The sequence below is a fragment of the Parafrankia sp. EUN1f genome, assembly GCF_000177675.1.
Taxonomy (GTDB): domain Bacteria; phylum Actinomycetota; class Actinomycetes; order Frankiales; family Frankiaceae; genus Parafrankia.
Window position 1 is genome coordinate 1 of record NZ_ADGX01000049.1, and the last position, 57,671, is coordinate 57,671.

At 66.7% G+C, this 57,671-nt stretch carries 39 protein-coding genes and 6 pseudogenes; 31 read left to right on the forward strand and 14 right to left on the reverse strand.

Annotated features, from left to right (window positions below; all coding sequences use genetic code 11):
• On the reverse strand, positions 1-226 hold a 226-nt coding region (locus FREUN1FDRAFT_RS16350; RefSeq protein WP_006541212.1), incomplete at its 3' end, for a transposase.
• 245 nt (positions 227-471) lie between these two features.
• Between FREUN1FDRAFT_RS16350 and FREUN1FDRAFT_RS16355 the strand changes: the two are divergent.
• From FREUN1FDRAFT_RS16355 to FREUN1FDRAFT_RS16370, 5 genes and pseudogenes are all read left to right on the forward strand, one after another.
• Positions 472-1,346 (forward strand): annotated as a pseudogene (locus FREUN1FDRAFT_RS16355) (IS1380 family transposase); the annotation flags it as partial.
• Between the two features lie 273 nt (positions 1,347-1,619).
• Positions 1,620-2,021: a hypothetical protein gene (locus FREUN1FDRAFT_RS43895; RefSeq protein WP_006541214.1), complete on the forward strand. Its 402-nt coding sequence runs from the start codon at positions 1,620-1,622 to the stop codon at positions 2,019-2,021.
• A 4-nt stretch (positions 2,022-2,025) separates the two neighbouring features.
• A complete protein-coding gene (locus FREUN1FDRAFT_RS16360) occupies positions 2,026-3,168 on the forward strand; it encodes a hypothetical protein (RefSeq protein ID WP_006541215.1) in 1,143 nt (380 codons plus the stop codon).
• 1,258 nt (positions 3,169-4,426) lie between these two features.
• On the forward strand, positions 4,427-6,073 hold the full coding sequence (locus tag FREUN1FDRAFT_RS16365) for an AMP-binding protein (protein ID WP_006541217.1): 1,647 nt from the start codon (positions 4,427-4,429) through the stop codon (positions 6,071-6,073).
• A 29-nt stretch (positions 6,074-6,102) separates the two neighbouring features.
• Complete coding sequence (locus FREUN1FDRAFT_RS16370; RefSeq protein ID WP_006541218.1) at positions 6,103-7,404, forward strand: phosphotransferase family protein; 1,302 nt, start codon at positions 6,103-6,105, stop codon at positions 7,402-7,404.
• 5 nt (positions 7,405-7,409) lie between these two features.
• Here FREUN1FDRAFT_RS16370 and FREUN1FDRAFT_RS46390 read toward each other — a convergent pair.
• Positions 7,410-8,016: pseudogene (locus FREUN1FDRAFT_RS46390) on the reverse strand (transposase); the annotation flags it as partial.
• A gap of 245 nt (positions 8,017-8,261) precedes the next feature.
• On the opposite strand from FREUN1FDRAFT_RS46390, the gene FREUN1FDRAFT_RS16380 reads away from it, so the two are divergent.
• The gene (locus FREUN1FDRAFT_RS16380; protein ID WP_006541220.1) at positions 8,262-9,173 is read left to right on the forward strand and encodes an SMP-30/gluconolactonase/LRE family protein; all 912 of its coding nucleotides are present in this window, start codon (positions 8,262-8,264) and stop codon (positions 9,171-9,173) included.
• Between the two features lie 215 nt (positions 9,174-9,388).
• Positions 9,389-9,805 carry a nuclear transport factor 2 family protein gene (locus FREUN1FDRAFT_RS16385; RefSeq protein ID WP_006541221.1) on the forward strand — a complete coding sequence of 139 codons (417 nt, stop codon included), beginning with the start codon at positions 9,389-9,391 and terminating at the stop codon, positions 9,803-9,805.
• 9 nt (positions 9,806-9,814) lie between these two features.
• Here FREUN1FDRAFT_RS16385 and FREUN1FDRAFT_RS16390 read toward each other — a convergent pair whose 3' ends face one another.
• Together FREUN1FDRAFT_RS16390 and FREUN1FDRAFT_RS16395 are read right to left on the reverse strand one after the other, a co-directional pair.
• Positions 9,815-11,254, reverse strand: coding sequence for an NF041680 family putative transposase (locus tag FREUN1FDRAFT_RS16390; RefSeq protein ID WP_006541222.1), 1,440 nt, complete (start codon positions 11,252-11,254; stop codon positions 9,815-9,817).
• Positions 11,255-11,494: 240 nt separating this feature from the next.
• On the reverse strand, positions 11,495-12,202 hold the full coding sequence (locus tag FREUN1FDRAFT_RS16395; RefSeq protein WP_006541223.1) for a cytochrome P450: 708 nt from the start codon (positions 12,200-12,202) through the stop codon (positions 11,495-11,497).
• Between the two features lie 34 nt (positions 12,203-12,236).
• Here FREUN1FDRAFT_RS16395 and FREUN1FDRAFT_RS16400 point away from each other — a divergent pair.
• Positions 12,237-12,395: pseudogene (locus tag FREUN1FDRAFT_RS16400) on the forward strand (IS110 family transposase); the annotation flags it as partial.
• Positions 12,396-13,218: 823 nt separating this feature from the next.
• Positions 13,219-13,354, forward strand: a pseudogene (locus FREUN1FDRAFT_RS48050) (IS3 family transposase); the annotation flags it as partial.
• A 169-nt stretch (positions 13,355-13,523) separates the two neighbouring features.
• Here the strand turns inward: FREUN1FDRAFT_RS48050 and FREUN1FDRAFT_RS16405 are convergent.
• The gene (locus tag FREUN1FDRAFT_RS16405; RefSeq protein WP_232295224.1) at positions 13,524-14,819 is read right to left on the reverse strand and encodes an ABC transporter substrate-binding protein; all 1,296 of its coding nucleotides are present in this window, start codon (positions 14,817-14,819) and stop codon (positions 13,524-13,526) included.
• A gap of 639 nt (positions 14,820-15,458) precedes the next feature.
• On the opposite strand from FREUN1FDRAFT_RS16405, the gene FREUN1FDRAFT_RS48055 reads away from it, so the two are divergent.
• Positions 15,459-15,704 (forward strand): hypothetical protein, encoded by a 246-nt coding sequence (locus FREUN1FDRAFT_RS48055; RefSeq protein ID WP_083828714.1) that lies wholly within the window; start codon positions 15,459-15,461, stop codon positions 15,702-15,704.
• A 100-nt stretch (positions 15,705-15,804) separates the two neighbouring features.
• Here FREUN1FDRAFT_RS48055 and FREUN1FDRAFT_RS16410 read toward each other — a convergent pair whose 3' ends face one another.
• The 3 genes from FREUN1FDRAFT_RS16410 to FREUN1FDRAFT_RS16420 all read right to left on the reverse strand — a co-directional run bounded on the left by FREUN1FDRAFT_RS16410 (position 15,805) and on the right by FREUN1FDRAFT_RS16420 (position 20,200).
• A complete protein-coding gene (locus FREUN1FDRAFT_RS16410; RefSeq protein WP_006541226.1) occupies positions 15,805-16,992 on the reverse strand; it encodes a thiolase family protein in 1,188 nt (395 codons plus the stop codon).
• A 541-nt stretch (positions 16,993-17,533) separates the two neighbouring features.
• Positions 17,534-19,033, reverse strand: coding sequence for a carotenoid oxygenase family protein (locus tag FREUN1FDRAFT_RS16415; RefSeq protein ID WP_006541228.1), 1,500 nt, complete (start codon positions 19,031-19,033; stop codon positions 17,534-17,536).
• A 687-nt stretch (positions 19,034-19,720) separates the two neighbouring features.
• Complete coding sequence (locus FREUN1FDRAFT_RS16420; RefSeq protein ID WP_083828711.1) at positions 19,721-20,200, reverse strand: PaaI family thioesterase; 480 nt, start codon at positions 20,198-20,200, stop codon at positions 19,721-19,723.
• A gap of 197 nt (positions 20,201-20,397) precedes the next feature.
• Between FREUN1FDRAFT_RS16420 and FREUN1FDRAFT_RS48060 the strand changes: the two genes are divergently transcribed.
• Positions 20,398-20,700 carry a transposase gene (locus tag FREUN1FDRAFT_RS48060; protein ID WP_157474856.1) on the forward strand — a complete coding sequence of 101 codons (303 nt, stop codon included), beginning with the start codon at positions 20,398-20,400 and terminating at the stop codon, positions 20,698-20,700.
• Positions 20,701-20,879: 179 nt separating this feature from the next.
• Complete coding sequence (locus FREUN1FDRAFT_RS16425; RefSeq protein WP_198144345.1) at positions 20,880-21,425, forward strand: TetR/AcrR family transcriptional regulator; 546 nt, start codon at positions 20,880-20,882, stop codon at positions 21,423-21,425.
• Positions 21,426-21,432: 7 nt separating this feature from the next.
• Here the strand turns inward: FREUN1FDRAFT_RS16425 and FREUN1FDRAFT_RS16430 are convergent, their stop codons facing one another.
• From FREUN1FDRAFT_RS16430 to FREUN1FDRAFT_RS16440, 3 genes are all read right to left on the reverse strand, one after another.
• On the reverse strand, positions 21,433-22,176 hold the full coding sequence (locus tag FREUN1FDRAFT_RS16430) for an SDR family NAD(P)-dependent oxidoreductase (protein WP_198144346.1): 744 nt from the start codon (positions 22,174-22,176) through the stop codon (positions 21,433-21,435).
• A gap of 216 nt (positions 22,177-22,392) precedes the next feature.
• Positions 22,393-24,660: a hydantoinase B/oxoprolinase family protein gene (locus FREUN1FDRAFT_RS16435; RefSeq protein ID WP_006541233.1), complete on the reverse strand. Its 2,268-nt coding sequence runs from the start codon at positions 24,658-24,660 to the stop codon at positions 22,393-22,395.
• A complete protein-coding gene (locus tag FREUN1FDRAFT_RS16440) occupies positions 24,657-26,774 on the reverse strand; it encodes a hydantoinase/oxoprolinase family protein (RefSeq protein WP_063745313.1) in 2,118 nt (705 codons plus the stop codon). The genes FREUN1FDRAFT_RS16435 and FREUN1FDRAFT_RS16440 overlap by 4 nt, the downstream gene beginning before the upstream one ends.
• A 322-nt stretch (positions 26,775-27,096) precedes the next feature.
• Here FREUN1FDRAFT_RS16440 and FREUN1FDRAFT_RS16445 point away from each other — a divergent pair, with 322 nt between their 5' ends.
• The 5 genes and pseudogenes from FREUN1FDRAFT_RS16445 to FREUN1FDRAFT_RS46395 form a co-directional block, all read left to right on the forward strand.
• On the forward strand, positions 27,097-28,944 hold the full coding sequence (locus FREUN1FDRAFT_RS16445; protein WP_006541235.1) for a long-chain fatty acid--CoA ligase: 1,848 nt from the start codon (positions 27,097-27,099) through the stop codon (positions 28,942-28,944).
• Between the two features lie 390 nt (positions 28,945-29,334).
• Positions 29,335-29,745: an ester cyclase gene (locus tag FREUN1FDRAFT_RS16450; protein ID WP_006541236.1), complete on the forward strand. Its 411-nt coding sequence runs from the start codon at positions 29,335-29,337 to the stop codon at positions 29,743-29,745.
• Positions 29,746-29,816: 71 nt separating this feature from the next.
• The gene (locus FREUN1FDRAFT_RS16455; RefSeq protein ID WP_198144348.1) at positions 29,817-31,457 is read left to right on the forward strand and encodes an AMP-binding protein; all 1,641 of its coding nucleotides are present in this window, start codon (positions 29,817-29,819) and stop codon (positions 31,455-31,457) included.
• 710 nt (positions 31,458-32,167) lie between these two features.
• Positions 32,168-33,022, forward strand: coding sequence for a mycofactocin-coupled SDR family oxidoreductase (locus FREUN1FDRAFT_RS16460; protein ID WP_006541239.1), 855 nt, complete (start codon positions 32,168-32,170; stop codon positions 33,020-33,022).
• 435 nt (positions 33,023-33,457) lie between these two features.
• Positions 33,458-33,816 (forward strand): annotated as a pseudogene (locus tag FREUN1FDRAFT_RS46395) (IS21 family transposase); the annotation flags it as partial.
• Between the two features lie 204 nt (positions 33,817-34,020).
• Here the strand turns inward: FREUN1FDRAFT_RS46395 and FREUN1FDRAFT_RS16465 are convergent.
• Positions 34,021-34,611, reverse strand: a pseudogene (locus FREUN1FDRAFT_RS16465) (IS5 family transposase); the annotation flags it as partial.
• Between the two features lie 347 nt (positions 34,612-34,958).
• Here FREUN1FDRAFT_RS16465 and FREUN1FDRAFT_RS16475 point away from each other — a divergent pair.
• Positions 34,959-36,194, forward strand: a complete 1,236-nt coding sequence (locus FREUN1FDRAFT_RS16475; protein WP_006541243.1) for a site-specific integrase — start codon at positions 34,959-34,961, stop codon at positions 36,192-36,194.
• A complete protein-coding gene (locus FREUN1FDRAFT_RS46400) occupies positions 36,191-38,626 on the forward strand; it encodes a site-specific integrase (protein ID WP_006541244.1) in 2,436 nt (811 codons plus the stop codon). The genes FREUN1FDRAFT_RS16475 and FREUN1FDRAFT_RS46400 overlap by 4 nt, the downstream gene beginning before the upstream one ends.
• A gap of 35 nt (positions 38,627-38,661) precedes the next feature.
• Here FREUN1FDRAFT_RS46400 and FREUN1FDRAFT_RS16485 read toward each other — a convergent pair whose 3' ends face one another.
• Positions 38,662-40,044 (reverse strand): protein kinase, encoded by a 1,383-nt coding sequence (locus FREUN1FDRAFT_RS16485; RefSeq protein WP_006541245.1) that lies wholly within the window; start codon positions 40,042-40,044, stop codon positions 38,662-38,664.
• 164 nt (positions 40,045-40,208) lie between these two features.
• Positions 40,209-41,372, reverse strand: coding sequence for an MFS transporter (locus FREUN1FDRAFT_RS16490; protein ID WP_006541246.1), 1,164 nt, complete (start codon positions 41,370-41,372; stop codon positions 40,209-40,211).
• A 164-nt stretch (positions 41,373-41,536) separates the two neighbouring features.
• Here FREUN1FDRAFT_RS16490 and FREUN1FDRAFT_RS16495 point away from each other — a divergent pair, with 164 nt between their 5' ends.
• From FREUN1FDRAFT_RS16495 to FREUN1FDRAFT_RS16550, 12 genes are all read left to right on the forward strand, one after another.
• Positions 41,537-42,451, forward strand: coding sequence for a 5'-3' exonuclease H3TH domain-containing protein (locus FREUN1FDRAFT_RS16495; RefSeq protein WP_006541247.1), 915 nt, complete (start codon positions 41,537-41,539; stop codon positions 42,449-42,451).
• 889 nt (positions 42,452-43,340) lie between these two features.
• On the forward strand, positions 43,341-44,567 hold the full coding sequence (gene fxlM / locus FREUN1FDRAFT_RS16500) for a methyltransferase, FxLD system (RefSeq protein ID WP_006541248.1): 1,227 nt from the start codon (positions 43,341-43,343) through the stop codon (positions 44,565-44,567).
• 71 nt (positions 44,568-44,638) lie between these two features.
• Positions 44,639-44,833 carry an FxLD family lanthipeptide gene (locus FREUN1FDRAFT_RS16505; RefSeq protein WP_006541249.1) on the forward strand — a complete coding sequence of 65 codons (195 nt, stop codon included), beginning with the start codon at positions 44,639-44,641 and terminating at the stop codon, positions 44,831-44,833.
• Positions 44,834-44,918: 85 nt separating this feature from the next.
• Positions 44,919-48,017, forward strand: coding sequence for a lantibiotic dehydratase (locus tag FREUN1FDRAFT_RS16510; protein ID WP_006541250.1), 3,099 nt, complete (start codon positions 44,919-44,921; stop codon positions 48,015-48,017).
• On the forward strand, positions 48,014-49,252 hold the full coding sequence (locus FREUN1FDRAFT_RS16515; protein ID WP_006541251.1) for a lanthionine synthetase C family protein: 1,239 nt from the start codon (positions 48,014-48,016) through the stop codon (positions 49,250-49,252). Before FREUN1FDRAFT_RS16510 ends, FREUN1FDRAFT_RS16515 begins: the two co-directional genes overlap by 4 nt.
• A 12-nt stretch (positions 49,253-49,264) precedes the next feature.
• Positions 49,265-50,110 (forward strand): thiopeptide-type bacteriocin biosynthesis protein, encoded by an 846-nt coding sequence (locus FREUN1FDRAFT_RS16520; protein WP_006541252.1) that lies wholly within the window; start codon positions 49,265-49,267, stop codon positions 50,108-50,110.
• Positions 50,107-51,258 carry a hypothetical protein gene (locus FREUN1FDRAFT_RS16525; RefSeq protein WP_006541253.1) on the forward strand — a complete coding sequence of 384 codons (1,152 nt, stop codon included), beginning with the start codon at positions 50,107-50,109 and terminating at the stop codon, positions 51,256-51,258. The genes FREUN1FDRAFT_RS16520 and FREUN1FDRAFT_RS16525 overlap by 4 nt, the downstream gene beginning before the upstream one ends.
• 183 nt (positions 51,259-51,441) lie before the next feature.
• On the forward strand, positions 51,442-53,088 hold the full coding sequence (locus FREUN1FDRAFT_RS46405) for a helix-turn-helix transcriptional regulator (RefSeq protein WP_232295225.1): 1,647 nt from the start codon (positions 51,442-51,444) through the stop codon (positions 53,086-53,088).
• Positions 53,085-53,597, forward strand: a complete 513-nt coding sequence (locus tag FREUN1FDRAFT_RS16535; protein ID WP_006541255.1) for a hypothetical protein — start codon at positions 53,085-53,087, stop codon at positions 53,595-53,597. Before FREUN1FDRAFT_RS46405 ends, FREUN1FDRAFT_RS16535 begins: the two co-directional genes overlap by 4 nt.
• A 641-nt stretch (positions 53,598-54,238) precedes the next feature.
• Positions 54,239-55,042, forward strand: a complete 804-nt coding sequence (locus FREUN1FDRAFT_RS16540; protein WP_006541257.1) for a hypothetical protein — start codon at positions 54,239-54,241, stop codon at positions 55,040-55,042.
• A 316-nt stretch (positions 55,043-55,358) separates the two neighbouring features.
• Positions 55,359-56,558, forward strand: coding sequence for a methyltransferase, FxLD system (fxlM, locus tag FREUN1FDRAFT_RS16545; RefSeq protein WP_006541258.1), 1,200 nt, complete (start codon positions 55,359-55,361; stop codon positions 56,556-56,558).
• A 93-nt stretch (positions 56,559-56,651) separates the two neighbouring features.
• On the forward strand, positions 56,652-57,449 hold the full coding sequence (locus FREUN1FDRAFT_RS16550) for a methyltransferase domain-containing protein (RefSeq protein WP_369809801.1): 798 nt from the start codon (positions 56,652-56,654) through the stop codon (positions 57,447-57,449).
• The last annotated feature ends 222 nt before the right edge of the window (positions 57,450-57,671 follow it).

A 57,671-nucleotide genomic window follows, 5' to 3' on the forward strand; every position in this document is an offset into this window, starting at 1 on the left:
CGACGGCCAGCGGCAGGGCGCCGATGGAGGCAGGTTGGTCGACGACGACCAGCACGGTGCCGTGCTTGGCTTGCAGCCGGGTGAATACCTCCCGCAGTTTCGGTTCGTTGTTGGGTAGCCGCTTGTCGAACGCCTTCTTCCCGGCTGGGGTGAGAGCGGTGGCATGGTGTTCGCCCTTGCCCACGTCCAGGCCCAGGTAGACGTCGATGCCACCGGTATCGATCACGTGCTGTCTCCCGCGAGCGCTGTCTACTTTCCCGGCCTCACCTGCGGCATCAGCGTGCCGGCATCCACGTTACGAAGAGCCTGTCTCGCTCACGATGAGTTCGACGGTCATGCCCCTGATCAGCGGTCTGCCGATGCCTCCGGAACTTGGTGACACCACTTTTTCGATCATGACCGACGAGGGGCTCAAGTCATGCCAGGTCCGGAGGCCGGGAGCCCCGTTGCGGGGCCATCCAGAAGGTAACGGGGTTCGGGTTCCGCCCGCTGTGGGCGTTCGCCGACCACGGCCCGGACGGGTCCGGGGAGCCGCTGGCAGTGCTGCTGCGACCGGGTAACGCCGGAGCGAACACGGCCGCCGACCACGTCATCGTGGCCACCGCTGCACTGGCGCAGCTACCCCGGCGGCTGCGCCGGAGCCGGTCGGTGCTGATCCGGACCGACAGCGGCGGCGGCACACACGCGTTCCTCGACTGGCTGCACCGCCGCCGGCTGGCCTACTCGGTCGGGTTCACCCTGCCCGACACCGCCGCCGAGGCGATCGCGAAGGTTCCCGCGGGCGCGTGGACCCCCGCCTACGACGCAGACGGGCAGCCCCGCGACGGCGCGTGGGTCGGTCGAACTGACCGGGCTGATGGACCTGTCCGGCTGGCCGGAAGGCATGCGGGTCCTCGTGCGTAAGGAACGCCCGCATCCGGGCGCCCAGCTGCGGATCGTCGACCCGGACGGGAACCGCTGCACCGCATTCGCGACGAACACCCGCCGCGGACAACTCGCTGACCTGGAGCTACGTCACCGCCGCCGGGCCCGCTGCGAGGACCGGATCCGCGCCGCGAAGGACACCGGTCTGACCAACCTGCCCCTGCACGACTTCACCCAGAACCAGATCTGGTGCGCTGTCGATCGCCCTCGACCTGCTCGCCTGGACCCAGACCCTCGCCCTAGCCGGCCACACCGCACGCCGCTGGGAACCGAAACGCCTACGGCACCGGCTGTTCACCATCGCCGGACGCGTCGCGTGCCACGCCCGCAACACCGTGATACACCTATCCGCCCACCACCCCTGGGCAGCGCTCGCCGTCCAGACCCTGACCGTTCTCCGTGAGTTGCCCGACCCCGGATAGCCACCCGGACCTGCCCTGCCCCGACGACCCGCACCACCCCCGGCCGTGGACCGGCGCCCCAGCCCGCGCGACAGCGGGCCACCCCGTCACACCCCAACCACACAACTCAACATCAAAAACGGGGCGGGACGACCGACAAACCGACCCAGCCACCCGGCGAAAGATCGAGGCTAGATAGTTGAACTGCGGTGGGGAACGAGGTATTCTCTCGTTTTGAGACATGCTGAATCTAAATTGGTGAGACCGGCGAGACAAAGGTTGAGAGGAGTAACGTTGCGCAGCACTGCCGCAACCGAGCCACTCCCCCGGTGCTACGCGCCCACCTGCCAGGCGCGTGACTATGAGCGGATCTGGACACGCTACGACGACGAGATCATCTATGATGACCACGTACCCGGAACCGTGAACGACACGATCGAGGCGACGAAGAAGTTTTTCGGCGAAACAATGTCGGGGCCGAACACGAATCGGGTCGTCATCGCGATTCACGCGACAGACGACAGATTCGAGCCAGAAGGGCATTTGAGGGGAGTGCGCGACATTCCTGGCGTGACACACCAGCCGGAGCTTAGAGGTGCCCTGCACCTCCGTCGGCGAGGTGCGCAATGGCAATATCATCGCGAACCAGCCTACTGGGACAATCACGGTCTGCTGCGGCAGCTCGGGTTGAGGTAATCTGATGTCGCTACTCGGCCCTCTCGACGAACATCTCAACCACCAGACCTCCCGACCCTTTCTGGTACCCGGGTCCACTGACCACCGCTTCTACGACCGGCACTGGTTCGAGGTCGTTCACCCCACGGGAGAGTTGCTGCTGCTGTGCGGCATAGGCATCTACAAGAACATGGGGGTGGCCGACGGCTTCCTGGTCGTCCAGCATCAGCGGCAGCAGACTAATGTGCGGGTGTCCCGACCGCTGGGCCAGGATCCTTCGGCCACGGTGGGTCCGCTGAGCATCGAGGTGCTCGAGCCCTACGAGCGCATCCGGCTCCGGCTCGCCGCCGGCGATCACCCGCTCGCCGCGGATTTGTCGTGGGCCAGCACGTCCCCGGCGCACCTCGAGGCCCCGCACTTCACCTTCCGGGACGGCCGGGTCGTGCAGGACACCAGCCGCTACGACCAACTGGGCTCGCTCTCCGGTTGGGTGGACCTGGACGGCGTTCGATTCAACTCCGACGACTGGTGGGGCGTCCGTGACCATTCCTGGGGGGTGCGGCCCGACATCGGCGGTTTCGAGCCGAAGCACGGGCACCCCCCGCGGTCGTCGTTCCTGTGGCTGTGGGCATCGGCCTCCACGCCGAAACTGTCACTCTTCTTCCAATACCGCGAGGACGGCGACGGACGGCAGCAGCACCTCGACGGGGTCGTGGTCCAGACCGGCGCCGAGCCGGGTCTCCCGGTCCCGATCGAGCGCATCGAGCACGACATCACGTTCATCCCGGGCAGCCGGGACTGGACCGCACTGGTCTACCGGCTTCATCTGGCCGACGGCCGGCTGATCACCGTCGAGGCCGAGGCACTGCAGAGTGCCTGGGCCTACCGTGGAACCGGATACGAGAACGGATACTTCGACAGTCTCGGCGTCGGCGTTCCGCGTGGGACGGCCATCGAGGCCGATGTCATCGACCTCACCGTCCCGGGCAACGTCACGAAGGACGGCGTGCCCTACTTCCCCGGCCACCGAGAGCAGCCGGCCCGCGTCCGCATCGACGGCGTACCCGGGACCGCGCACCTACCGGTGATGAGCGCGGGACGCGTCCAGCGGTACGGGCTCGGGCTCGGCGTTCACCGCCCTCGAAACCTCGTAGGCCGTCGCCTCTGATATTCGACGGGGATGCGGTAGATCGGTGGTGTTGGCCTTCTTTCCGCTGCCGTGATGACGTGTCGTATCGAGGTCGGGGTTACCACCCGTGGTGCTGATGTGCCCAGGAGGTCGCCCAGCTCCTGGCCATCGACTGTTCTTAGGCCGAGAGGGTCATTCTCGTCTTGGACAACCTCAAACACCCAATCACTCGGCTCCCTCTACGAAGCCTTCACACCGGCCGACGCCTCGAGATCCACCACACCCCCGACACCGCTCTTGACTCAACATCGCCGAGATCGAAGTCCGCCCTGACCTGCCAATGCCTCGGCGGTCAAATCGCCGACCTGGACATCATGAACACCGAACTCACCACCTGGCGGAACGCAGTCGACACCCACCAGCGGTAGGTCCCGCTTCACCGCCAGCGACGCCCGCACCAAACTCCTCCACCTCTACCCTGAACATTAGAAGCGACGGCCTACTTGTCTCCCGTGATCCTTTTACCTATTGACGGCAGCTGCGTTTTTTGTTGACGAGTTTGCGGATGCGTGGTCAGGGTGAGGCGGACCTGGCGAGGATTTCGTCGGCTGTGGCTGTCCAGGTGAACGGCTCGGCGTCGAGGTTTCCAGTGGGTGATGTAATCGCGGACCTGGGGGGGGGTGAGGGCGGCCACGGAGGGAGAGGCGCCGCGACATCGCCTGCCGGGTGGTGATCCCAACGAGGTCTCGATCTGGTTGATCCATGCCGAGCCGACGGCGGTGAGGTGGAAGTGAACGTGCCTTCAGCCAGTTCTCGCCATCGGGGTGGTGTGAGTCGGCCGGTTGTCCAGCACGACGTGAACCTGCCGCGATGGCCTTGGTCAGGCACGCGAGGAACGCCGTGCCGTCACGGACCGTGCGGCACTCGCCGTATACCTGCCCGGTCGCGGTGTTCAGAGGGGCGAACAGGTTCGTCGTACCCCGGCGGACGTAGTCGTGGGTGCGAGTCTCAGTGGTCCCGAAGCTGATCGGCAGCAGCGGCTGGGTGCGGTCCAACGCGTTGGTCGGCTTGTAGGCGTGCCACAGCACGATCCGCGCCCGGGTCGCCACGTCCGGGATGTTGACCAGCGCCACCAGCTCGAACCGCTGCTCACCACGCACTCCACGAGATCACTCTGGCGGAGCACCAGGGGATGTAAAGGAAGCAGGATCACGAGGTACTAGCCTGACGCTTTCCCCCGTGACTGCATATATGCACCCGCGGCGCCTGTGAACGGAGACTCTCTAGGAGAAGGCCAATGTCCTCCCATGACAACAACGCAACATCCGAGTACGGTCCTCTGGTGGTCGACCCCGACACAGTTCTCGACGCGCTCGACCGGGCCGTCCGCCAGGCACCCGATCGGCTCTTCCTTGATTTCGAGGGCGATACGTACACGTTCGCCGAAACCGCTGAGCGCGCAGCGAAGTTCGCCCACGCTCTGCGTGAGATCGGTGTCGGTCACGGGCAGACCGTGGTGACCCAGCTCGAGAACTCCATCGACATCATCACCGCCTGGTTCGCCATCAACAAGCTCGGCGCGGTCTGGGTGCCGCTCAACACCGCCTACCGGGGCGAGTTCCTGCGGCACCAGGTCGAGGACTCGCTGGCCGAGGTCGTCATCTGTGAGAGCTCCTACCTCGGTAGCGTGGCTCAGATCAGCGACCGGCTCACCCATCTGCGTCTGGTCCTCGTCCGGGGATCGATCGACTCTTCGGTGCCCTGCGCCGTCCCGGTGCAGGCGCTCGATGACCACCGTGGTTCGGACACCACGCCGATCGAGTCCACCGCGCGCCCCGGGGATCTGTCGATGCTCCTCTACACCTCCGGTACCACGGGCCCCTCCAAGGGCTGCATGGTCTCGCACAACTACATCTGCAACCAGGCCAGGCAGTCCAACCAGTCCATCCCTCCCGGGCCGGGAGACGTTGTGTTTACGCCGCTGCCATTATTCCATGCCGCCGCCGTGGACACTGTCCTGAGCGGGCTGCTCGCCCAGGTGAGGGTGGCCGTGGCGGCCCGGTTCTCGGTCTCGAGATTTTGGCCCGAGATCGAGAGATCCGGAGCCACTGTCGCCCGACTGATGGCCTCCATCCTCCCGCTGGTCGCCCACGCGCCGGACACCGAAGCCATGAAACGGTGCTACGGCCAGTTGCGCGCCGTCGTCGGCGGGCCGTTCCCCATCACGGTGCGGACGATCTGGCGCGAGCGCTTCGGCGTGGCCTTCACCAGCGCCCAGCAGTACGGTCTGACCGAGGGCGTGCGCCTAAGCATGGTCCGCATTGACGACGAGCCGCTCCCGGAGGACTGCGTCGGGCGGATAGTAGCCGACCAGTACGATGTTGTCGTCCTCGACGAGTATGACAACATCCTCAAGGACGGCGAGCAGGGCGAGATCGCCTTCCGGCCGCGCCGCCCCGACATCATGTTCTCGGGATACTGGAACCGCCCCGAGGACACGGCGGCGGCCTGGCGGAACCTATGGATGCACACCGGGGACTACGGCCGCATCGAGGACGGTTGCCTGTTCTTCCTCGACCGGAAGAAGGACTACGTCCGTAACCGGGGCGAGAACATCTCCAGTTTCGAGATCGAGCGGGCCTTCCTGGCCCACCCCGGCATCGTGGAGATTGCCGCCCACGCCGCGGGCGCCGGCATCGCCGAGGACCAGCTGAAGATCACGGTCGTGCTGCGCGAGGGCTTCGTGCTCACCCCGGCCGATCTGTGTCACTGGGCCATGGACCACGTCCCGCACTTCGCGGTGCCCCGCTTCATCGAGTTCCGGGAAGAGCTGCCCCGCACTCCGACGAACAAGGTGGAGAAGTTCCGGCTGCGCCAACAGGGCGTCACGGCCACAACGTGGGACCGGGAAGCAGCCGGGATCCAGGCGCGGCGCCGGCGATGACGACAGCCCGCAGAGAGGATCGACCGATCATGTCGGCTGACGACGCAGCGGCGCTGCCTGGCCGTGTGCTCGCCTCGCTCGCCGGTGAACTGGATACGCTGAGCGCCGAGCTTACCGACGGGGACGTGTCGGCCCGGCTGCGACAGGCCGCCGATCTGGCGCGCTGGGTGCGCGGTCGCATCCTGAGGGATCCCGACCTCGAGCGCGACGAGGCATTGACTCTGAACGCACGGCTGGCAGACGGCGCAGAACCACCGGAGGTCGGCGAGGCTCTACGTCGCATCCTGAACGCCCGCTCCGTTCCTGAACCAGCGGAACGGGCGGATCGTTCGGGTGAGGTCGGCATACCGGCCCTGTCCACTCCCGAGGTGACCGCCTACCTGCGGTCGAGCCGGGACGACGCCTCGGCGACCGCCCACAGCGTGCGGGTCATGACCGGCGGCTTCTCCAAGCAGACCTTCCTCGTCGACGCGACCCTCGACGGCACCCGGCAGGAGCTCGTGTTCCGCCAGGTCCCGTCGAGCCGCCGGGCCGGTTCCCTGGCGCCCGAGTTCAATGTGCTCAAGGCCGTGCACGCGGCGGGCCTACCGACGCCGGAACCACTCTGGATCGAATCCGGCGACAACGCATTGGGTGGAGCCTTCTTCGTGACCCGGCGCGCCCCCGGCCACACTGTGGGCGACGTTTGGGGGGCACGCTCCGCCGACGTCCAGCTGTGTCTTGACGTCGCCCGGTTCTACGCCCGTCTGCACCGCATGGACCATCGCGACCTCACACCGCCGATCTCGCCGCGACACACACCGGAACAACTTGATTTCATGATCACCTGGCAGATGGAGACGCTGGCCAAGCGCGGGATCGTTCCGGAACCGGAACTACTCATTCTGATCACGTGGCTGCGGGCCAATACTCCGCAGCCGGCCGAGCGAGCCTCGCTGATTCACGGTGACGCCGCTTTCTCTAATCTGCTGGTCGACGACGGCCGGATCAGCGCCGTCCTGGACTGGGAGGCGTCCCATGTCGGGAACGCCGCGGAAGAACTGGCTTATCTGCGTTCCTCCGTCGAGCCTCTCCTGCCCTGGAGCCAGTTCCTGGACGCCTACCAGGACGCCGGCGGCGTTGTGCCCGACGCGCAGTCACTGCGCTACTTCGCGGTGTGGAGCCACACGTGGCGCTACATCGGGTGTCTCTGGCTGAGCCAGACATACGAACAGACGGGAAGGTACGAATCCGCCATCGCGGCCTACGTCAACGGGCCCCGGTTCCTCCAGGCTGCGGTCGACGCTGCCTTCCCGTCTCGTGGCCCGCACCTACGAAGGGAATCTGAATGACCGTGTCAAGCCGCCGCGGTAGCGGGTTGGGGCGCGGTTGGTGCGAATGTGCGGCCGTCGCGCAGCGTGCCCAGAGGACGTCGACCAGGCGAGGGCGAGGGCGAGCTTGGATGTGAATGAGCTGTTCGTAGCGTCTGCGGTCGTAGAAGGTCCTCGACGATCCTGGTGCGCGGATGCTGGACGAGGCCGGCATATAGAACACCCGTGGCAGCCTGCGACTGTAGCGCTTGGGACGGCTCAGGTTCCCGGTGGCCCGGCCCGAGTCCTGAGCGACGGGCACAGGCCCGGCGTAGGACGCCAGACGGCCGGCGGCGGCGAACCCGCCCAGGGTGCCGCCGGTGGCGACCATGAACTCCGCGCCGAGGTTCGGTCCGGACCCGGCAACACGATGATCCCCGCCCGGGGGTGGGTCCGGAACCGGCTGGTGATCAGCTTGTCGGTGGGCTTGATCTGCCGGTCCAGGTCCAGCATCTGGCGGGCGAGCCGAGCGACGAGCACCGCCGTGGCGGCCTCGCCTGGCAGCCGCACGGTCTGCCCGGCCGGCGCCGTGGTGGCTATGGCGGGGATGCCCTTGGGCCAGGCGCCCTGCTCACACAGGTGGGCCGCGACGCCGTCCACCCCAGCGGCCGATCCGCCAACACCCGAACTCCTGTTATCGCAGCTCAACCCCACGGATGCCAACAGGTCCCTAAACAGGGACGGCCCGCATCAGATCTGAATCAGTGGCCAAGGCGTCCAGAACAACAGGGCGGCCATTCCTCTCGAGCCACCAAGCGGCAACTCCCCATCAGACACACCCCGTCGCCCCGAGCATCCAGGGCACCAAACCCAGACAACACCAACCTTAGGGAGGTCCCATGAACACTACCTACGACCTGACCGTCCTCGCGACCGGCGGCGCCTACTTCGAGGCGCCCCGCTGGCGGGACGGCCGCTGGTGGGTCTCCGACCTTTACCGCAAGGGCATCTACACCCATACACCGGACGGAAGGCAGGAGCAGGTCGTCGCCCTCGAGCACCAGCCATCCGGCCTCGGTTTCCTGCCCGACGGCAGCCTGCTCTACGTCAGTCAAGAAGACCAGCTGATCTACCGGCGCTCGATCGACGGGTCGTCAACCACCGTCCACGCCGACCTTTCCGGTGTGTGCGTCGGTGACCTCAACGACCTGGTGGTCGACGACCGCGGGTTCGCCTACGTGGGCTTCTTCGGCTTCGACCCCTTCGCGGATCAGCCCCCCGTACCCGCATCCGTCGTCTGTGTCCGGCCCGACGGCACCTTCTTCGTCGCCGCCGACGACCTGATGTTCCCTAATGGATCGGTGATCACCGAGAACGGGTCCGAGCTCATCATCGGTGAGGGTATGGCGGGGTGCTACACCGCCTTCGACATCGGCGCCGACGGCTCGCTGAGCGGGCGCCGGCCGTGGGCGGTCCTGTCCCGCCCGGGCGACCGGTCCTCGACCACCTCGGCATTGCTGCAGAGCCTCGACGTGATCCTCGACGGTTGCTGCCTGGACGCGGAGGGAGCGATCTGGTCCGCAGACGTCCAAAACTGCCGGGTGATCCGCGTCGCGGAGGGCGGCGAGATCCTCGACGTCATCCCCGCACCGGAGGGGCAGAATGTCTTCGCGTGCATGTTAGGCGGAGACGACGGCCGCACCCTGCTCATGTGTGTAGCGCCCGGGCTGCGAGACAACGACCGGCTCGGCGATCTGTCCGCCACTCTTCAGACCACCCGTGTTGCGGTTCCCCGGGCCGGACGGCCCTGAGAACCCGTCCGAAGCCCACTCGCACAATGGAGCTCGTCCGCGGTGGCGCACGCGCCCGATGTGGTGTCAGCACCTTCATGCGTAGGGGCCGGGCCTCGGCCGAGCACGGGTTCAGTCCACGCCGGGTAGACAGACCTGTCAAATCTGACGAGGAACGCGACCAGTGTGGTAGAAACGGGGCGTCTCAAAAATTAGAGCGACGAAGGAGGTTGTGTATGTCGAACGTTTCGAGCGAGGTCTACACCGGGATCGCGGCGGTAGTCGCCCGTTACGCGGACTACTGTGACCACGGTCGCTGGGCGGATGCCGCTGACCTGTTCACGGAGGACGGAGTCTTCGACGCAGGTGAGATCTTCGGCGAGGTCGTCAGCGGCAGGGCAGCGCTCACCGAGTTCATGTCCACCCGACCTAAGGCCCTTGCACACCACCCTACGACCTTCTACGTCGATGCGATGGACGGCAGCGAGTACTCCGTGCGGATGAAGATGCTGGTTGTCTTCGACGGCGCAATTTCCTCGATCGACTACTACTGGGTGGTCGTCCCGGAGGGTCACGAGTTCCAGATCAAGCGTCAGGAGATCGCCATGGTCGGCCGCCTCAAGACACGCCCCGCGGCGCAGCCTGCGGCCTAAGCTTGATCTTTAACCTTTCCGTTCCTGGCGGGCGGTCATGCTCAGGTCCCGTTTGATGGTCTTGCCGACGTCGTGGTGGGGTGCGGGCCTGCGGTTGGTTGAGCCGGGAGGGCGTCCGGGGCCTGGTTTGGTGGGTTTCGGTGCGCTGGCGGGGAGGGGCATGATCGCGCGGATGTTCCGGAACCCGCGGCGGACCCGGGCGGGGGTGAGCCGTCCTGGTAGGACGGGTTTCTCCCAGGGGCGGCGCAGGTCGCGGGCCAGGGTGCGAGCGAGACGGAGCTGGGTGTGGACGGTGATGATCAGCCAGGTCCAGCGGTCGGCGGCCTGCGGGGTGCGCAGTCTCGGGCGGGTCCAGCCCAGAGTTTGTTTGAACAGCCGGAAGGTGTGTTCCAGGTCGAAGCGGCGCAGGAACGCCTGCCAGGCCCGGTCGATGTCGGCGGCGGTGGCACCGGTAGCGGAGGACCACAGCCAGACGGGCTTGGGGTCACGGTCCCCGGGCAGGTGATCGACCTGCAGGCGGATGAGGGTGCCCTCGATGATCGGGAGGTCGCCGGAGTGGTCGAGCCAGCAGGTGCGGTGGGTCAGCCGGGGGTGTAGCCGGTCCCAGCTGGTCGCGACGGCCTGCCCGTAGCGGCTGGTGTTGGTGATCGTGGTGTGCTGCGGCGCGGGCCAGGTCGCGGGCCTGTCGAGGGCGAACTCGGGGCCGTGCTTGGGCGGACGGCCGTTCGTGCCTGGCTGCCGGGACGGCTTGGCCAGGCGCAGGACGCGGTCGGAACGGATCCGGCCAAGCAGGTCAACGGGAAGATCGGCCAGGACGAACGTCAGCCGGGTGACGTCGTAGCCGGCGTCCATCACGATCAGGATGTTCGGGTCTCCGTCGCGCCAGTGCCCGGCGGCGGTCAGGCGGCCCACGACCGCCCGCAGCTGGTCGGCGGTCACCGCCGTGGCATCGTCGGCGGGACCGAGGCGGACCGCGTCGAGGACCGCGGTCCACGACGTCCGACCAGGTTCGAGGGCGGCGACGAAGGAGTACGGCCAGCCCGGGATCAGCTGGGCCTGGTTCTTCGCCCGGCCATGGACATGGCAGAACGGCCTCTCGGCACTGGTCTGCGCGTCCGAACGCAGCCACGGGCTGACATCCACGGCCAGTACGAGCCGTCCGCCGGCGGCCACGGGCAGCGGAAGGTCCGTGAGCGCGCGTCGTAGCCGGGCGATCTCTAACCGGCCGCTGTTCAGCCCGTCATACAAGGCCCCGTGGCCGCGGCGATGCTCCGGGGCCAGTGTCAGCTCGACCAGCGCCCGGACCGGGCCCTCGGTGCACAGCACTGCCTCCGCCGCTTCGAACAGCGCGTCCGCCCGGCGGGTCAGACAGGTGTAGAACTCCTGCCGGAAGCGACACAGCCGCCCCAGAGCCTCGACGCGTCCCGGTTCGTCCTGCACACTGCCCATCACGACCTTCGGTGCGATCACGGCTTCTTTGGCGAGAGCACGCTCTTCCGAAGGTCGTCCCACGTCACGAGGACACGCCCACCCACCCCACAACACCTGCAGGTATCACGCATCGTGACACCTGCAGGTTAAATGGCAAGCTAAGACCGTCTTGGTCTCTATTCGACGAGTCTACGATTGGCTACAAGATCTTCGAGCGCGTCGCCATGATCGCTTGATTCCGCCAGTGCGAGAGAAATTTTACAGGGAGGCCGTATTGGCGGCATGGCCTGGATACAGACCTTGAACGGTCGGAGTCTGGTTGATCACCTCTGATGCGGTCGGGTATGAGCCGGTCGAAACCGGCGCATACCGGAGGTAAGCGGATGGTAGTGACCGTACCGCAGAGGGTCGTTCATGCCAGGAAGCGGTCAGGCTACAGGCCGCTGACATATTCGCCCAAGGTGTCGATCCGATCGAGTGGGAGCCCAGACAGAAGTGGGGCCCCGACCCGCCGAAGGAAAGATTCGTGTTCGGCGACCGGGTGATGTCGAGGCGGTCCGGCTCTGGGAGGATTCGTTCGTCGCGGTTGGCGGCAGCGTAGAAGAGCAGGACCTTGTCGCCAGCGGTCAGCTGATGCTCGTTCAGCATGGTGTCGCGGGTCACCGTGCGGCGCATTGTGGCAATCGGTGTGCAGTAGCGGAGGATCTCCTCGACGGCGGTGGAGGCCAGCCGGTCGAAGTCCCCGGCCCAGGCGTGGTGTGCTGCCGGGTTGTTGTGGAGTGCCCAAAGGCCGAGGCTGATTGCGTTGCGGGTGGTCTCCTGGCCGGCGATCGCCAGGAGGATGAAGAAGGAGGCGATCTCCTGAGTGCTGAGCTGGGTGTCGTCGACCTCCGCCTGAACCAGCTCGGTGAGGAGGTCGTCGGCGGGTCTGCGGCGACGGTCCTCGGCGAGTTCGGTGGCGAGCATCGCCAGGTCGTTGCCGGCGTGGAGGAAGGCGCTGGGACCGAATCGAGCCTTCTACCGCAAGAAGCGCGGCGAGGGCCTCAAGCACGTCCAGGCCGTCATCGCCCTCGCCCGCCGCCGCGTCGACGTCCTCAGGGCACTCCTGCGCGACAAACGGATCTTCACCGCCACCCCGCCTGCCGCGCTTGGCACTTGACTCAGTCATTGCGATTCTTGGGGATGGTGCCGGGCGGCAGCAGGTGCACATGGGCGGGACGCGCTCCGGCGGACGCCAGCGCCGCAGCCGTGGCCTCGTCGCGGATCGTGGCCCACTTGTGGCTGGGACGGACCTCGGGCGGCGACATCGCAAGCCAGACCCCTGGGACTCGCGGCGGCCTGCTCGATCTCCTCGGGGTGCAGTGTGTCCACCAATAATAATTGGATCTTTGGCGCGCCCGCAGGCCACCAGCTCACCGTCGACGAGATGGCCCAGGTCCCCGGTGACCAGCCAGCCATCGTCCAGCGGTCTGACCCCGCTGCCTCCGTTCACCGCTCCGGATTCCTGATTCGGAATCTCGGGATGGGACGCGCGGCCGCCGTTCCGACGTATCCAGCAGTCACGGACTCCCCGCGTATGTTGATTTTACCGCCGGCCCACTCCGGGAGCGGCTGCCCTGTCGCCGGGTCGACGACACGAATGTGATTCCAACATTGGCGGACCGAGCTGGACCAGGCAACGCAATAGAGCATCACCCTGTGCGGAAACGGCAACAAGCGATGCCTTGCTGAGCCAACAGATCAGTGCTGATCTCATCGAGCCGCAGTGCCTGCGCGGAAGACATCGTAGGCGGGGACAAGAGGCCGATGCATTACTCGATCATGAATGATCAGGATCCGCGGCGCCGGACCTCTGCCGGTACAATAGTACCGATCAGCCTTTCTTTGGATAGGGCCATCCGCAGCTCGAATTCGTTAGTCGAACGCGAATTGTCTCTAGGCACTTCAACAAGCCGATGTTGCGACGACCGGTTGAATCCGGTCAGTATACGTCAGGTTCGTACCATCGCACTGAAACACCATGGCGCACGCCCGTCGGCCGGAGCCACCGGAGCGTGCTGGGATAATTCCACTGCAGAGTCCGTCTTCGGGACGCTGAAGAACGAACTCGTCTACCGGACACTCTCCGCTACCGCACCCCAGAACAAGACGAGCGCGCACATACCACGCGACCCAGACCGAAACCAAGAATGCAGCATAAGCTGGTATAGTCCGTCTACGTCGGCATCCGAGGAATGGGCATCGCCTCACCGACCTTTCAAGGGTCTGTAATCGGCGCCACGGAACCTTACCGAGAACGGCTCACTACGGTGCCGCAGCGCCGGCTGGGGTTGAGCGGGATGAACTCCCTTCCGTCCTGGGATATCTGCACGAACTGGTAGCAGGTGCTGAGCTGCCCGACGTTGGTCGCAAAGTCGACCTTGCTAGACAGGAGTCCGCCCGCATCGTAATCGTGGACGGCGCGCAAGGCGTTCACGAACCCCTTGCGGGTAGGACATTCGCCGGAGTCTCGCAGCCCGCGCAGGTACAGGTCGGCCGAGATCCATCCCCACACGGCACTCTGCTGTTGCGGCGGCGAGGTCTCAGGTGTGTAGCGGGCCAGGGCGGAGATGAATCTCTGGTGGGCCGGCAGGTTCAGTTCGAACGGCGCGAAATCAATGTAGATCGTCGTTCCGGCGAGCTGCGGGCCGAGTTGCTGAAGCAGGGCGGGGTCGTAGCCCGTGGGTGTCAACACCAGCTTCAGCTGGAGGCCGGCGGCGCGAACGGCCGGCATGACCTGGGCCAGTACCTCGGGACTCACCGCACCAGTGATCGTGTCGACATTCGCGGCCTTCAACTCCTGTGCCAGCCGGTTGAAACTGGTGGCACCGACCGTCACATCCGGGTTGAGGACGACCGGGATCCCGGCCGAGTCCATACTTGCCTGTAGCTGAGCCTGGTAGGTCGCGGCGCCCGGATTGAGGGCCAGGCCGAGGATGGCTGCGCGGGTAGCCCCCTGGGACAGCGCGAAGGCACCCCAGGTGCTGACGGACGATCTCGCGGACTGGGCGTAGAACCAGCTGATCATGTTCGGGTGGTCTGGCCAGGACTCGTCCATGCTGGGCCCGACCACCGGGATGCCGTGCTCCTCGGCGTAGTCCGCCGAGCCGACGGCCGTGAGCGAGCGCTGCGAGCCCTGGATGATGCCGAACACGCCCTTGGTCTCGACCAGTTCACGCACGGCGTCCTGGGTGGACGACGGGTCGGACCGGGTGTCCTCCCAGTCATAGACGACCTTCCGGCCATTGACCCCACCGTTGTCGTTCGCCACGCCGAGACGGGCATCGATCCCGGCACGGAACGCAGCGAAGGTGCCCGCGCCGATCCCCGTATCGTCAAAGGCCGTTCCGAGAGTGACCTGGGTCGAGGTCACACCGGGTGTCGCACAGCCTTCAGTCGCTGGCCTGGACCCGTCTCCCCCGCCCATGATCCCGCAGGTTGCCACCACGCTCGTCAGGCTGCTGATCACGATCACGCTGACAGCAGCGTTCAGCCGCCGTGGGCGACGAAATAACATAAGCCCTCGATTCCCGCCGACCAACATGTGTAGCTGCCAGTATTTGCTAGGTCACTTCCGGTAAGCTCTAGGGAAGGGTGTGTCCCGGCTCGGAGTACTACGGCGGCTCCGCCCCGTCCCGGACCGATCGGCGGTCGATGCGCCCAGCCCCCGCTCGTCCACACCGACGGAAAGGGCAAGGTCCGGGACGGTTCCCGTGTTCACTGTGCTTCGCTCGACGAAGGAGGAGCCCGACTGTGTCCCCGCGGCCTCGCCACGAGTACGCCGCGGTCTTTCCTCGTGGCCTCCCGAGCGAGTCTTGTATACCGCCCCAGGAGTTACCCACCGTCACACTCACGACAGCGGGCGCGCACCGCTCCCGGCCCAGATCCACCAGGTTCGAGCCGGTGTCGCATGAGGGGACGTAGAACGCCGGTTCCTCGCGTACTCCTCTCCGTCCCGCTCGCCGGACCCGCCCCATCTGGCAGTACTGGGACGTCCCGGCTTTGTCAGGGCTGCTCCCACCCTCCCCGGCACCACCCGGATCAGGCTGCCCCCAGCTCCACCCGCCCTAGAACGACAGGGCCGGCGGCGAAGGTCTCCCACCTCCACTCGAAACACAGCGCCTCACGGCGCAAACAAGATCATGGACAGAACCAACGCCCAGTGTCATAGTCCTGGGCAGGGCTGTGTCCGGGGAACAGCGAATCCGCAGGCAAGCACTACTCCGGCCGCATCCCGCCGCGGCGTCAACAGCTACGCGGAGCCCTCGGGGAAGCCGCCTCCTCGTCGAAGACCACCTACCTGTCCGCCCACTACCAGCAGGTCATCACGCCGCGGCAGCAAACGCGCTCTCGTCGCGGTCTCGCACACCATCTCATGATCGCCTGGCACCCGCCAGGACCCCGAACGCCAAACCCGCCGGCTCAGTGACCAGCTCCAACAGCTCGGCCACCCAATCCCCCTGACAGCCTCACCCTGGATCCTCTTCGACTCAGGGTGAGGCCGTTCCATGCCCGCGCCTGCCAGTCGATCAGGGCAGTTGAGGACACAGGGGCGTCTGCGCCCTCGGCACCTCGATCAAGACGGCACCCCCCTGACCACCACCGGCGCACATCGCGGCGACGGCCCGACCGCCGCCGCGACGATGCAGCTCGTGGACCAGCGACACCACCATGCGGCCGCCGGAGGCCGCTACCGGATGGCCTAGGCTGCATCCGCTGCCCGACACGTTGACGAGCTCGTCGTTAAGGCCCAGCGCCTGGCAGGCCGCCAGCGGCACCGCGGCGAACGCCTCGTTGATTTCCCACAGATCGATGTCGGAGGTCCGGAGTTTTGCCCGCCCCAGGACGGCCTCGATCGCGTCGATCGCAGCGACGCCGGTGAACTTCGGGTCGACTCCGACAGCACTCCACCCCCTCACATGCGCCAGCGGTCGCAGGCCACGCGACTGCGCCAAATCCTCGCTCGTGACCACGAGGGCCGATGCGCCATCGTTGAGGCCTGACGAATTCCCGGCGGTGACGGAAAAGCCCTCGATCTCAGGATGCAGAGGCGGCAGTGCGGCAAGCTTCTCAGCCGTCGTGGTGCGACGAGGGTGCTCATCGACCGAGAACATCGTCCCCTTGCCGAGATCGACCTCGATGATCTCGGCATCGAAGGTTCCGCTGTCAATCGCCTTGACGGCACGCTGGTGAGAACGCAGCGCCCAAGCGTCCATCTGCATACGGCTCAGGCCGAACCGCTCCGCCACGTTGAATCCAGTCGACAAGGTGACGTCATCGTCCGCATCGGCTCTGTAAGGAAAGGTCGGAGCCATTCCCTGCCACTGCGTGCCGTCCAGGCGCTTCCACGTCATGGTAGGAGCAGTCGAGAACGAGTGGACGCCACCGGCCACCACCGCACCAGTCATGCCCGACATGACGGAGGCCGCCGCGTTGCCGATGGCTGTCAGGCTACCGGCGCAGTGCCGGTTGACCGCCTGACCCGGCACCTGGATCATGCCAAGCTCGACCGCGGCGTATCGTGCCAGGTCACCGCCCCCGTAGGCAGACTCGGCGAAGATCACGTCGTCGATGTCCGAGCCGTCCAGCCCGGATCGATCAACGGCCGCCCGCAGGATGGTCGCTGCCAAACTCTGCGCCGGTACGTTTCGTAGCGAGCCCTTAAACGCTGTTCCGATCGGCGATCGAACCGCGCTGACGATGACCGCAGGGTTCATGGGATCTCCATTGCGAATGGTAGATGGTGCGTCACAGCCCTGTACCCGCGGACGGGTGGCTGAGCGTATCGAGCCGGCCGGCACGGGGGACCTGACCACTGCTCGGGTCTGCGTCTACTCGGCCGTCGAGATCGCAAATGATTGGCATGATGGCGGCCTGCGCAGAGTTCACCACGAGCCATGCACCGTTCGATCTAGCGCGCCCCGCACGAATAGGCGCCGGCGGTCAGCGGTTAGTGACCGCTGCTCGCATTGCCGACTCATCGACCGCCAGGACTTTTCCATCGTGAAGCCATGTGAACGTCAGTGAGAAGGACTAGCTCGTCGCGGGCGTCGGGTTACGAAGGCCCGAGCCCGACCAGCGGCTCACGAAGTGATCGGACAGCGCTGCAAGTTTCTCGTACTTACCCGAAAGGTTCCGGCACGTGGCCGACTCGGACACTCCTGCCGCCGTGGTAACGGCCTTTACCCCACGGCCTCAAAGCCTGAGCCGCGAACAGCTTTTCGACGGCCCTGAGGGTGCGCTCTTGCGTGCTCATCGTCACCTCCGGAAGTCCATCCAGTGACCGTGAGCCGTCCAGCCGAGCCTGAAGGGGATCTCGATCCGGCAGATCGGTCCCCTGGTGATGTCATACGTGTCGAAGATTAGGTACTCGCCGCGGTTCTCGGCCCACCACGACACTGGCACGATGACGAACCCGTCCCCCTCGAGGGACGTCGGCGTGCGTGGGACGAAGGTGGCCTCGAGCACGGCCGCGGGCTGATCGTGACGAATATGGTACTCCTGATCGGCAAGGGTCCTCATGTTGGTGGTGACCAGGCTATTCATGGACATCCCGGAGCGCTTGACTCGACCTCCGATCTGGCAGGCCCACGTGTAGTTCTTGCCGTAGTATCTTTCGTCGATCTTGGGCAACTCGGACGGTCGGTCCGAGAGCTGTTCTGTCATGCTCTCGCCCGTCGTGAGGTTCACCGTCCACCGACCGAGCTGGCTTTTCGCGATGCTGAAGAAGAGAGCGACGTCATCGCCTTCATCGAAGTCCTGCTCGAACGGGAAGGGTGGGCGGTTGAAGATCGGCGCGTCGAGCGTCAGGATGTCGCCGTCAATGTTTGCCGACATGGTGTGCATGACGTACTGCGGATCGATGTTCAGCGTGATCCAGCGAATCTCGTCTTGGAGGTTGTGGCGCGGGATCAGACCGAGGACGATTGGACGGTTCGGCTCCCAGGAGTAGACGCTCTTGCCCTTGTCGACGCGTCCCACGTCCGCGAGGAATGGCTGGAACGGCATGACGATGTAGTCGGTCGTGAGCCAGATGTCGTGGGCAACGGTGTTGTAGGGTGCATCACGCAAGTCAAGCGAGTCCACCCGCCCGTCCGGATGGACATAGTGCATCGTGACGTACGGCGCCTCGCTCCGGTAGGTCCAGCCGTAGAGGACGCCGGTGTCTGGATCCCATTTCGGATGCGCCGTGAAGCCTGCGTCGCCGAAGGCGGCCTTCTGATGTAGTCCCGCGGACAGCTGCGGCGACCAGTCGACGACACCGACGGTCTCGAGGGTAAAGGGGTCGATGGCAATCGGGGCACCGACCGAATCGGCCGTGGCGACCATCATGCCCTGGAACGGGAAGATGTTGACGTTGTTCGTGCCCTGCGGTACACCGCGGGTGAAACCGTCGCGGGAGACATTGCCCAGCCCCATCGAGCGCCAATCGTTCCACGCACCGTCCGACCAGGCGAACATACCCTTGCCGTGCCTCTGCTCCAGGTTGTACTTAGGGGTGCGGATCCACCGGTTGCGGAAATCGGCGCGACCGTTGTCCAGGACGAGACCTTGGACCATGCCGTCCATCGCCAGTAGCGCGTTGGCCTGGTTGCCCTTGAATGGACGCTTCCAGGTGGGACCAGCGCGGTAAAATCCACCCGAGATCTCTTTCGGGATCTCGCCCTCAGTGACGATGCACTCCTCAATTGTCGCCTCGAAACGCATCGGCTGGAAGGGCCCCATGAACTGACTGCCCTTCGGAATGGGATATCCCATGGCCTTCTCCCTGCCGCCGACCGGTTAGGATCCTCAGTTTTGAGTGCTAGTGTATCAAAAACCTCGGTCAACGCGAAAGATCGTTAACGCAAGGCCAGGCGGGAGTGCCCCCTGGCGAGTGTTCCGCCGGTCTGATTGCCTCGGTGTCGACGCCTGGTTACCTAGCACGTCTCCCGGAGGGAGAACGGGACGTTCGGCGTCAAGATCGGCGACGAGCAGGAAGGGGGATTCGCGGTGGTCCTGGGAGTTTGTCACGCCTGGGACCGGATTGCGTGGTCAAAGGTGATGGGTCCAACGTCTTACGCGAGTCGGCCGCCACTGTTCGGATACGTAATCAGCACCCTATGAGGCGTGGGCGATGAATCCCATCGAACTCTGCGGCCACACGCACCTCATGGTCCTCGCTGCCGTCACGCGGAGCCTGACCTCGCCATCGGACTACAAGTCCGGCTACTATTGGTCCGCCGATCATTGTCGACAAAATCTGGCGCATCCTGCGCGATCGAATCGCTACTCGGGACCTCCATGCGGCCACTCATCGAGCGTAACCTGTGTCGCATGACCAGCGAGACCCGCCGCCTCGGCCTGACCATCCACTTCGGACCAATCGTGCTCGCCTGAGCGCCCCGGTCGCTTTATGTCGTGTCGGACCCTCCTCGTCTGACTGCCGCAGCGAATGCTCGAGGCTTAGTCGCCGAATCGCCGGGGGGCGAAGTAATAGGCAGGTAGGTCGTCCGTCGCCTCTGTCGGATCTAGCAGATAGTCTGCCCGTGGTACGAATGTCCCTGTGCCAACATCGACGAGTCGCTCTCCACTTCGAACGTGCGTCTGCATGAAGACCAGAGCCTGGCTATGCCGGAGTACCGTCGTGCGCAGGGTGAGCGGCGGCACGGCCGGTGCGAGGTAGTCGATGTTCAACGTCGCGGTCACAGGCGCCGCTCGGGCGGTCATGACGGTCATCGCCGTCGTACCCATGGCATGGTCGATCAGAGCCGAGACAACGCCGCCGTGAACGGCACCGTTGGGGTTGGTAGCTATCGGCGACGCGACGAGCGTCATCGTGGTCGAGCCTCGCGCAGCTTCCACGCATTTGATGCCGAAGCTTGCTGCTAGGGGAAGAGAGTTCACCCAGGCAATATAGGCCTCGGTGTCTGCTTGCACAGTCACGGCTTTGCCTCACGGTTGGATGCGGCGCGACCGAGGTCATGGACCGGCCGACGAGCCGAGAAGATATGATACATGCTGTCCAGATACTATCGCGCTAGTGTCCGCCTGGGAAGTGGCTAGTCTGCGTGCCTGCTGGTCGCCGGGCGCCCTGCCTCGCCGATCATGTAAGCGACGCGGGATGCCCAGACGAGCGACCGGTGGGCTGTATTGGAGCCTCTGCTGCGTCGGAGGCAGACAGGAAGGGTCAGAGCCGGCCTGCGACGTGGACGCGGCCCCGGCTGATCGACGGAATCCGGTGGCGGACGCCGACCGGGACACCGTGGCAGAACGCGCCGGCCCAGCATAGGCATTGGCGCACGAAGGACGGGCTGTTCCGGGACTGGCAGCGTGACGGTACGTGGAAGGCGGGTGCTGACCGGCTTGCAGGCGCAGGCGGACGCCGCGGGCTGATTACCTGGGAGGTGTCGGCGGACTCGATGGCGGCGCGGGCACATCAGTAGTAACAATCGCCGTCCCGGCGATCAACGAATGGCTACCCCGATGAACGTCCCAAACAGGCCCTAGTCGACGGCGGCACCAGGAGCTGCTCCTGGTGTGTCGAACGGAGGATGGCATGACCGGATCTGATATGCGGGACCCGAAGCTGCGGCGTCCCGGGCGTCCTCGAAGCGTCATCAGCATGGAGGAGGTGGCGCGTGCCGCCGCTCAACTGTTCTCCCAGGGTGGCTACAGCGCGGTGTCCATTGAGGCGGTTGCCGAGCGGCTCTCCGTCTCCAGAGCCACGTTGTACCGCACGGTGTCGACGAAAGAGGATCTTCTCGGCATCGTGCTGGAACGCTACACCACGGACCTGGGTGAAAGGGCGCGCCAGATAATCGAGGCCGATCGTGATCCGCGGGCGACGTTGGAGGGCCTGCTGCGTATCCAGGTCGACGCGGCAATCACGACCAAGGAGTTTCTCACCGTGGTGGCCGGCGGCACGGGAGTGCAATCGGACTCCTACCGACGCTGGCAGAAGTGGTCTCACGAGTACGAGTCGATGTGGCAGGGCGTGGTGGCGAGGGCCATCGACGCCGGTGTCCTGGCGGAGGCCGATCCTGTCGTGACGACGAGACTGTTGCTGGGTATGGCGATCTGGGTGTCGCGCTGGTACCGAGACAGCGAGGGACACAGCGCCGACGAGATCGCCGATGTCGCGGTGCGACTGATCCTGGCCCCTCATTGACCTGCGGTCATCCTGCGGAGATGCCGCCGTTGACGCTGATCACCTGACCGGTGACCCTGGCAGCAGCCGGTCCGGCCAGCCACAGAACTACCGCGGCGACATCGTCAGCAACCGGCAGGCCGAGCTGGGCCTTTTGCGTGATCTTGTTGAAGATCTTCGCCCCGAACTCATCGGCCAGCAGCCGGTCGGCGGTCGGCGTCTGGGCGATCAGGCTGGGCGTCACGGAATGCACTCGGATGCCGTGACGCTTCACCTCGAGGGCGAGCGTACGTGAGAACATCGTGATGGCCGCCATGGCGCCACCCGCGATGGACTCACCCGGCGTCGGGACCTTGGCGGCATCGGAGGCGACGTTGACGATGGTCCCTCCCCGGTCCTGCATGAAAGGGAGCACAGCGCGGTTCATCTGCATCACCGGCAGGACCAGTCCGAGGAGGATCCGTTCGAGTTCGACGGGGTCTTGCTGCAGGAGCGGGCCGAGGTGACCTCCCGGCGCGACGGCCGAAGCGAAGGTGTCGATGTGCCCGCCTAGGAAGGCTGCGGCCTCCGCGGCCAGCCTGTCGGAGTCGTGGGTGCCGCCAGCATCGCCGGTCACGAAGTGAACCTTCGCGCCGTGTGTAGCGACGCTGCGCGCAGCCTCGGTGCCTCGACGGGTGTCGCGACCCAAGAGAACGATTCGTTCGGCCCCAGCTATGGCGAATTGCGTGGCAATGGCGAGCCCCACGCCCGAGGTTCCGCCGCTGACCAGCACCCGGCCCGTCATCAGAGGGCGTGGCTGTGTCGGTTCTGGGGCCATCGTCTGCTCCTGTGTCAGTGCTGCGACGGGTGCATCAGCGCTCAGGCGGCGGGCTGTCCAGGCATCCTAATTTTTGAAAGCTTTTCCAAAAGGTAGGTCTTGATTCAGGCCATTTGGTCAAAACGCCCGCCAGGAAGCGCCCCTCCCGCGGCTGATGCGCGGGGCCGGGTGTCAGACCTGGATGAGGATGTCGTGGAGAGGCTCGTCGTCGTCCGCGATCAGCTCAGCGTCGATCCGTAGACCGGTCACTGGGCAAAGGTACTCGCGAAGGCGAACGCGGTCGGCCATGTCAGTGTTGGCCACCTCGTGCTCGGGTGCCAGGTGACGGATGAGAGTGTCCCGCGTCAAGGCGCGGTCCTTGTAGTTCGCGGTGGCCGGCCCGAGGTCGGCGCCATTGCACCACCACCTGCCGTTGACGACGTACAGGAGATCGCCGACTCGATCAGCATCATAAGGGGCCTCGATCGATTGGCCTGGCTCGGCGCCTCCCAACCGCTCTCTGCGTATAGACAGACGCCGAGCTGCGGTGGCTGCTAGGTCCACCTGGTCGCCTGTAAAGACCACTCCGTACACCCGGTCCGCGGTCGGGACATCGACGAGCAGGTCCTCTAGGTCCCTCTTCACCAGCGCTGGGTCGCGCAACAGCGGATCGCCGTATCCGGGCGCTGCCGGGGAGACCCACTGGATTATGTCGCCGTCGCCGAAAGGGAATGGGGGACCCACATGGGTGAGCACCTCCTCCTCGCCGGCGAGTTCCTCGATGGTGATGGGCACGCGCTCGGCCGCGAGCTGCGAGTGCACGTCCGTCTTCCGCAGGATACGGCACTGGGCCATGCTGCCCGGGTTGCCGCCGAACAGACCTTGACCGGTGGTGAAGCTCTCATTCTGGTAGTTAATCATCTCGCCTCCGATCACGCCGCGGATCATCAGCGTCTCGTGGTAGCCGACACCGGCGCGATGGCGGCCGCTGCCGCCAATACCGGAATTGATCATTTTTCGGGCAAGCACGACCACTGGCCCTTGCGCCTCGAGGTCTTCGGAGTTGTAGGCCATAGCGTCAGGGATCCACCACTGACCTCCCGCGTCGACGCCATCTCGCTGGGGGCGTCCGGCGAGGCTGCCCATGAGCCCGTTGGCGTCGATCAGGAGAAACGGAGAACCGTTCGAGTCCAGCCCGGCACCGATCAGACTGTTGAGGTTCGGCGAGCACGGGCCCAGCGGAAGTGATCGAGCGACGTCGTCACCACACGCGAGCATCTTACTTACGACCGCACCAGCGACGTTGCATTGAACGGCGGCCATGCGGATACCTGAGGCACTGACCGCCCCTGGATACTCGGCACAGTTCATCAAACCGGACGTGGGGTTGAAAACGACGCGCCGGTAGGCGCCGCCGTAGGCGCCGGCCAGGTCCGGAACCATCTGCTGGGTGATCGCGGCGAGCACGATGCCGCTAAGGCCGGCGAAGGTGATATTGCCGCCGCCCAGCTGCGGGGCGGTGCCCTCGTTGTCGACCATCAGCCAGTCGCCGCGTTTGGTGATGGTGATCTGCTGGGCGTGGATCTGGCGGTCGCCCGGGAATGCGCCCTCGATGTAGGTACGGTGTGACCACCGACCGTCGGGGATCGCCTGGAGTCGCTCGACGAACAGGCGCTCACCGGCGTCGACCACACGACGCATGACGCTCTTGACAACGTCGGCCCCGTACCGTTCTAAGAGCCGCTCGACCTTGTCGCGAGTGGCCGTCGCACCACCCACGGCAGCCCGGACGTCCATCCGGGTCATGGTCGGATATCGACTCTGACGGACGAACATACTCTCAATGTCGCGGCGCAGCTTGCCGTCGCGGATCAAGGTGATCGGAGGAACCAGCATCGGTTCTTGCCACACGTCGGTCGCACCGACGCATTGACTGCCCGGGACCGAACCTCCCACGTCCGAGAAGTGCATGGAGTTAGCTATCCAGCCGAAGAGCCGACCGTCGCTGAAGATGGGAGCGATGATGGTGACGTCGGATTGGTGGGCGGAGCCGATGTACGGGTCGCTGGCGAGGAACATGTCTCCCGCCTGGATCTCTCCCTCCTCGAAGTGCTCGAGGATATATTTGATCGTCAGCGCGTTCTGGTTGGAGAAGTAGACGACGCCCGCACCGATGCACACCAGATCGGCGTCTTCGGTGAGCAGCGACGCTTGGAAGTCGCGCGCGAGCATCACTATTGGGGACAGGCTCAGACGTTGCAGCATGTCGGCATGCTCGAGATTAATGTTCGTCAGGGCATTACGTACGACCTCGTAGGTGATTGGGTCAACGTCGCTGTCGCTACCCTGGTGAAGATTCAACGATGCGTTGATGGGCAGCGGCTCACGCGGCACGTAACCACGGGTCGTGCCGTCCCACAATGCGACCTCTTCGCTCGTGGCTACATTTGTGAGAATCATGCCTTCTTCTTCCTCAGGGTAAGGACGACGTTTCCGATCGCATCGGTCTCGAGGTGTTGACCCGGCGCCACGGAGATACTGGTGTGGGCGAGTTGAACGACTGACGGGCCGTAAATGCGTTGGCCCGTAGGCGGTGCGCCCTCGTACACAGCCGTGCGTCGCCATGCCTCGGTGCCGGGCCAGAAGACGTTTCGGAATCGGGCCGGCTCGGCATGGTCAGTGGCAGGCTGTCCGGCAGCTGCAACGGCCGGGATCGACTGCGTGTCCAGGTCGACGCGAGCCGTGACGCGGATGGCGAAGATCTCGATCGTCTGGAATACTGCAAGCGCCGCCTCGCCGAATAGTCGCTTATACTGACTTCGGAAGGCTTCTGTCAAGGTCCGGGAGGTCTGGGCGGGATCGCCGGTCAGCGGCGGCAGGGAGAGCTCGAGCTCCTGGAGGTACTGTTCGGCGTAGCGTGCCAGTGCGGTGTACTCAACTGTCACCTGTTCGTCCGAGAAGCCGGCCTCGCGCATAGCGGCTCGGGCCTGATCTTCGAGCGAGCCCACGATGGAGCCGAGTGCATGAAGGTCGAACGGTGCCGTGATTGAGCACTCGCGCTCGAACACCTGCATGACGTTGCTCGCCGCGATCCCGTAAGCTGATAGGGTTGACGCGCCGTTGCCCATGGGAATCACGACATGGTCGGCTCCCAATTCCTCCGCGAAGTGAAAGGCGTGCACCGGTCCGGCGCCTCCGAAGGCGTACACGGTGAAGTCGCGCGGATCGACGCCTTGTTCGATCGTGCGCTGGCGGATGAGGGTCGCCGCGTTGTGATTGTTGACGCGCAGGATCCCAGAGGCTGTCTCCTCTAGCGAGAGGCCAAGTTGGTCGGCGAGTGCCTGGACGGCGTCGGCGGCCCGTTGTGCGTTCAGCTCCATGCGGCCGCCGAGGAACTCATCGGGGTCGAGCAGCCTCAGCACCACGTCCGCGTCGGTGACGGTGGGCCGACTCCCGAACCCGTAGCACGCGGGCCCGGGCGAGGACCCCGCCGACTCGGGACCGACCCTCAGGCCTCCGCTGTGCGGATCGACCTGCGCGATCGAGCCGCCGCCGCACGCGATGGACCGCACGTCGAGCTGCGAGACCTTGAACGTGTACTGCTCGATGACATTCTCGCTAGACAGGATCGGCCTGCCGTCGATTAGCAGACCGACCTCAAACGACGTCCCACCCATGTCGGTCGCGATCACGTTCTGGTGACCGCTGCGACGAGCAATGGTCGCCGTCCCCGCGAGTCCGCCAGCGGGCCCGGAACCGATCGTCTGGATCGGGAGCCGTGACGCCACTGCGACGGGCAGAACGCCACCATTGGACTGCATGATGAATGGCGCGCGCCGGATCCCTCTTCGGCTCAGCTCCTCTGCCAGCTCGGTCAGGTATCGGCTCGATGCTGGGCCCACGTAGGAGTTGATGACGGTCGCGACGGTCCTCTCGTACTCGCCCTGGCGAGGTGCGATCTCCGACGAGAGACTCACGTAGAGCCGGGGGTCGATCTCGTGGACGAGCTCGCGCAGCCGAAGCTCATGCTCAGGGTTGCGGAATGACCACAGGAGTGCGATCGAGATGGCATCGACGCCTCTATCGATGAGGTCGCTGATCACTTCGCGCGCTGAGTCCTCGTCCAGCGGTGCCAGGATGGTGCCGTCCCGGGTGACACGCTCTGGGACCTCTGCGATGAGGCGACGCGGGACGATGGGGACGGGCTTGTCCGTGTCGCGGACGTTCGCGCGCAGATCCGCTGCCACTCCTGCGGTGCGGCCGCGGCCACGCATCATCGACAGTGCGTCGCCGTGCCCTCGGGTCGCGACGACGCCGACCCGGGCGCCGTTGCGCTCGACCACGAGATTCGTGCCGATCGTCGTTCCGTGGCTGAACCGATCGATCGCGGCCACGAAGGAGTCGAGAGACTCGCCAGCGCCTCGCGCCAGCTGCTCGAGGCCTGCCATCACCCCCACCACGGGCGAGGAGGCATGTGTGGAAAGGGCTTTGGCGGTGAGGACGCGTCCGCTGGGATCGATCGCGACGCAGTCGGTGAAGGTGCCCCCGATGTCGACTCCTACTACGTAGCTCACGCGATGCATCCCCGCGCGGACATCATTTTCAAGGCGTGAAGCCCCCTGTTCGTGTCGGCGGGTCGGGTACGACGACGCCCTCGGCAATCGTGAGACTATCTGTCGCAATACCCTGTATGGTGCAGGTCACAGGTGTCAAGGGGTGCCGAGTGGCGGAGGGTCCACCGAGGGCGTCGGCGGCGCCCCACCCGTGGGGTCTCGCCGCTGGCTGTCGGTCGGGATGTCATGGATGCTTGCGGCGCAGGTAGCGGGCAGCTAGATTTTGAGACTTAACGTATCGAAAAACTGTTCGGATGGCTGGCAGAGGGACGAGGGAGCAGGAGTGACATCGACCACGGCATCTGAGGGCACGGTCCGTAGCGCGCGCGGCGCCCCCCTGAAGGCGATGACTCTGCCAGAAGCCTTCCAGCGCACCGTGGCAACCCACCCCGACAAGGTCGGCATCCGCACGATCGGTGGAGGTGTGGAGCTGACGTGGGCCGAGTTCGGTGACCGCGTGCGCAGCCTGGCGGGCAGCCTGGCGAAGATCGGCTGCCGTAGAGGTGAGCGAGTGGCGGTGCTGATGCGAAACCTGGTGGAGAACCATCTCGTGGACTACGCGTTCAGCCACCTGGGTGCAGTGCCCTTCGGAATCTTCAACAGCTCGTCCCTCGACCAGATTGTCTTCCAGATTGGCCATGCCGAAGCCGAGATCGTCGTGACTGAGGCCCGCTACCTCGACAAGGTGGCGCAGGCCGTCGCGCGACTGGGTGATCAGGTGCGCCACATCGTGGTCGCCGATCCCGACGGCGAGGGGCCGGCCCTTACGGGGAATCAGATCTCCTTCGCCGAGGTCGAGGCGACCCCGAACGACGAGTTCGACGTCGACGCCTCGTGGCAGGCGATCGATCCCGAGGACATCGCGTGCATCATCTACACGTCCGGCACGACGGGGCAGCCCAAGGCAGCTATTTGGTCGCACCGAATGATCGTCGAAGGACTGCGTGCCATCGATGCGGCCATCCCCCTGCCGCGTCGGGGTTTAATCTCCTTCTTGCCGATGGCCCACGCGGGCGGACGTAACAACAGCCACCACTACGCTCTGGCGTATGGCGCGACGATAACCGTCTGTCCCGAGATGAACGACGTGTCCGCAGCACTCGTCGACGTCCATCCCGATCTCTTCTCGTCGTCTCCCCGGGTGTACGAGAAGCTCCAGGCCGCCATCGAGTCGTTGATCGAGGCTGAGCCCGACGACTCCCGTCGCGCGCTGAAAGACGCCCTCCAGCTCGGTCTGCGCCTCTCCCATGCCGAGGACGCCGGCTCCGCCGAGACCGTGGCCGACCTGGCGCAGCTGCGTGAGCGACGTGAGCAGAGCGTCAAGCTCTTCAGGCCGATCCTGGCCAAAGTCGGGCTGGACCAGCTCGACGTCGTCATCATCGGGGGTGCGACCGTGGCACCCGAGCTTGTGCATTTCTTCCGGGCGATCGGGACTCCGATGCTCGAGGCCTATGGGGCGACGGAGGTCATGCTGAATATCTTCAACCGGGTCGACGACTTCAAGACCGGTAGCGCGGGGAAGGCGTTGCCGGGCGTGGAGCTGCGAATCGCCGACGACGGTGAGCTCTTCTGCCGCGGTCCGCTGAACTTCTCGGGATACTTCAAGGACGCTGAGAAGACGGTAGAGGTGATCGACGCCGACGGCTGGGTCGGGACGGGCGACATCGCGAGGATCGACGACGAAGGGTTCGTATGGGTGGTCGACCGCAAGAAGGAGATAATCATTAATTCGCACGGCAAGAACATGTCGCCCGCCGTGATCGAGACTGCCATTCTGGAAGAGAGCTCGCTGATCGCACAGTTCGTGGCCATCGGGGAGTCGCGGCGATATGTCACCGGAGTGGCGACGCTCGACCCGGTCGCGCTGCAGACCTTCATCGATCAGCGGCCCGAGATGGCTGGACGGTCTCCGCAGGACGTGATCGACCATGAGTTGATCCAGGCAGAAGTGGCTGCCGCCGTCGAGCGCGGAAACGCCCGTCTCAACAGCAACGAGCAGGTCAAGAAGTTCGCGATCGTCGGATTGGCCTGGGAGCCCGGAAACGAAATCCTGACTCCGACGGCCAAGATCAGGAGAAGGATCGTTACCGCGGAGTACGGCGAGATCATCGAGAGCTTGTACGCGGCTTGATCGGCGACAACCGCCCTGAGGGGCATGAAGCCGCAGGTCGACGCCCGTTGGCTGAGAGGGCCCGGGGGTCTTCCTATAGCGAGCTCGCGGCGTTGGTGGTGGAGCAGGCGGGGCCGATCGCGCAATCGCGGGCCGAGTTCAAGGAGCAGCAGGGCGGCGAGCGAGTCAAGCGTCGGCCGAATCCTCGGCACCGGCCCCGGGGAGTCGCTCGACGTCCGCCAGGTGCTCACCGATAGTAATGCCGGACGCGGCGCTTGTGGTGCTTGCCGCAATGCCATAGTTTGAAAAATATCTGTCTTTGTGGGAATGTGTCGCCGCAAGGCCTCTCCCGCGTGCACTCGTTGACGCGGCCTCAGGCCGTCACGGAAGAGAAGGCGAAGGAGCAATATCATGGCCAACGACCCGCAGACCGAGAAGCTCATCCGCGGGTACGTCCAGGCATGCCAGGATCGAGACTTCGAGCGGATCTGGACCTTTTATGACGATGACATCGTCTACGAGGACCGGGCCCTAGGGCAGGTGCATGTCGGCATCGAGGCCACAAAGCAGTTCTACCTGACGACGATGAACGGCCTCGACGTGAACTGGGTCGTCAACCGCATCTACGCGACCGAGGACGGTTTCGGGCTCGAGGGCTACATGGAGGGCACGCATAATCACGATCTGCCGGGCATGCCTGCAACGGGTCGGACCTTCAAGGTCCCGTGCGCCTCGGTTGGCGAGGTGCGCAACGGGAAGATCCTGGCGAATCGCGACTACTGGAACAACTACGATCTTCTCAAGCAGCTCGGTCTGCGTTGATGCCAGGAGGGGCGACCATGACGGCCATAGATGCGTCGGACCCGGTGAGTTCGCTGGGTGAAGGGCTGACCGTGCCGGCCCTGCTCGGCCGAGCGGTTGCCGTTGTTCCTGACGAGCCGTTCCTTGACTTCGAGGGTCACACCTTCTCGTTTCGCGACGTCGATGAGAAGTCGTCATGCTTCGCGCAGGCTCTCGTCGACCTGGGGATCACTCAGGGTTCGACGGTGGCCAGCATGCTGGAGACGTCGATCGAGTCGATCGTCACCTGGCTTGGTGCCAACAAGGCTGGCGCGGTGTGGGTCCCGCTCAACATCGCCTACCGTGGCGAGTTCCTTCGTCATCAGCTGGCGGAGTCCGACGCCGAGGTCATCGTGTGCGACGCGATGTATCTCGACCACGTCCTGCACGTCGTCCCTCAGCTCCCGAAGCTGCGGGTGGTCCTCTGTCACGGCGAGGTGCGGTCGAATCTGGCGGGAGTAGCGGTCTCCGTCCTACCGTTGTCGGTGCACCGCGGCGATCACCCGCTACCGGGCTGGGATGTGCGACCGTCGGACCTGTCCTTGCTGATCTTCACATCGGGCACGACTGGCCCTTCGAAGGGCTGCATGGTCAGCCAGAACTACATGTGCAGCCAGGGGTTGCAGTGTAACGACGCCGTTCCGCCCGAACCCGGCGAAGTCATGTACACGTGCCTGCCCCTGTTCCATGTATCCGCCCTGAGCCAGATCATCGCCGCTCTCGCAGTCAAGACGCGCATCGCTATCTCTCCCCGGTTCTCCGTGTCGCGATTCTGGAAGGAGATCGAGCGCTCGGGCGCCCGCAACGCGCTGCTGATGGGCTCGATCTTCCCGTTGCTGGCCCACGCTGAAGAGACGCCCGAGATGCTTCGCTGCTATGGACAGCTCCGCGCCGTCACAGGAGTTCCAGTGGCTCCCGAGATCCGGCAGATCTGGAAGACGCGGTTCGGCGTCGAGCACATCAACAGCTTCGGCTACGGGCTCACTGAGGGCGCACGGCTGGCTTTGCACCGGTACCGCGGACCGGACCACCTCCCGCCGCTGGACTCGTGCGGTGAGGTGGCATCGGATCGTTTCGAGGTGGTGGTGCTCGACGAGGCAGACCGTGTCCTGCCCGATGGAGAGGTCGGCGAAATCGCCTTTCGTCCCAAGCAGCCTCACGTCATGTTCGAGGGCTACTGGAAGCGACCCGAGGACACGGCGCGCGTCCTCCGAAATCTGTGGATGCACAGCGGTGATCTAGGCCGCATCGAGGACGGAGTCCTGTTCTTCGTGGACCGCAAAAAGGACTACCTGCGCAACCGTGGAGAGAATATCTCGAGCTACGAGATCGAGCGGTCCTTCCTGCAACATCCAGAGCTTGTCGAGGTGGCCGTGCACGAGGTCGGCGTCGGAGTCGCAGAGGACCGTATGAAGGTGACCGCCGTCCTGGCCGAGGGATCTCTACTTACCGAGGAGCAGCTGTGCCGGTGGGCTCTCGACCATGTCCCATACTTCGCGGTGCCCCGTTTCATCGAGTTCCGGTCGAATCTGCCGCGAACCGCAACGAGCAAGGTACAGAAATTTCAGCTCAGGCAAGAGGGATGCACCGCCCAGACCTGGGACCGTGAGGCTGCCGGCATCACCATTCGTCGACCATCGGCCGACCGCCGCAGCGGCGCGGCGCTTGCGGACGGTGTCACCCTGGCCACATGAGCGGCTCGTGGAAAGAACCGCGCGTCCCACGCATCATCCGACTGAAGTTCTCGCCTGTCGTCGATGAAACCCGCGATGGCAACGTTCGGTGATTCAGAGCCTCGCCTCATGTGGCGAATTCCTTCCAGAAGGTCAGCGTCGCTGCCAAGGTGCCGAATGCGTGGAATTGGTGGCCGCTGCGTTCTAGCGGAAGAGATACGACGGTTGCCGCCGAGCCAGGCCGCCGTGCGTTCAAGCTTCCTTCGGTGGCGACCGATCTTCTCGACCGGACTCGACGCTTTCGTGAGCGATCCGCAGCGCAAATCCCTCACTCAGGCAGGAATCGGTGCTGGTCATCACTGTCGTTTTCCTTCTCGGCATGCAGCTCACGGCGCCAGCATGTTTCCGCCGAACGAAAGCGGCAGATTCTGCCGAGCACGGCCGTACGGCAGCACGTACAGCACCGTGGTGATTACGGCCCGCTCGTCCACGTGCGCAGTCCCAGTATGCGGGTGCCGAGAAAGGAAGGTAGTAGCGGCTTCATGAACTCCTGGAGCTCGTTCGGTACTAGCCGCACGATAACCGGTCGTTCGCACATCGCGGCGAGAAGATTCACTACTCCTGCGTGAGGGAGCATTTGGGGCCTGAAGTCCGGCGGTCAAATCAGGTAACAGCCCGTACCGTCGGCTATCGACGTCGGCGGGCGGCAATAGGGAAGATCGGTGCACATCATGGGAATGTTGGACGGAAAAGTAGTACTGGTCACCGGCGGAAGTCGGGGCCAGGGACGAGCTCACGCGCTGACCTCGGCACGTGAGGGCGCAGACATCGTCATCGTCGACGTGGCGGAGAACCTGCCGACGGTGACTTACCCGATGGCACGCACGGACGACATGACCGCGACCGTCGAGGCCGTCGAGGCGCTTGGCCGTCGCATCGTCGCCATGGAGGCCGATGTGCGCGACCAGGCCCAGCTCGACGCGGCTGTCGCGCGGGGTATCGCCGATCTGGGGCAGATCGATGTCCTGATCGCCAATGCCGGCATTTGGACGCAGGCGCCGTTCTATGAGCTGACCGATGACCAGTGGGAGGAGATGATCGATGTGAACCTGAGCGGCGTTTGGCGATCAGCCAAGGCGGTTGCGCCGCACATGATCGAGCGAAATTCTGGTTCGATTGTTATGATCTCGTCGGTCAATGGCCTCGAACCCGGACCGAACTTCGCGCACTACACGGCCGCGAAGCACGGGGTCGTGGGACTCATGAAGACCGTGGCACTCGAGCTCGCTCCTCATGGCATCCGCTGCAACTCTATCCATCCCGGTGCTGTGCGCTCAGGCATGACTGAAAACCAGATGGCCTTCGACATGTACGCAGGTGGCCCCGGAGGAACGATCGACGATCTCATCAAAGCAGGCAAGCACTATGGCGCACTTAAGGGCAGCACCTTCATGGCCCCTGAGACCATCGCGAATGCAGCGCTCTTCCTGAACTCCGAGCTCGCGTCATCGATAACGGGTATCACGCTGCCCGTGGAGGCCGGTCATCTGCTGATGGCTGGGGTCAACGTGTCGCCGGTCGACTGATGGGTGCGATTCACTCGAGGATAGATCATAGATCCGAAAACTAGACGGCAAAGTCGTTTTCATTACCGGTGCCGCGCCCGACCAAGGGCGCGGTCACGCCGTCGCCCTTGCCATGGCCCTACCTTGTTCACGCCTGGGCTGGGATAATGACCCAGGGAGGAGTGCAGGTGCCGAGATCAAAACCGCCGCACACGAAGGAGTTCCACCGATAGGCGGTGGAACTTGTCCGGGCTGGGTGGTGTCGGCGGCCACGAGATCCTGCCCAGTGACGGCCGTGTAGGTGCCCGCTGGTGGCGAGGAGAACTGCCCGCTGACGGCCCGTTGATCTGCCCACTGTGACTGTCTGTTGCGGCCTGTCGTGATCGGTCGGCGTCCCCTTCCCGGTGTGCTGGGCGGTGCGAACCGAGCTCAGCACGGTCCCGGGAAGGGACGAGATTGAAGTCTGCCGGGGAGATCATGGACATTCTCCAGGCGTACGACCTGACGGGGTCGTTGCGTGACGCGGGTGAGCTCGCGGGCTGTTCGCATCACGCAGTCGGCCGGTACGTCGCCGCCCGTGCCGCGGGTGCGCTGGTACGCGGTGCGCGGCCGGTCCGGGCGAGCGTGGTAGACCCGCTCCCGGGGAGATCAAGGAGCTGGTCGAGCGGTCGCGGGGGAAGATCCGCGCCGATGTGGTCCACGACAACCTCGTGGCCATGGGCTGTCCGGGGGCGGCGCGCACGACGCGGCGCGCGGTGGCCCAGGCGAAGGCGGCCTATGGGGTCGGACGGCGGCGGGTGTTCCGGCCGTGGGTGCCTTGTCTGAACCAAATAGTCAAGGATTGTCGCCGTGGGTGGGGCTCTCCCGGTGGGCCGGTTGGGCCCTGGTCGTGAGGACGGTGCGAGCGGCAATCTGAGGGAAGCTGAGCATACCGAGCTCCGTAGCGGTCTTTCGGCGTCGGATGACGTTGTTGATCTGGGCGAGTGTGTCTCGGGCGGCGGCGAGGCTAAGAGCTGAATTCAGAATGATTCTCGGAGTTTCCGGAGGCAGATGATCGAGCAGGCGAGGGTGAGGAAGGCCTGGTGAAGGTCGGCCTTGCGTTCCCAGCGGGTGCGGAGCCGGCGGAACTGGTGCAGCCAGCAGATCGTGCGCTCCACCGGCCAACGCTGGGTGCCCAGTCCGGAGCCGTGAGGGTGCCCGCGGCGGGCGATGACCGGGGTGATCTGGCGGAGGCTGAGCTGCCGGCGGTAACGGTTGTGGTCGCAGGCCCGGTCCGCGAGCAGGTAGCGGGGCCGGTCTCGTGGCCGACCGGCCCGGCCTCGGATCGCGGGGATGGCCTCGACGAGCGGGATGAGCTGGGTGACGTCGTGGCGGTTCCCGCCGGTCACGGTGCTCGCCAGCGGTACTCCGGTCGCGTCGGTGATCACATGATGTTCTCTGCCGGGGTGGCCGCGGTTGACCGGGCTCGGACCTGTGCGGTCCCCCCTTTATCGCGTGCAGGTGTTTATCGCGTGCAGGTGCGAGGAGTCGACCAGCGTCCGGTGCAGGTCGAGGCAGCCGGTAGCGTTGCACTCGGCCAGCAGGTTCTCGTGCAGACGCTGCCAGACTCCGACAGCGTCCACTAGGAGTCCGTCGGTGCGGACGCGCGCTGCTCACGGCTTCCCTGCATAACGGGCCACCTGCACCCAGGGCCAACCTGCGGTTCTTCGGGAAGGGTCGTGCCGGAGCCCGCGGACACCATCGACAGCGTCCGGTAAGGCAGCAGCGCGGCGCTGACCGTGCAGGCGAGTCCGGCGAGGAGCAGCGTGGTCCTGACATCGGTGAGCGCGACGAGCCCACCCCCGGCGAGGATGAATAGCGAAATGTTGACCGGACTACGGAGACCCTGGTCTGCGTGTCGCGGAGGACGCTGACGGCTTGATCGATATGAACTCCCGCAGCTTCGGAGGGAGGCCGCGTGGTGGTTCGCGATGAGCTGGAGCGGGATGTCCTGGCGATCCGGCTGCCTGGTTGGGGTCGGGTGGTGCCAAATGAAGGTGTCGTGCCCTGGCTGGTGCTGGGTTCGGATGACTCCCCGGTTGTGCCGATCAAGCGATTTCTTCACGACTTCGCGGCCCGGGGCTACACGGCGGGCAGCGTGCGCAGCTACTGCTACGCGCTGCTGCGCTGGAGGCGATTCCTCGACGTCGTCGGGGTGGAGTGGGACCGGGCCACGTCTGCCGAGGTGCGTGACTTCGTGCTGTGGCTGGCGCACGCCAGCAAGCGAGTGCGTCGAACGAAGTCGGCCACCACCGCGGGGACAATCAATCCCGTCACCCGCAAGGCCTATCTGGACGACAGCTACCAGCCGCGGACGATCCGGCACAGCAACGCGGTGCTGCGTACGTTCTACGGGTTCTGGATCGAGCGGGGGCACGCACCGCTGGTCAATCCGGTGCCGCTGAGCCGGCAGACCGGACGCCGGCCGCACGCGCACCACAACCCGCGGGAACCGTTCCGGACGGAGGGGCGGCTGCGCTACAACCCGAAGATCCCCCGGCGCCCTCCGCGGGCGATGCCGGACGAGCGGTGGAACGACCTGTTCGGCGCGATGCGCTCGAACCGGGACCGCGCGTTGCTCGCCCTGGCGGTCAGCACGGCCGCCCGGGCGAGCGATCTGCTGGGCCTTCGGTGCACGGATCTCGACTGGGGGGACCAGTTGATCCGGGTCCGCCGCAAGGGCACTGGCGCCGAGCAGTGGCTCCCCGCGAGCCCTGAGGCGTTCGTCTGGCTGCGTCTCTACCTCGCGGACATCGGAAGGCTTCCGACGGACGCGGTGCTCTGGTGGACGCTGAGGCGTCGCTGCGACGACGGCGTCCCCGCACGGCGGCCGTTCACCTATGACGCTCTGCGGGCGGTCCTGCGCCGCGTCAATGAGCAGCTTGGCAGTAACTGGACCATGCACGACCTGCGCCACACCTGCGCGATTCGAATGGTCCGCGACGAGGCCCTGTCGCTGCGGGATGTGCAGACGATCCTCGGTCATGTCCACCTGACGACCACGCAGATCTACGTCGAGGACGACGACGCCGAGGTCTTCCGCCGGGTCCGCCAGCACCTCGCGGACCGAGACACCTCTGCTCCGCCGCCGCCGGCGGGACGGGGTTACGACGCCGGCGACCTCGCCGTGCTGTTCGGGGGAGCCGCGCGATGACGGCCACCACGATGGACGCGGCGGCTACCGCCGGCACGTCGACACGGGCGCCGGTTTTCGTCAGGCACGAACTGGGTTCCTTTTCTGGGCAGCGGCACGTCGGGCCGGTTGACGCGTTGCCACCAGAGGAGATCCTTGCGCTGGTCTCGTCGTCCCCGCTCTGGCCCGGTGATGGCGCGCTCAAGGATCAGCGAACCTGGACCCGTGGAACGCTCACGATCCTGACCTGGCTTTCGAGCTTTCCCGGGCAAGGGTGGCAGGAACGCTGGATCGCCGCCGGGGCAGACAGCGGGACGAGCTGGCTCGACGGAATCGACCCCACCGACCAGCGAAAGACGATCACGCAGCGCGACGAGCTGGGGAAGGGGCTCCTTGCTCTGCTTCTGCACCGAGTCGTCCTGCCGAGCTACGGGTTCCTCGCGGACTACAAGGCGTTCAATCTCTTCAGCTACGCCCGGCAGGTAATGCGCCCAGACCTGTTCACGCGCATCGACCGGAAGGCAGCGAGCAACGGCATCGAGGGCCGCCGCCTGGCGATCGGCCTGATCGTCATCACGAAGATTGTTCTGCATACGGGCCGGGATGTGGACCAGCTCACCGCGGAGGACATGTTCGCCTATCGTGCCTGGAACATGGCGGCCTACGGCACCGCCCCGGTTGGCATCCACACCGCTTGGTGGCTGCTGCACGGGATCGCCGACCTGGGCGAGCACGAGCACCTGCGCTCGGCGCTGCGCCACGGCCAGCGCCCGACCGCCGAACTCGTCGGTTTCTACCGCATCCAGTGCGAGCCGATCCGCCAGTTGCTGATCCGTTACCTCGACGAGCGCCGCCCCGCCATGGACTACGGCTCGTTCCTGGACCTTGCCCGCACCCTCGCGGGCACCTTCTGGGCGGACATCGAGCGGCACCACCCCGGCATCGCCTCCCTGCACCTACCAGAAGACGTCGAGGCCGGATGGAAGCAGCGGGTGTCGTTCCTGACCATGAAAGGGAAGGCCGGGCGCCCGCGCCGCAACCGGTTCGCCGTCTTGATGCGGGTCCGGGCCTTCTATCTCGACATCCAAGAATGGGCACTGGAAGACCCTTCCTGGGCGCCCTGGGCAGTGCCCTGCCCGGTCCGCCGCGGCGACACCACCGGCATGGCGAAATCCAGACGCCAGACGACCGCGACGATGCACCAACGAGTCCGTGACCGGCTCCCGCACCTGCCAGCTCTGGTCGACGTCGTCGAGCGCCACCTCGCCGAGCAGACCGCGCTGCTCACCGCAGCGAGTGCGACGGCGGTGGGCGAGACCTTCGAATACGGCGGCCGGCCGTTCCGCCGCATCGCGTCCAGGACCTCAGCCCGCGGCGGCGCGCACGCCGGCGTCCCAAAGATCCTGATCGAGAACACCGCCGGCGGTGAGCCGATCGACGTGACCCGCGCTGAGGACGACGCGTTCTGGACCTGGGCCATCATCGAGACCCTTCGCCACACCGGCGTGCGGATCGAGGAGCTGCTCGAGATCACGCACCTCGCGCTGGTCTCCTACCGACTCCCGGACACCGGCGAGACCATCCCGCTTCTGCAGATCGTGCCGTCCAAGAGCAACGAGGAACGGCTCCTGCTCGTCAGCCCCGAACTCGCCAGCGTCCTCGCGACGATCGTGACCCGGCTCCGGGCTATCGGCGGCGGCACGATTCCGCTGACCAGCCGCTATGACGCCCAAGAGCGCTCGGAAGGGCCGCCGCTGCCGCACCTGTTCCAACGGAGAGCTGGCTGGCGAACCGCAGTGATCGGCTACGGCGCCATCGAGAGCCTCCTCGCCGGTGCGATCGACCGGGCCGGCCTCGTCGACGCCGCCAACCGACCCCTGCGCTACACCCCACACGACTTCCGCCGCATGTTCGCCACCGAGGCCGTCACGGGCGGTCTCCCGGTCCACATCGCCGCCTGCCTGCTCGGCCATCACAGCCTGACCACCACCCAGGCCTACCTCGCGGTGTTCCAGGACGACCTCGTCCGCGCCTACCGGGCGTTCCTCGACCAGCGCCGCGCAGTCAGACCCCAAGCCGAATACCGCGAACCGACCGACGAGGAATGGCAGGACTTCCAGCAGCACTTCGAGCTGCGCAAGCTCGAGCTCGGCACCTGCGGACGCCCCTACGGCACCCCCTGCAAACACGAGCACGCCTGCATCCGCTGCCCCAGCCTGCGCCTCGACCCCGGCGCCCGGCCCCGCCTGACCAGGATCGTCCGCAACCTCCAGGACCGCGTCGCCGAAGCCCGCACGAACGGATGGCTCGGCGAGGTCCAAGGCCTCCAAGTCAGCCTGAACGCCGCGAAGACCAAGCTCAGCAGCCTCGACCGTAAGCCGCCAAGCCCACCCGGCCGGATCACCGACCTCGGCATCCCGATCATCGGCAGCCCCTCGCGGGACTCAACGTGACGGCCGATGTTGGGCCAGCTCGAGATCTTACAAGCCTAATCGGCAGTCGTCCTCGCGAGCTCGATGAGACGGTTGACGGCGTGGGGGATCTGGGCCTCCAGCTCCGCGGTCATGCTCGACATGACCGTTTCAGCATCGGCTGACGGCACGAAACTCTGCTTCTCACCTCGCCACACAACCTCGAGCGGCGGACGCATGGGCGACGCCGATATATAGATTCCAGCGACGAGCCTCGACCGCCGGTTCCCTATCTGTTCAGAAACTGTGAACAGGATATTGAGCGTGACACTGCGGGGCCCGCTTTGATTCGTCGTGAGGATCGCGGTAGCGAGCCACTGTCCTCGAGACATGTTCACACCGAGCGCTGCCGCTGCAAAGTGATCGCGGCCAATTGTGAACCGGTTCGCCTCTGTGAATCCATCGTCGTGCAGCCAGGTCGCCAGCCCCGCGGCGGAGGATGCCCACGCCGCTGCCGAGGCAAGGAGAACCTCCCCGAGCCGTGCGTGCTCCGCCCGCGCGTCCACGACCGGTTCGGTGAGCGTGCGCAGTTCCCGCGCTTGCTCCGCGAGGCTCGGCCGCGGCCCGCTTCGTGGAGGTTCCGGATCGAGCCACGACTCGAGATTCTGGTGCAGCTCTTCCATCGTGGGCCTTTCGTGAGGGTCGTGGGCGGTGCAGTGCTCGACCAGACGATCGAGGAGGTCGCCGCGGCGTACCTCAACGTAGTCGGTGATGCGGTGCCCCCGGACCCCCGACAGATGCATCCCTGGGATGGGATAGGTCTGGCCGGTTGCAAGCACCCAGAGGGTCTTGGCGAGAGAGTAGACGTCGGCGGCCCGGCCGTCGGAATCCGCGGGATGGTCGAGCATCTCGGGGGCGATGTACCAATGCGGGCCGAGCTTGCGATCGTTGTCCGTCAGCGCTTCCTGACCAGGCGCGCTGACCAGCCCGAAGTCACCCAGCGCTGGCCCGTCGTCGTACCAGTACAGGTTCTCGGGCTTGATGTCGCGATGCGAGATCCTCCGTGCCGCAAGCGTCGCGAGCGTTCCAGACAGAGCGGCGAACGCGCCGATGAGGTCGGTGATGGGTGCCCCGGCGAGGTGCTGCTTCAATCCCAATGCCTGCGGCATGACCAGATAGGCCCTGCCATCCCTCGGGTGATCGGGAAGATGGGCGTCGACCACTGGAACGATGCCCTTGACGTCGGTCAACTCCCGTACGCGCTCGACCTCGTTGAGGAACCGCTGGTAGAGCACATTGCCCTTGTTCGGCCTCGCCTTGAAGAGCTTGATCGCCCAGCGTTCTTGTCTGCTGTTCGTGGCGAGCCAGACCTCGCCGCTGCCCCCACCGCCGAGATAGTCGACGAGCAGGTACTCGCCGAAGCGGTCGTTGCGCTTGAAGACGGTTCTCGGTGGTCTCACGAGCCAGAAGCCTTTCCGGAGGGCGTTCGATCTTCCCAGATCGGATGCCGGGCTGGTGAACTGGGCGTCATGAGGCGACCGGCGACAGCTACGCCCTCGACCACGCCGACGGGTTCGCCGCCCTCGCCAAGGTCCTCGTCGGACTGACCACCCAGCAAGAACGGTCAGCTCGGCCCGACGACAGCCGGCGGCGTTCCTGAGCCCATCACAGGGCCGTGAGCATCGAGATCCAAGTTCGGTAAAGGCTGCACGGTCCTGGCGCTGATTCCCCAGGCGGTCCGTACGCGGGTCATGTAGGCGTCGGCGGTGACCTCCATCCTGTAGGTCGCGAACACCGGGTTGAACACTCCCGCGCACGTCAGGATCGCCGTGTCCGCTGCGATAATGATCACCAGTCCGGTGAGGCCGTGGGGAGCGAGCGGGTACAGCAGCAGCCAGGGAGCGCGCGCCGCGCCGGCGACGAGCAGCACACGCCGCTGCCCGTACCTGCGGGCCAGAACCGGCGCGAGCCGGGACCCGGCGATCCCACCGAGACACGGCACGCCCAGGGACAGCCCGTAGGCGAACACGGACAGCCGGAGATCATCGAGGATGAGGACCGCGAGCAACGGAATGGTCATGACCACCGGGCCGCCGAACAGCATCGCGTTGAAGAACAGCGGCCGCAACCCGGGGTGAGCGAGGATGTAGCGCCATCCGGGTCGGATACCGGAGTCGGCGGAGCGCTCGGGCGGTGGTGGTTCGCTCGCCCGGAGCCGCCGCACGCCAAGAGCGGAACCGAGGTAGGAGACGGCGTCGAGAGCCATCGTCGCGGTGGCCCCGAGACCTCCGATCAGCAGCCCTCCCACCGGCGGACCAGCCATATTGGAGATCCAGTCGGTGGTCTCGAACCAGCTGTTCGTCGCCAGGCGACCTGCCGGATCCGTCATCGCTTTCAGATGCGCTCCGCTGGCGGCGGCGAAGGCGATCGACGCCGTGGTGGAGATGGCCCCGACCGCGACCAGCTGCGGGTAGGTCAGGAGATCCAGCGCGGCAGCGGCGGGCACGCTCGCGAGCGCGGCGAACCGCACCAGATCGGCCGCGATCATGACAGGGCGTTTGCGTCGGTGCTCGATACCGGCGCCCAACGGCAGCAGAACCGCCGCGGCGGCCAGCCCGGCCAGGCCGGACAGCAACGACACCTCGAACGCGGAGGCGTACAGAACGAGAACGGCGACGATCGGCAGCGCCCCGGACCCGACCCCACTGCCCGCCGCGCTTACGGCGTACGCGAGGAGCAGATTGCGGCGATCTTGATCCCGCACCCGGCGCACGCTACCACCCGCCATTTTCACGTCCGCCTGAAACCGCTGCGCGGTCAGGCTGGGACGCGGCCCGCACACAGGCCGACCGACCCGGTACGCTATGCCACTACGTGTGGCGCTGCGTACTACCGGTCACGGGACTTCCGGCCCACCACGGTCGCTGACGCATTTCTGAAAGCGGTGTGGTGATGACAACCGGAATACCCCTGTTCCTCATCGACGGTCATAACCTCCTGTTTCGCGCCTGTTTCGGGACCCCTGCGGAGATCTACTCCCGGGACGCCGAGCGGCGCGACATCACCACCCAGTTCATGTTCTTCGCACTCCTGCGCAAGGCGGTGACCGCGGAACTCGACAGCTGGCCGGAGATCCTCGTTGTGTTCGACGGGGAGCACGGCTCCGCCGAGCGACAGGCCAGCGACGCCGGCTACAAGGCCAACCGCGACACCAGCGACCCCGCCCGCCGGCCGCTGGAAGCACTCGCCGACGTCAAGACCGGCCTGGATCTGCTCGGGATCGCCTGGATCGAGATCGACGATGTCGAGGCCGACGACGTCATCGCGACCCTCGCCGCAGCCACCTGCGCCGAACGGGATGTCCTGATCCTGTCGATGGACCAGGACTTCTACCAGCTCCTCGCTGATTCCGACTCCGACGGCACACGGCAGTCGGTCCGGATCCTGAACACCGCACAGCGGCCCGGAAGCCGGCTCATCGGCCCCGCTGACGTCCTCGCCCGCTACGGAGTACATCCGGCTCAGTTCGCCGACCTGCGCGCCCTGAGCGGGGACACCAGCGACAACATCCCTGGCGTACGCGGCATCGGACCGAAGACCGCCGCCACCCTGCTGGCCGGCGGCCTGGCCCTCGAGGACCTGCCCGCCTCCGGCCGGCTCATCGGCGCGAAGGGTGCGGCCATCCAGGCAGCCTGGCCGCAGATCCTGACATGGCGGGCAATGATCCGCATGCGCCGCGATGTGCCGCTGCCTCGGACACCGACGGGCATCGCCACCACGCCGCTGCCCATTCCCGGCGACGTCATCGCCCAGCTCGGCCTGTGGGCGGCCACGCCACCGGCGCCGACCACGTCCATGGCGTCATGAACCCGACGCCAGACCGGCACCGGCCAGCCGGCGGGGTCCTTGCCCTTCCCAACGTCGACGTTCCGCCGCGACGAACGGGCGGCCGGGTCTGACGGGGTCCTGTTCGGCGTGCATGTGCGGCGCCCTCGGTCTCGTCTTTCGGCCTGGTGAGCGCGGGGACCTGAAACCGTACTGACCAGTCACAGCCGCAGCCACGGCACCGAGCGGCCCGATACCCCTTCAGGAGGCTGGCGGGCCAGCCGAACGAATCGACATGATCGCGCCGAAGAGATGTACTCCGACATCGCTGTCTGCGCAGGTCAGACGCATCTCGAGGGCCGAAGAGAAGCTTCGTGGTGGCGGGAATGACTTGCCCCCGGGCTCCGACCATCGTGGTGTCGTGCCATACACGACGGGTCATGTCACCCGAGGGAAACGAGATGATCATGCTCTTGCGTCAGTCAACCTGGCCTGCATGCAAGCGTCTCGCCGCCCCAAAGCGGTGCTGGAGAACACGGCGTTCGCCGGTAGCTGGCCCTCGCCGACCGGGGGAAGCCGCGCCAGGTCGACGAGGCCGGAACCGGGGTCGAGCACATCACCCATACCTACAAACCCGGCACGGCCGTGACCACCAGACGGAAGGCCGACCAGATCCTCCGGCGCGGCCGAAGCCGGCCGCGCCTTCCCGAAGCGGTGCCTCTTCCCGATCGAACCATTCGCGAGCATCGGCGTATGGAAAGGCTGGCGCTGGACAGAGGCACAAGTCGCATGATTCTCGCTCGGCCGTACTCGATATTGCCACCGAAACATCGTCGGACCATTCCCACCACCTAACTACTCGCCGCTTCCCTACTCTAGGTCGGAGGAGCGACCTGGGCTGCCATTTCCCGTCTCATTAAGGTGTCGAAAAATGACTTCAGTCCGAGATTCAAGCGCCACCGACAGTGCGGCCACGTTGCGGGCCGCGATGGTGGACCAGCTTCGCGCGACGGGAGACGCCATCAAGACCGGGGAGGTGGCTGCGGCGGTCGGCAGGGTGCCCCGGCACCTTTTCGCACCCGACGAACCGCTGGAGGCGGTCTACGCAGCGAACAAAGCACTTGTGATCAAACGTGACGGGAACGGCGCGGCACTCAGCTCGCTTTCCGCCGCTCACATTCAAGCGGTCATGTTGGAGCAGGCCGAGCTCGAACCGGGAATGCGTGTCCTGGAGATTGGCTCGGGCGGCTACAACGCCGCCCTCATCCAGGAGCTGGTCGGCGGCGGAGGCTCGGTGACGTCCGTCGACATCGACCAGGAGATCGTGAGCCGGGCCCGTGCCTGTCTGGACGCGGCCGGCTATCACGGCGTCGAGGTCGTCGCGGCCGACGCCGAGGCCGGCGTACCCGAAAAAGCACCCTACGACCGGATCATCGTGACCGTCGGCGCCTGGGACATCCCGCCAGCGTGGCGCGATCAGCTTGCGGGTGGCGGCAGGATCGTCGTGCCGCTCCGGCTGCGGGGGCTGACCCGGTCGATCGCGTTCGACCGGGTCGATGAGGACGACGAGGCTGGTCTGGTCAGCCGCAGCTATCGCCTATGCGGATTCGTCCCGATGCAGGGTGTCGGGACGTTTCACGAAAGACTCGTCCGTATTGCCGACGAGGTCACGCTTCGGGTTGACGACCCGTCCCAGGAGTTCGATGTCGAGGGGCTGCGCGACGCGCTGCACACGCCGAGGCTGGAACGCTGGTCCGGAGCGGCCTTCGATCTTCCTGACGAGCTGGAACTTTTCCTCGTCACGAATTTTCCTCAGGTCGCGCAACTATATGTGGACGAGACACAGGTCAAGAACGGCGGTTTCGCGCCCTCAGCCGCCAGAGGTGTGCCCACGCTGGTCAGCGGTGGCAGTTTCGCCTACCGCACCAAGCGCCCGAACGAGAAGACCGGCGGGTTCGAGAGCGGCGTCGTCGCGCACGGTCCCGACGCTGATCGCGTCGCCGAGCAATACGTGGAACTGCTCCGCCGGTGGGCCAGCGATCACCGCCGTTCCGGTGCCGCCCGAATCCAGTACGTCCCGAAGGCCGCGGGGACGCCGGCGCCGTCCGTGGGGCTGGTGCCGAAACGGCATGGCGCTGTCGTCGTCCGCTGGCCCTGAGTTTCCGCGCTCCCGAACGGATGTCCGGGCGCCGGAATCGCACCACCACCATCACAACCCAGGAGGTCTTCATGTCCATCCAGCTCGATGACCCGGTGTTGGCCGTGCCCCCGCAGGCGGGGCGGGACCAGGAGGAGGACTTCACCACATGGGACCTGGACGTCTCGATCGTCGAGTCCGGACCGGCCGCTGACCGGCTCATCCGGATGACCGACGACGGCTGCGGCACGACGTGCGAGACGGCCTGCTCGACCACCTGCCCGTAACCAGCGCCCCGACGACCTGAGAACGCGGCGTCCGTCCGGCCGGCCTCGGCGGCCGGACGGACGCCGCCCGACTGCGGAGTGGCCGGTGTATCAGCATCTCGACACCGTGGTGGTGCGTGCCGCGGTGAACCCACCTGCGGACGCGGTGGACGAGCAATGGCCCGACCTGGTCGGACCGGCGGCCACGCCAGAGTCCTGGCGCCTCTGGTTACGGGAGGTGATGCAGAATTGCGCCTTCGAGATGGCGCTGGAGCAGGCCAGCCCTGTGCTCGCTCGCCGCGTTCAGGAGATCCGCAACGGACGCCAGATACCCGAGGCCGGGGTGCGGCGGGCAGTGCTGTCGGTGATGCGCTACCGGCTTCGTGCGTCGGGGCGGGCGACGCCGTTCGGCCTGTTCGCGGGGGTCGCGCCGGCGCGCGTCGCTGACCACGCCTCGGTGCGCGCCGGCGCGGCGCACCGTGCCGTCGCGCGGGTCGAGGCTGGCTGGCTCTGCGCGGTGGTCAACCGGCTGGAAGCCGATCCGGCCGTCCGGGCGCGGCTGGATGTGGTGGCGAACAACCTCGTGTTCGAGCGTGACGGCCATCTGGTGCTGGAGCACTGTGCCGGAGGAGGCACCGACGGTGCTCCGACGCGCGTACAGGTACGCGCGAACGCACCTGTACGCGCCGCGATGGGCATCGGCCGCCGATCGGTGCGGCTCTCCGACCTCGCGGCCGGACTCGCGTCCGAGTTCGCCCCGGTTCCGACCGACGTCGTCGACAAGCTTCTGGCCGATCTGGTGGCGCAGCGGTTCCTGATCACGAACCTGCGGCCTCCGATGACGGCGACCGGCCCTCTCCGTCATGTCGTGGGTGTACTCCAGGCAACCTTGGACGGCGGGCCGGTCACCGCCGAGACGGCCTGGGTCGCCGAACGCCTGAACGGGATCGTCGATGGGCTGCGCAGTCATGACAGCGCGCCGAGCTGGGCCGCCGCGCGCAGCCGCCGCGAACGCCTCGGCGTGGACATGGCTGAGGTCCACCCTTCGGCGGAGCCGGCGCTCCGGGTTGATCTGCGGATGGACTGGTCTCTGGCTGTGCCCCGCTCGGTCGCGGCCGAGGCCGCGGCGGCGGCAGGTGTGCTGGTGCGCCTGGCGCGGCGCTCGACGCTCAGCTCCGGCTGGGACGTCTGGCATGGCCGGTTCCTCGAACGGTATGGGCCGTGCGCTCTGGTTCCCGTTCTCGACGCGGTTGACCCTGAGATCGGACTGGGCTATCCCGCCGGCTATGCCGGAAGCCCCGCATCACCCGAGGGCGTGACGTTCACCGATCGGGACGCGAAGCTGTTGGCGTTGGCGCAGAACGCCGCGCTGCGCCGCGAACGGGAGATCCTCCTCGACGACAGGATGGTCAGCGACCTTACGGTCATCGACAAGGACGACCGCGTTCAGCCCACCACGGAACTCACCGTACGCGTCCACGCCGCGAGCACCCGCTCGCTCGACGAGGGCGCGTTCACGCTCGCGGTCGTCGGGGTGTCGCGCAGAGCCGGCACCACGACCGGACGATTCCTGGACCTCTTCGACGCTCAGGACGGTGCGCGGATGTCCGCGCTGTACGCGGGTCTTCCCACCGCGAGCCGCGACGCGCTGAGCGTGCAGATCTCCGCGCCCGCTCGCTATACGAACACCGACACGGTAGGACGCTCCCCCCAGGTCATGGCGCACCGGCTCTCCCTCGGCGAGTACGACGACAGCGAGGGCGGGGGCTCGCTGTCGCTGGACGACATCGTGGTGACGGCCGATGTGCACCGGATCTATCTGCTCTCGCTCTCCCGCCGCCAGCTGGTGGAACCGGTGGCGCTCAACGCGGTGGAGCCGGTGCGACGCGCGCATCCGCTGGCGCGTTTCCTCACCGAGGCGCCAGGCGCGCTGAGCGTTCCCTGCGCCCCTTTCGACTGGGGGGCCGCGGCCCGGCTGCCGTTCCTGCCGGCGCTGCGGCATGGACGAACAGTCCTCTCGCCGGCGCGCTGGCTGCTGGGGGCCGAGGACCTGCCCGGCTCCGCAGCCGGCTGGACGGAGTGGGACCGTGCCCTGGCCAGCTGGCGGGAGCAGGTCAACCTCCCGTCAGCGGTCTACCTCGGCGACGGTGACCAGCGCATCGGACTGGACCTGTCCGAGCCGGCCCACCGGGCACTGCTGCGCTCCCACCTCGACCGCTCCGGCACCGCTCTGCTGCGCGCCGCCCCCGACGCCGACGCGGCCGGCTGGGTCGACGGGCATGCCCACGAGATCGTCGTCCCCCTGGCAGCCGCCACCGCGCAGGCGGCGACACCGCGCTGGGTAAGCCAGGCGCAGGCCGTCGGCCGCGATCACGGGCATCTTCCGGGCTGCGACGCACGGTTCTCGGTCAAGCTCTACGCCGGCCTCGGTGTCCAGGACGCCATCCTCACCCACCATCTGCCGCACCTCGTCGACGAGCTGAACGGGCAGGCCACGGGCGAGGCGCGGTGGTGGTTCCTGCGCTACCACGACCCCGACGACCATCTGCGCCTGCGGCGCACGGTCACCACCGACGGTGTGGGGCCGGCCGCTGACCGGATCGGTGCCTGGACCCGGCGGCTCCGCCGCGCCGGCCTGATCTCCCGCGCGCAGTGGGACACCTACTTCCCCGAGACCTCACGCTTCGGAGGCACCGCCGCGATGGACACCGCGGAGGCGTACTTCGCCGCTGACTCAGTGGCAGCCCTCGCCCAGCTCGCCGCCTCCCGGGAGAAGTACGGACCCGACCGTCGCGCGTTGACCGCCGCCAGCATGCTCGCCATCGTGACCGGCCTGATCGGCGACACCGTCGAGGCGACACGCTGGCTCATCAGCCACACCCGAACGGAGCCGTCCGCCCCGGCCCGCGCGCTGTACCAGCAGACCATCGCCCTGGCGAACCCGGCCGACCCACGCGCCCTGGCCGCACAGCCCGGAGGCGAAGACGTCCTCTCCTGCTGGACTCACCGGCGCGAGGCACTCGCCGCCTACCGACACGTCCTCCAGGAGACCCGCGCAGAGTCCCCCACCACCCTGCTGCCTGATCTTCTGCATCTCCACCACGTCCGTATGGCCGGAGTCAGCCTGCCCGGTGAGCGCGCCTGCCTGCACCTGGCTCGCGCCGCCGCGCTGAGCTGGACCGCGCGCACGAGGAACCCATCATGACCAGTTCCGATCCGGGCGCGCTCGCCGCCGCGGACGCCGTCGCCGAAGCCCTGGCCGACCCGAACACCGCCTGGGCCGCCCAGCGACCAGCCGGGGGAAGGGCGTGGCCGCAGTCGCTCGCCGGCGGCGCGGCGGGCGTCGCCCTGCTCCACATCGAACGTGCCCACTCCGGGCACGGCGACTGGGGCACCGCGCACGCCTGGCTGTCCGCCGCCGCGTCCGACGACCTGACCGCGGCGGCCAACGCGGGCCTGTACCTGGGCGCTCCGGCCCTGGCCTTCACCCTGCACACCGCAGCCGGACCATCACGCCGGTATAACCGTGCTCTCGGCAGCCTGGATCAGGCCGTCGTCGCCATGACCCGCACCCGACTTGCCGCGGCCCACCTACGTATCGAGCAGAGTCGGCGGCCCGCGATGAAGGAGTTCGACCTGATCCGGGGCCTGTCCGGACTCGGCGTCTACCACCTGCGCCGCCACCCCGATCACCCGATCGCCGGCGAGCTGCTGTCGTACCTGGTCAGGCTGACCGAACCACTGGCCGTCCGAGACGACCTCCCACCCTGGTGGACGGACTCGGCACCCAACGGCGAACCCAGCCCCGAGCTCCCCCAGGGACACGGCAACGTCGGCCTCGCGCACGGCATCGGCGCCGTTCTCGCCCTGCTCTCCCTGGCCCGCCTGCGCGGCCTGCCCATCCCTGGCGCCGACGAAGCTATCGCACGGATCTGCACCTGGACCGACCGCTGGCGCCAGCACGGCGACGCCGGCCCCTGGTGGCCCGGATTCATCACCCACCGCCAGGTCCGCGAGGGCCAGGTCGCGGCGACCCTGCGGCCCCGCCCCTCCTGGTGTTACGGCGTCAGCGGCACCGCCCGCGCCCAGCAGCTCGCCGGCATGGCCCTCGGAGACACCGCACGCCAGCACGCCGCCGAGAACGCGCTACTCGCGGCACTGCGGGATCAGGCGCAACTCGACCAGCTCACCGAGATCGGCCTGTGTCACGGCACCGCCGGGCTGCTCCAGTCCGCCTGGCGCATGGCGGCCGACTCTCACAACCCCCAGATCGCCGCGGAACTCCCCGGCCTGTCAGCCAGGCTGATCGCACAGATGGACAGAACCGTGCTCGACCCCGAGCTTCTCGACGGTGCCGCCGGCGCCGCCCTCGCCCTGCACACCGCCGGCACCGGCGCCGCCCCGGCGTCGGGCTGGGACGCCTTCCTCCTGCTGGCCTGATCAGGAGCCGACATGAACACCCTCACCTGGCACCAGGTCAACGTCGCCTTCCCCAACTGGGTGAGCGCCGAGGCCACCGCCGTGGACCACCTCACCCCTCTGCTGGATAGCGCCGAGACCGACGGGCTCATCACCTCCTGGTTCTTGGTGCGAAAGGCGCCCTGCTGGCGCATCCGCTACCTGCCCCGCGAGACGACAGGAGAGGCCGAGGCGTACATCCACACCCGTCTCGCCGGCCTCCAGGAGACACGCCTCATCCAGGACACCACGTTCACCCTCTACGAACCAGAAAGCCATGCCTTCGGCGGCGCCGAAGGCATGGACACCGCCCACCGGCTCTTCCACCTCGACAGCCGACACCTGCTCACCTACCTGAACGACACCAGCCACAACCCGGCCGACCGGCGCCGCCGTGAACTGTCGGTCCTGCTGTGCTCGCACCTGCTACACGCCGCCGGACTCGACTGGTACGAGGAAGGCGACGTATGGGCGAGAGTCGCCGATCACCGGCAACCACCCGAGCGCATCCCCGACGACGGGCTCCGCACCCTGCACGACGGCCTGCGACGCCTGATGAGCATCGATAACCGCCTTCTGCCCACGGATGCCCTGCCGCCGGCCTTCACCGCCTGGACCAGCGCCTTCGCCGCCGCCGGCACCGAACTGGCCATCCTGGCCACCGACGGCCGGCTACACCGCGGCCTGCGCGCCGTCCTCGCCCACCACGTCATCTTCGCCTGGAACCGGCACGGTCTTCCCCACACAGCGCAGGCTGTCCTCGCGCACGCCGCCAAGACCGTGGTGTTCGGGCATAAGCCCACCGCCGATCACCAGCCGCACGAACGGGAACCGACATGACGAAGGTCGGAACAGACCCGACCGACGAGAATCTGCGTGCCTGGTTCCCGCTGGTCCAACGCCCCCGCCCACCCGGCCTCCCCCTCGAAGACCGAGTCAGACACCTACAAGACCTGGCCGCACGAACAGCGAACGGCATCCCACTCGTCCGAGCCGCCGAAGTCTGCAACAAGGCGGCACTGATCGCGTCCGACTGCGGACAACCAGACCTCGCCCAGGACCTGTGCTGGCGACAGCACACGCTGTTCGACCAGGCACGGCCACTGCCCGCCTCGGCTGCCGAACTCGCCCTCCAACCGGTGCTCAACCTGCCGCGCCAACAGATACGCGACGGTGACGGCAACCGCGCCTACGCGATCCTTCAGACCCTGTACGAAGCCGCCCTCACGCAGACCAGCGCACTGATCGACGGACGGTCTGTCAGTCTCCACAACGTCACCTGCGCCCCCGATGACCATCGGACCATGCGCACCCTGACCTGGACGGCGCTCCTGGCGGACGGAGTCCGGGCACTGGCACGGGCCGGGCGCTGGCACGAAGCCGCCGAACGAGCAGCCGCCCACCGCGGAGTCGGCCGCCGGCTGCTCGACGGCCGACAGGCGACCGTCCTGGCACTCGCCCAGGCCGGGCACACCGAGCAGGCCGCAGAGCTGGTCGACCAGAGCACCACCCCCGAGCCCTGGGAACAGGCGGTCCAAACGATCCTGCGGGTGTACTGCCTGCGACAGGCCGGCGCCGACACCGGCCCTCAGATCGCCCCGCTCGTCACCACCGCGCTCATCCTGATGCGACAACCCGACCCGTCCACCAGGGTCTTCCGCGCCCGAGCAGGCATGATCACGCTCAACCTCGCCGACGGCCACGACCATCCGCGCATCGACTCACTACGGCAGGCCCTGATCGCAGGCGCGTTCGATGACGCATACACGGCCCGCGACACGCTCGCGCACCGCCTCCGGGAGTCGATGACCACGGCGCAGCGACATGCCCTGACCGACGTCATCTATGCCGCTGGCCTCGATGCCGGTGGCCTCCCCGAAGCGTTGTATGGAGACCTGATGGACACGGTGAACTCCGCCGAAGATCAGCTACGCGGGCATCTGATCCACCACACCAGACGGTGCGAGTGCACAACAACGACAAGCTGAACAACGGGTCGACGGAGGGACGGCACCATCTCCTACCACTCGGTCCGTGACAGAAGGACTACCCTGAGAATGGTTCCAGTCAGGAACCACCGGCAGCTCGGCCAGCTGGTTTCGGAGGGGATCGAGCGCGTCGTGACGGCCAAGCCAAGTCAGCGGGTGGAGCAGGACGAGCTGCGGGCACGGATGCGCGCGGTCGGCATGTCCCACGACGAGATCGCGATCGAGTTCGCCCGTCGCTACCACTACCGTCCCCGCGCCGCCCATCGCCATGCCCGCGGCTGGACTCAGACGCAGGCCGCGAACCACATCAACGCCCGCGCCGCCCGCGCCGGTCTCGACCCGGACGGCGCTGCCCCCATGACCGGCCCGAAGCTGTCGGAACTGGAGAACTGGCCGCTGCCGAGCAACCGTCGCCGACCCACCCCCCAGCTCCTCGCTCTGCTCGCCGAGGTCTACGGCACGAGCATCCACAGTTTGATCGACCTCGACGACCGCGAGCATTTCGGCCCCGCCGACCTGCTCCTCATCGACAAGACGTCGAAAACCGCCCAGCCTCAGCCGGTAGAACTGCCGGGACAGACGAGGCGCCAGAGCGACAGAACCGATGCCGGCGCCATGGCGGAGCCCACCGCCGTCCTGGGAACTCGATCGCTGGTGGAACTGGGCACGAGTCCCGTCGGCCGCCTTTCCGAGGAAACGACAGGTCCCATGACGTGGGAAATGGCACCGACGACAGAGGCGGTGGATAAGATCGTCAGGGATGATCTCTCCCTTGATCGCCGCGAGGCGGCTCGCGCGATGGCAGACGTGATCGTCGGCGCTGCTCTTCTCGAAGGGGCGGAGCGCTGGCTGAACACCATCGAGCCGCCCGCCGGGCAGCGTCGCACCGCGGGCGTCGGCGATGAGGAGATCGAGCAGATTGAGCAGGCCGCGCGGACCTTCCGGGCCTGGGACAACCAGTTCGGCGGTGGCCTTCGGCGGAAGGCGGTCGTGGGTCAGCTCGCTGAGATCGCGGATGAGCTTCGCGACTTCTCGCATCCACAGGATCTGACCCGGCGGCTGCACGGTGTGATGGCCGATCTTGCTGGTACCGCCGCGACGATGTCCTGGGACTCGGGTCAGGGAGGGGTCGCGCAGCGCTACTATCTGCTCGCTCTTCGATCGGCCAAGGCGGCTGACGATCCCGTGTTCTGCGCGAACATCCTCGCTGGCATGGCGCGGCAGCAGTTCTATCTCGGCCGGACGACCGAAGGACTTGAGCTCGTCCGGCTCGCGCAGGACGTCGCCGGCGTTCGGGCGACCCCGGCGGTGCGTGCGATGCTGTTCACGCGCGAGGCATGGGCCTACGCCCAGCAAGGTCGGCTCTCCGCCTTCCGACGTGCGACAGGCCGGGCGCAGGACGCCTTCCGGGACGTCGACCCGGCCGTTGAACCGTACTGGATCTCCTACTTCGATCAGGCGGAACTGGCCGGCGTCACCGGAGGTCGTCTTCTCGACATCGCGCACCAGGCGCCCGAGTATGCCGACGAGGCAGCCACCTGGTTGAGCCAGGCCGTCCGGGCTCGGGGCGTCGGCAGCGTCCGTAGCACCGCTCTTGATCAGCTCGGGCACGCCGAGATCAGACTGGTACAGGGCGAATTCGACGAGGCAGCACGGCTGGGCCACGCCGCCGTGACAACGGTCGAGCAGACCCGGTCCAGCCGCGTCCGGGTCAAACTAGGCCAGTTCTATCGGCATGCCGAGACCAGAACATCCGCCCGCCCCATCGCCGAGCTGTGCGGGAGGATCAAACCCATGCTTCGCGCCGAAGACACGGCGGCCCGGATATGAGACGTGAGGAAGGTCAGGACTTGACCCGCATCGGTGTCACCGGCCACATGAACCTCACCCCCGCGACCGTCCCCCTCGTCCGGGCCGCTCTCACCGCGGCTCTCCTGCCGTACGCGCCAGACCTGACCGGCGTCAGCTGCATCGCGGCCGGCTCCGACAGCATCTTCGCCGACGTCGTCCTGGAAATCGGCGGCACACTCGAGGTGATTATCCCTGCCGCTGACTACCGCGCGAGGAAGGTCAAATCCGACCACGCCCCTCTGTTCGACGACCTCGTCCGTCGGGCTGCCGCCGTACGGGTCCTGCCGCACGAGGTCTCCGATCGGGCAGCGTATGAGGCCGCGAACGAGGCGCTCCTCGACACCGTCGATCTGCTCATGGCGGTCTGGGACGGCCAGGCTCCCGCGGACCAGGGCGGCACAGCCGCCGTCGTCGCTCGTGCCCAAGCGAACGAACGCGCCGTCCAGGTCATCTGGCCAACCGGGGCAGCGCGACAGCCGCAGCTGTAATCCCGCTTTGCTCGGACAAGCGGACCAGAGCCAGACAAGCGCCGAGCACGGCGAAGACCTCGGCTGGCATCGTCTGATCAGCCGCTGGTGACGTGCGGGCGCCGATCGCGGCCCAGAACGGCTGGGAGGAACGGAAATGGCCGCCGAGGGTGTGCCAGGACAGGCCGGGATACTCAGCCCGCAGGGCGGCGAGGCCAGCGCTGGCCAACCCGCACCGCTGGTGGGGCTCCAGGGTGTAAGGCTGTTCCACCCAGCCTAGCCGGCAGCGGCGGCAGACCTGGTAGTCGACGGCGAACACCTGCTGGCCGTGGAGGTTCGCTGCCCGCTGACGCCAGCCGGATCGTTCACCTGAGACAGTGTCCTGCCAGGGCGTGTCGACCCGATGTACGCGCGGCCAGCTGGCACGGTGACCGAACCGCCCGCGGCTGACCCAGCGGACAGCATCGCGCCAGGGCTCCCGTCCGGACACGCGGCCGACCACGCGAGCCTGAGCGGCCAGACGCCGGGCGGCCTCGTGGTCGCCGGTCATGCCCCCTATCCGACCACAGGGCGGGCGCTCCTTCAGGTCCCTTCGCCAAGGTTGCTGTAGCCAGGCGAGAAGAGTGGTCGACGGCCGTAGATCGCCGGCCTTACCGTGAATCATGCGTTGGCGGCGAAGGACCAAGCCCGAGCACCACGGTCCCTCCGCCGGCGACGAGACCCGCCCGCCGGGCGCCACGCGGGAACAGCATGCTGAGGCGATCCGGGACGCGTTGCGCGGCGCAGGGTGTGCCGAACGCGGCGAGCGGCATGGCGGGTTCATCGTCGAATCCCAGGAGAGGCACAAGGCACTTCTCGTGCGCTGCGTCACCGACGACGACCTTCTCGACCGTCCTGGTGAGGAACAGCGCTACCGGCACGTCCTGGCCGCCGCCGGGTTCGGTGTGGTGACCGGTATCGAAGACGACGGCGGGCTGTGGGTCTGGCCGGTCGGGATTCGACCGGTAGTGCCCCGGCCGTCGCCACGGGAGCTGGCCGAGGACTGGCTGCGCACCCTGACGATCACCGGCGAACCAGGCATCACGCCAGCGCGGGCGATGGAGCTGATCGCGCAGGTCAACCAGCCACGCAAACTCGGGGTGCGGATGCGTACCCCGTTGCCCCTGGAGGACGTGCAGACCCTGGAGGACGCGCTGGCCTGGCACGCCGAGGTGCGCACCCGTGAGGTTGGGCTGCATCTGCTGCTGGAGGGCCTGCTGATCGGCTGGCTGGCCGACGCGACCGGACAGGATCGTGCCGCGATCGTAACGCCTGGCCTTGGCGGTCGAGAACATGCTGCCTTCGGATACCGGTTCCTCGGCTGGTTGAACGGGCACGTGGGGCCCGAACACGTGCGAAATCGGGGCCGGCTCCCGGTGTTGCAATCACGGCGGGACCGCGGCGCGTATCTGGCCCGAGCGAAGTGAGCCGAAAGATTCAGCGGGTTCGAGCCGAAGAAATACACCCCGCCGCTGCCGTCGCCGCAGGTCAGCGGCACTGTACAGACCCGAAACGGATGTTCGTTTCCCGGGGAAAGACGGGCCCGCAGTCGGTTGGAAAGCTGAGGGCGTTCAGCGGCGGCGCGTCAGCTTGCCACCACAAGGGCGGTGGTCGGCTGGCTCTGTCGTCGAGGCCCTACATCGAGGAGGACCTGATGATCTCCACTTCTCTGTGCCCGCTAGCTGCGGATACCGCGACCGAACGCGGCGGGGATGATGGCCGCTCCCCGGCGGTGGCGTCGTGATGCTGCCCATCGCGGACGCCTCGCCCGTGCAGCTGCGGAACGCGATGGTCGAGCGGATCCTGGCCGCCGGACCGGTGCCCATGGCCGTGGAGGCCGCGTTGCGTACCGTTCCGCGGGAGCTGTTCCTTCCGAACCTGCCGCCCGAGGTGGCGTACCAGGACCGGACCGTCGTCCTCAAACGCGACGTCTACGGGAACCCTGTGGGCTCGGTGTCCCAGCCCTCGGTGATTGCGGCGATGCTGGAAGCGTTGCGGGTCGAACCCGGCCAGCGGATTCTCGAGCTGGGATCCGGGGGCTACGGCGCCGCGTTGTTGGCGAGGCTGGCCGGCCGGACAGGTTCGGTGGTGAGCCTCGATCTCGATGAGGCCGTGGTTCACCGGACCCACGAATGCCTGCGTGTGGCCGGCTACACCGGGATCACGGCTCTGGTCGGCGATGGGCGTTTCGGGTTCGGGCTCCGCGCCCCCTACGACCGGATCATCGTCACGTGCGACACGCCGGACGTGCCGCAGGACTGGTTCGACCAGCTTGTCGAGGGCGGCAGGATCATCATCCCGCTGCACCTCCGCGGTCTCACCCGCACCGTCGCGTTCACCAAGGTCGGCGGGATCCTGACCTCGGATGCGATCCGCCCGTTCGCGTTCGGACCGATGCAGGGTTTCGGGGTCCCCCGCCGGACCACCGTGACCCTGGCAGGCGGGGCACGGCTCAACGTCGGCCCCGACCAGGACGTCGACATCGACGCCCTGGTCGCCGCCCTCGCCGAGCCACGTCACACGGTGGGAACCGGTGTCATCCTCACCCCCGACGACACCCTGCTGCTGAGCCTGGAGCTGTGGCTGGCGACAGCCCAACAGACCTTGGGCCGGTTCCACCCCGACACCCGCACCGATCAGCAAGGCCCGATCGCCTCTGCCGTCCCGCCTGGTGTGCCAGCGACCTGGACCGACGACACGATCGCCTACCTCGCCCTCGGACAGACCACCGGTACGGGCCTGGAACTCGGTGTGATCGCCTACGGGCCACACCGGGTCCGGCTCGGAGACCAGCTCGCTCACGACGTCCGTGCCTGGAACACCGAGCACCGCGGGCAGCTCCCCACGATCCACGTCTACCCCCGCGGCATCGTCGAGAAGTCCCCACCACCCGGCCGGCTTTTCAATCTGCCGTCCGCGCAGGTCCTGATCAGCTGGGGCTGAACCGTGGCTTCCTCCCGTCCCTCCTCCAAATCCGTGCGGAGCGGCCGGCCCACCGGCCGCTCCACCACCGGATCCGCCGAGGCGGATCTTCTGATCGTGCACCGTCACCAAGAGCATCTCGAGGGCCGGCGCCGGCTGTCACCCGCCGAGACCACGGTCCTCACCGGGGCACGGGTCCGTCCCGGGCAGGACCTGGTCGACCTCAGCCAGGCATCGACCCTGACCCCTGCCGCGCTCTGGGCCGTCGTCCCCGGCGGCAGCGTCACCACCCTCGCCCCGACCACCGTCGCGCTGCAGCGGATCCGGCCGACCCCGGAGAACGGCCACACCTGGGGATCGGTCTGGGACTTACTCGAACACCCCGTACCCCTGCCAGACGCCAGTGTCGACGCGGTCATCGGCCGCAGTGTCCTCGGCCCACTCCGCCACCCCCGCCGGATGCTGACCGACATCGCCCGCGTCCTCAAACCCGCAGGACGGCTATCGCTGTGCGAACCCCTGCTCGGGCAGAGCAAACCTGTCAGCCTCGACGGACTCAGCGCTCACGAGATCGCCCAGGCCGAACGAGTCCTCGCCGGCGTCCGTCCCGCCGCGCATCTGTTCACCGCGGCGCACGCCGTCGGCAACGCCCGCCTCGCCGGCCTCCTCCCGGTCTCACACACCGAGGAGACGGTCACCGCCCCCATCATCGGAGTCGCCGCCGCCGACGCCGCCCTACGCGCCGTAGGCCCGGCGGGAGAGTCCGCCTACCAGGCGATCAGCCGCGTCCTCGGCGCGGCCGTCGCCCGCAAGTACGCCGAAGCATGGCGCTCGACCGCCCGCCGACGCCCCCTCCTCCTGGAAACACCCATCGCCTACCTCACCATGATCAAACCAGACACCACCCAATGACGGCGCCGAGGCCGGCCGCCTCCCGGCCGGCCTCCCCGCCGACGGCTGTCGTTACTTTCCGGTACATCGGCGGGCGTTGATCTTTTCCCGCCCCATTTTTTGCTGGCAGCGAAATGTCCTGAAGATGCCATGCACTTGCATCGGCACGGCATGATGCCGAGTGATGTCCATCCTGGACATCACTCTCCGCTTTCGCACTGTCAGCTTTTCAGGGTGGACCGG

Excerpts from the sequence above, each read along its gene's own strand:
- FREUN1FDRAFT_RS16360 (WP_006541215.1), top strand. The coding sequence starts at position 2,026 with ATGTCGCTACTCGGCCCTCTCGACGAACATCTCAACCACCAGACCTCC.
- FREUN1FDRAFT_RS16365 (WP_006541217.1), top strand. The coding sequence starts at position 4,427 with ATGTCCTCCCATGACAACAACGCAACATCCGAGTACGGTCCTCTGGTG.
- FREUN1FDRAFT_RS16370 (WP_006541218.1), top strand. The coding sequence starts at position 6,103 with ATGTCGGCTGACGACGCAGCGGCGCTGCCTGGCCGTGTGCTCGCCTCG.
- FREUN1FDRAFT_RS16380 (WP_006541220.1), top strand. The coding sequence starts at position 8,262 with ATGAACACTACCTACGACCTGACCGTCCTCGCGACCGGCGGCGCCTAC.
- FREUN1FDRAFT_RS16385 (WP_006541221.1), top strand. The coding sequence starts at position 9,389 with ATGTCGAACGTTTCGAGCGAGGTCTACACCGGGATCGCGGCGGTAGTC.
- FREUN1FDRAFT_RS16390 (WP_006541222.1), bottom strand. The coding sequence starts at position 11,254 with ATGGGCAGTGTGCAGGACGAACCGGGACGCGTCGAGGCTCTGGGGCGG.
- FREUN1FDRAFT_RS16395 (WP_006541223.1), bottom strand. The coding sequence starts at position 12,202 with ATGCTCGCCACCGAACTCGCCGAGGACCGTCGCCGCAGACCCGCCGAC.
- FREUN1FDRAFT_RS16405 (WP_232295224.1), bottom strand. The coding sequence starts at position 14,819 with ATGTTGGTCGGCGGGAATCGAGGGCTTATGTTATTTCGTCGCCCACGG.
- FREUN1FDRAFT_RS16410 (WP_006541226.1), bottom strand. The coding sequence starts at position 16,992 with ATGAACCCTGCGGTCATCGTCAGCGCGGTTCGATCGCCGATCGGAACA.
- FREUN1FDRAFT_RS16415 (WP_006541228.1), bottom strand. The coding sequence starts at position 19,033 with ATGGGATATCCCATTCCGAAGGGCAGTCAGTTCATGGGGCCCTTCCAG.
- FREUN1FDRAFT_RS16425 (WP_198144345.1), top strand. The coding sequence starts at position 20,880 with ATGGAGGAGGTGGCGCGTGCCGCCGCTCAACTGTTCTCCCAGGGTGGC.
- FREUN1FDRAFT_RS16435 (WP_006541233.1), bottom strand. The coding sequence starts at position 24,660 with ATGATTCTCACAAATGTAGCCACGAGCGAAGAGGTCGCATTGTGGGAC.
- FREUN1FDRAFT_RS16450 (WP_006541236.1), top strand. The coding sequence starts at position 29,335 with ATGGCCAACGACCCGCAGACCGAGAAGCTCATCCGCGGGTACGTCCAG.
- FREUN1FDRAFT_RS16460 (WP_006541239.1), top strand. The coding sequence starts at position 32,168 with ATGGGAATGTTGGACGGAAAAGTAGTACTGGTCACCGGCGGAAGTCGG.
- FREUN1FDRAFT_RS46400 (WP_006541244.1), top strand. The coding sequence starts at position 36,191 with ATGACGGCCACCACGATGGACGCGGCGGCTACCGCCGGCACGTCGACA.
- FREUN1FDRAFT_RS16490 (WP_006541246.1), bottom strand. The coding sequence starts at position 41,372 with ATGGCGGGTGGTAGCGTGCGCCGGGTGCGGGATCAAGATCGCCGCAAT.
- FREUN1FDRAFT_RS16495 (WP_006541247.1), top strand. The coding sequence starts at position 41,537 with ATGACAACCGGAATACCCCTGTTCCTCATCGACGGTCATAACCTCCTG.
- fxlM (WP_006541248.1), top strand. The coding sequence starts at position 43,341 with ATGACTTCAGTCCGAGATTCAAGCGCCACCGACAGTGCGGCCACGTTG.
- FREUN1FDRAFT_RS16505 (WP_006541249.1), top strand. The coding sequence starts at position 44,639 with ATGTCCATCCAGCTCGATGACCCGGTGTTGGCCGTGCCCCCGCAGGCG.
- FREUN1FDRAFT_RS16515 (WP_006541251.1), top strand. The coding sequence starts at position 48,014 with ATGACCAGTTCCGATCCGGGCGCGCTCGCCGCCGCGGACGCCGTCGCC.
- FREUN1FDRAFT_RS16520 (WP_006541252.1), top strand. The coding sequence starts at position 49,265 with ATGAACACCCTCACCTGGCACCAGGTCAACGTCGCCTTCCCCAACTGG.
- FREUN1FDRAFT_RS16525 (WP_006541253.1), top strand. The coding sequence starts at position 50,107 with ATGACGAAGGTCGGAACAGACCCGACCGACGAGAATCTGCGTGCCTGG.
- FREUN1FDRAFT_RS46405 (WP_232295225.1), top strand. The coding sequence starts at position 51,442 with ATGCGCGCGGTCGGCATGTCCCACGACGAGATCGCGATCGAGTTCGCC.
- FREUN1FDRAFT_RS16535 (WP_006541255.1), top strand. The coding sequence starts at position 53,085 with ATGAGACGTGAGGAAGGTCAGGACTTGACCCGCATCGGTGTCACCGGC.
- FREUN1FDRAFT_RS16540 (WP_006541257.1), top strand. The coding sequence starts at position 54,239 with ATGCGTTGGCGGCGAAGGACCAAGCCCGAGCACCACGGTCCCTCCGCC.
- fxlM (WP_006541258.1), top strand. The coding sequence starts at position 55,359 with ATGCTGCCCATCGCGGACGCCTCGCCCGTGCAGCTGCGGAACGCGATG.